Origin of the sequence: Paraburkholderia humisilvae (genome assembly GCF_902859855.1) — a bacterium.
GTDB classification, from domain to species: domain Bacteria; phylum Pseudomonadota; class Gammaproteobacteria; order Burkholderiales; family Burkholderiaceae; genus Paraburkholderia; species Paraburkholderia humisilvae.
This window is the reverse complement of record NZ_CADIKH010000028.1, coordinates 1-57,671: the sequence shown is the minus strand read 5'-3', so window position 1 is coordinate 57,671 and position 57,671 is coordinate 1. Positions and strand designations below refer to the sequence as shown.

General features: G+C 66.4%; 22 protein-coding genes, 1 tRNA gene and 1 pseudogene (1 of these 24 running past the window's edge). 15 read left to right on the top strand and 9 right to left on the bottom strand.

What is annotated here, in order from left to right; genetic code table 11:
* The 11 genes from HV796_RS25775 to HV796_RS25725 form a co-directional block, all read left to right on the top strand.
* Nucleotides 1-9,526, top strand: the 3' portion of a protein-coding gene (locus tag HV796_RS25775) for an SDR family NAD(P)-dependent oxidoreductase (RefSeq protein WP_175229327.1). It extends 6,743 nt beyond the left edge of the window; 9,526 of the gene's 16,269 nt are visible here — the last part of the coding sequence; its start codon lies off the left edge, out of view; it ends in the stop codon at nucleotides 9,524-9,526.
* Entirely contained in the window at nucleotides 9,523-24,765 is a 15,243-nt protein-coding gene (locus HV796_RS25770) for an SDR family NAD(P)-dependent oxidoreductase (RefSeq protein WP_175229326.1), read from the top strand. Before HV796_RS25775 ends, HV796_RS25770 begins: the two co-directional genes overlap by 4 nt.
* 57 nt (nucleotides 24,766-24,822) lie before the next feature.
* Entirely contained in the window at nucleotides 24,823-38,778 is a 13,956-nt protein-coding gene (locus HV796_RS25765) for an SDR family NAD(P)-dependent oxidoreductase (RefSeq protein ID WP_175229325.1), read from the top strand.
* A gap of 15 nt (nucleotides 38,779-38,793) precedes the next feature.
* Nucleotides 38,794-39,495 carry an MBL fold metallo-hydrolase gene (locus HV796_RS25760; RefSeq protein WP_175229324.1) on the top strand — a complete coding sequence of 234 codons (702 nt, stop codon included), beginning with the start codon at nucleotides 38,794-38,796 and terminating at the stop codon, nucleotides 39,493-39,495.
* A 70-nt stretch (nucleotides 39,496-39,565) separates the two neighbouring features.
* Nucleotides 39,566-40,825, top strand: coding sequence for a hydroxymethylglutaryl-CoA synthase family protein (locus tag HV796_RS25755; protein ID WP_175229323.1), 1,260 nt, complete (start codon nucleotides 39,566-39,568; stop codon nucleotides 40,823-40,825).
* Complete coding sequence (locus HV796_RS25750; protein WP_175229322.1) at nucleotides 40,813-41,595, top strand: enoyl-CoA hydratase/isomerase; 783 nt, start codon at nucleotides 40,813-40,815, stop codon at nucleotides 41,593-41,595. The genes HV796_RS25755 and HV796_RS25750 overlap by 13 nt, the downstream gene beginning before the upstream one ends.
* On the top strand, nucleotides 41,592-42,344 hold the full coding sequence (locus HV796_RS25745; RefSeq protein WP_175229321.1) for a polyketide synthase: 753 nt from the start codon (nucleotides 41,592-41,594) through the stop codon (nucleotides 42,342-42,344). The genes HV796_RS25750 and HV796_RS25745 overlap by 4 nt, the downstream gene beginning before the upstream one ends.
* 32 nt (nucleotides 42,345-42,376) lie before the next feature.
* Nucleotides 42,377-42,616 (top strand): acyl carrier protein, encoded by a 240-nt coding sequence (locus tag HV796_RS25740; protein ID WP_175229320.1) that lies wholly within the window; start codon nucleotides 42,377-42,379, stop codon nucleotides 42,614-42,616.
* On the top strand, nucleotides 42,603-43,847 hold the full coding sequence (locus HV796_RS25735) for a beta-ketoacyl synthase N-terminal-like domain-containing protein (protein WP_175229319.1): 1,245 nt from the start codon (nucleotides 42,603-42,605) through the stop codon (nucleotides 43,845-43,847). Before HV796_RS25740 ends, HV796_RS25735 begins: the two co-directional genes overlap by 14 nt.
* 47 nt (nucleotides 43,848-43,894) lie before the next feature.
* Complete coding sequence (gene fabD, locus HV796_RS25730) at nucleotides 43,895-45,007, top strand: ACP S-malonyltransferase (protein ID WP_175229342.1); 1,113 nt, start codon at nucleotides 43,895-43,897, stop codon at nucleotides 45,005-45,007.
* A gap of 91 nt (nucleotides 45,008-45,098) precedes the next feature.
* Nucleotides 45,099-45,947: a 4'-phosphopantetheinyl transferase family protein gene (locus tag HV796_RS25725; RefSeq protein WP_175229318.1), complete on the top strand. Its 849-nt coding sequence runs from the start codon at nucleotides 45,099-45,101 to the stop codon at nucleotides 45,945-45,947.
* A 48-nt stretch (nucleotides 45,948-45,995) separates the two neighbouring features.
* On the opposite strand, the gene HV796_RS25720 is transcribed toward HV796_RS25725, so the two are convergent.
* The 3 genes from HV796_RS25720 to HV796_RS25710 all read right to left on the bottom strand — a co-directional run bounded on the left by HV796_RS25720 (nucleotide 45,996) and on the right by HV796_RS25710 (nucleotide 47,581).
* The gene (locus tag HV796_RS25720) at nucleotides 45,996-46,919 is read right to left on the bottom strand and encodes an acyltransferase domain-containing protein (protein WP_175229317.1); all 924 of its coding nucleotides are present in this window, start codon (nucleotides 46,917-46,919) and stop codon (nucleotides 45,996-45,998) included.
* Nucleotides 46,920-47,043: 124 nt separating this feature from the next.
* Nucleotides 47,044-47,367, bottom strand: a complete 324-nt coding sequence (locus tag HV796_RS25715) for a hypothetical protein (RefSeq protein WP_175229316.1) — start codon at nucleotides 47,365-47,367, stop codon at nucleotides 47,044-47,046.
* Nucleotides 47,368-47,510: 143 nt separating this feature from the next.
* Nucleotides 47,511-47,581, bottom strand: a tRNA-Cys gene (locus tag HV796_RS25710).
* Nucleotides 47,582-48,382: 801 nt separating this feature from the next.
* Between HV796_RS25710 and HV796_RS25705 the strand changes: the two genes are divergently transcribed.
* Nucleotides 48,383-48,697, top strand: a complete 315-nt coding sequence (locus HV796_RS25705) for a hypothetical protein (protein ID WP_175229315.1) — start codon at nucleotides 48,383-48,385, stop codon at nucleotides 48,695-48,697.
* 95 nt (nucleotides 48,698-48,792) lie between these two features.
* Nucleotides 48,793-50,136 (top strand): helix-turn-helix transcriptional regulator, encoded by a 1,344-nt coding sequence (locus HV796_RS25700; RefSeq protein WP_175229314.1) that lies wholly within the window; start codon nucleotides 48,793-48,795, stop codon nucleotides 50,134-50,136.
* A 414-nt stretch (nucleotides 50,137-50,550) separates the two neighbouring features.
* Here HV796_RS25700 and HV796_RS44260 read toward each other — a convergent pair.
* Together HV796_RS44260 and HV796_RS25695 are read right to left on the bottom strand one after the other, a co-directional pair.
* Nucleotides 50,551-50,760 (bottom strand): annotated as a pseudogene (locus HV796_RS44260) (IS110 family RNA-guided transposase); the annotation flags it as partial.
* Nucleotides 50,761-50,928: 168 nt separating this feature from the next.
* Nucleotides 50,929-52,227: an SGNH/GDSL hydrolase family protein gene (locus tag HV796_RS25695; RefSeq protein ID WP_175229341.1), complete on the bottom strand. Its 1,299-nt coding sequence runs from the start codon at nucleotides 52,225-52,227 to the stop codon at nucleotides 50,929-50,931.
* Between the two features lie 111 nt (nucleotides 52,228-52,338).
* Here HV796_RS25695 and HV796_RS25690 point away from each other — a divergent pair, with 111 nt between their 5' ends.
* Nucleotides 52,339-53,250 (top strand): LysR family transcriptional regulator, encoded by a 912-nt coding sequence (locus tag HV796_RS25690; RefSeq protein ID WP_175229313.1) that lies wholly within the window; start codon nucleotides 52,339-52,341, stop codon nucleotides 53,248-53,250.
* A gap of 1,082 nt (nucleotides 53,251-54,332) precedes the next feature.
* Here HV796_RS25690 and HV796_RS25685 read toward each other — a convergent pair.
* The 3 genes from HV796_RS25685 to HV796_RS25675 all read right to left on the bottom strand — a co-directional run bounded on the left by HV796_RS25685 (nucleotide 54,333) and on the right by HV796_RS25675 (nucleotide 56,510).
* The gene (locus HV796_RS25685; protein ID WP_175229312.1) at nucleotides 54,333-55,367 is read right to left on the bottom strand and encodes a nucleotidyl transferase AbiEii/AbiGii toxin family protein; all 1,035 of its coding nucleotides are present in this window, start codon (nucleotides 55,365-55,367) and stop codon (nucleotides 54,333-54,335) included.
* Nucleotides 55,364-56,077 (bottom strand): DUF6088 family protein, encoded by a 714-nt coding sequence (locus tag HV796_RS25680; RefSeq protein WP_175229311.1) that lies wholly within the window; start codon nucleotides 56,075-56,077, stop codon nucleotides 55,364-55,366. The genes HV796_RS25685 and HV796_RS25680 overlap by 4 nt, the downstream gene beginning before the upstream one ends.
* Nucleotides 56,078-56,243: 166 nt before the next feature.
* A complete protein-coding gene (locus tag HV796_RS25675) occupies nucleotides 56,244-56,510 on the bottom strand; it encodes a hypothetical protein (RefSeq protein WP_175229310.1) in 267 nt (88 codons plus the stop codon).
* Nucleotides 56,511-56,523: 13 nt separating this feature from the next.
* Between HV796_RS25675 and HV796_RS25670 the strand changes: the two genes are divergently transcribed.
* Nucleotides 56,524-56,724, top strand: a complete 201-nt coding sequence (locus HV796_RS25670) for a hypothetical protein (protein ID WP_175229309.1) — start codon at nucleotides 56,524-56,526, stop codon at nucleotides 56,722-56,724.
* A gap of 383 nt (nucleotides 56,725-57,107) precedes the next feature.
* Here the strand turns inward: HV796_RS25670 and HV796_RS45470 are convergent, their stop codons facing one another.
* Nucleotides 57,108-57,242: a hypothetical protein gene (locus HV796_RS45470; protein WP_281369829.1), complete on the bottom strand. Its 135-nt coding sequence runs from the start codon at nucleotides 57,240-57,242 to the stop codon at nucleotides 57,108-57,110.
* Nucleotides 57,243-57,671 lie beyond the last annotated feature (429 nt).

Below are 57,671 nucleotides of genomic sequence, written 5' to 3'. Positions count from 1 at the left end.
CCGGGCGGACTATGTGCTGCATCCAGCGCTCGTCGCCGATGCCTTGCGGGTGGCGGCAGCGCTCGCCGATACGCAGGCGCAGCCGAGCGCGCTCGCCACTGCCCGGATCGTGCTGCCGGGCGTGCAGCCGGAATTCGCCTGGATACGGCCAACGGCCGACGTTCAGGGCGCATTCGACAGTGCGTTCGATATCGATCTGTGTGACCGCGACGGCAATCCTTGCCTGCAATTGCGCGGGTTGCGCTATCCGGTGGCCGCAAGCGTTGCGCAGTCGCGCTCGTCCGCTGTGGTGCTGCGCGTTCCGGCTGCACCCGCGCCGGCGGTTCGCAGGCGGGTGCCGATTGCCGCCGCAGCACCTGCCGGCATCGCGCAGACCACCATCACGCAGGCTTCCCTTTCCCGATCGCGCGGCGTGACGTTGAGTGCGCCGGCTGTGTTCGCGTCGACTTCGGTCGCCACCGAGGTATTGCGCAAGCCGGTCTTCGCGCCGGGCCATGCGGGCGCGGACGCGTATTTCGGTCCGAACGCAAACCACGCACAGGTCAAACTGTTCGATGACGGCGACGGCGTCTACACAATTGAGCTCGACACGTCGGAACTCGCGCCGCAGTGCATCGAATCATTGCTGGCCGCGCTGCGCGCGGCCGAGGCGGCATCGGACCTGAAGGTGCTGATGCTGAAGGGCGGCGATGTCTTCCTGAGCGGCGCCCGCGATGCGCACGCGGACGCAATCGCGCTGGGGCTTTACCGCGCACTGGCCGCGTTCCCGTATCCGACGATCGCGGCGATGCGCGGCGACGCGCGCGGCGCGGGTTTCCTCGTCGGCGCGCTGTGCGATTTCATGATCTGCGGCGAAGCAGCGCGTTACGGGTTCACGATGCCCGACGCGCAGCTGTTCCCGAACCAGATTCGCGCCCTGTTCGATAAGCGCTTCGGCCGCCGCTGTGCGGCGGGTCTGCTGTATCTGGACCCGCTCGTCAGCGGTTCGCGGTTGCGCCAGATGGGTTGGGGCGGGCAACTGGCGGCGGCCGGCGACGTCGAGGCGCTTGCGCAGGCGTTCGCGGTCGATCTCGCCGGCAAGTCACGGCTCGCGCTGCGGCTCCTGAAACAGGAACTCGCGCGGTCAATGCTCGGCGCGGTCGAGACGCTGCATGCGGCGGTGCAGACGCGGTCCATGACGCCGAGCGCGGATGCGGCATCGATCGCGCCGCCCGATACCGCCGCGTTCACGCAATTGCGCCTACAGCACGACGCGCCGGGTGCGCTGACCATCACGTTATGTGCCGCTCACCGCGAGTTCGACCCTCACGCGCTCGCGGTAGAGCTTGCACAGGTGCGAGCGGCGCTCGCCTCGGCGGCGACCGCGGCCGCGCCGCGCTGCATCGTGCTCGCGAGCGAGCATCCGGATTTCGCGCCGCTCGGCGCGTCCGATCGCGACCTCACAGCCGTGCTCGCGCTGCACGAAGCGCTGCGCGCATTCGCGCAACCGCTCATTGCGGTACTGGATCGCGGCGCGTCGGGCGCGGCATGGTTTACCGCGCTAGGCGCCGACCTGTGCCTCTACGCGGACGACGGCCGCTATTCGGTGGACGGTCTGCTCGCTGATCCGGTGCTTGCCAGCCGCGCGGTCGGTGCTTTCGCACGCCATTTCGATACCGCGTCGATGAAGTGGCTGATGGCGAGCGACGAACAGACGGGCGCGTCGCTACAGCAATCGTTCGGTGCGGCGTGGGTCACGGCTCGCGAACGCGCGCTTGCGGACGCGCTCGAGCTCGCGGACGCGCTGGCTGCGTGGCCGGGCGATGCGCTGGCCGCGTTGAAGGGGGGCGAACCGGACGAAGCCGCACCGGAACTCCCGGTGCGGCCGGCTGAGGCTGCGCTGCCCGAGCGCGCGCAAGCCGACGCCGCGCAAAGCGCACCGCTCGGTCCTGTCGCGCTCGGCTCCGACGTCGTCACGGCAATCGCGCACCCGGATGGCGTGCTCGAAATCACGATGGCCGATCGCGACGCGAGGAACATGTTCTCCGACGCGCTGTCGCGTGACCTGATGCGAGCGTTCGAATATATCGCCGCGAGTCGTGCGTACAAGATCGTCGTGCTGACCGGCTACGACCAGTATTTCTCTGCGGGCGGCACGCGCGACACGCTGATCGCCATCCACAGCGGGCGCGCGCGTTTCACCGACAACCCGCTGTTCCGGCTGCCGCTCGATTGTGCGATTCCCGTGATTGCCGCGATGCAGGGTCACGGGATCGGCGCCGGCTGGTCGCTCGGGATGTTCGCCGATCTCGCGCTGTTCTCCGAAGCGAGCCGCTATCGGAGCCCGTACATGAACTACGGCTTTACGCCGGGGGCTGGCGCGACGCTCGTGTTCCCGTACACGGTCGGCCATGATCTCGCGCGCGAGTCGCTGCTGAGCGCGCGCGAATACAGCGGCGCGGAACTCGCGGCGCGCGGCGTCGCACAGCCGGTGCTGGCACGCGATCGCGTGCGCGATACGGCGCTGGCGCTCGCCAGCCGGCTCGCGAGTGCGAGCCGCACGACGCTCGTCGCGTTGAAACAGCAGTGGGCGTCCTCGCTGCGACAACAAATCGACGCCGCGCTTGCGCACGAACTTGCGATGCACTCGGAAACCTTCGTCGGGCAGGCGGACACGCTCGCGCGGATCGAACAAGGCTTCGCGGAGGTGCCGGCCGTCCAACCGGCACAGAACGCACCGGCTACCCGCCATGCCGATCCGGCGCCATCAGCGGGCCCGGCGCCCGAGCCGGCGGCGGACCTGCGTGCAATCGCCGCGCGTCTGCGCGAGCTGCTCGCGCACGAGCTGCGGATGTCGGAGCACGAGATCGGCGAGGACGAGCCGTTTGTGTCGCTCGGCCTCGACTCGATCACTGGCGTGACCTGGATCCGGCGCATCAACGAGCTCTACGGAACGGACATCGAGGCCGTCAAGGTCTACAGCTATCCGACGCTCGCGCAACTGGCGCAGCATGTCGCGAGCGAAGTCCGCGCGCGGATCGGGCAAGCGCCGGCAGCCGATACGAACACGGGTGCAAACGCCGGCGCGGCTGCGGCGCTGGCGCGCAAGGGCAACGCGAACGCCGAACCGCGCGGCGACGAACGTGCCGCCTTCGGGCCGGCCCCCCTGAGGTCCTGGCGCAAGCGCGGCAGCGGCCGCGCGTCCGCGCGCGCGGCGCAGCGCGACACGCCCGCGATCGCGGTGATCGGCATGGCCGGCCGCTTCGCGCATGCGAACTCGCTCGATCAATTCTGGCGCAACATCGCCGCCGGCCACGACGCTATCGACGAGGTGGCGCGCGAACGCTGGGATGTCGCGCGTTATTACCAGCCCGGCGAGGTCGCGCCGGGCAAGACCATCAGCAGGTGGCTCGGCGCACTCGACGGCCATGACCGTTTCGACGCCGGGTTCTTCCGGATTTCACCGCGCGAGGCGCGCGCGATGGATCCACAGCAGCGCGTGTTTCTCGAGACGTGCTGGCACGGCATCGAGCACGCCGGCTACGATCCGAAGTCGCTCGGAGGCACCCGCTGCGGCGTGTTCGTCGGCTGCGCAGCGGGCGACTATCACCAGCTCTCGCCGCGCGAGCAACTGAGCGGCCCTGGCTTCACCGGCTCCGCGCCGTCGATTCTCGCGGCGCGCATCGCGTACCTGCTCGACCTGCAGGGGCCAAGTCTCGCGATCGACACCGCGTGCTCGTCGTCGCTCGTCGCGATCGCCAACGCGTGCGACAGCCTCGTCGCCGGCGCCAGCGATCTCGCCCTCGCGGGCGGCGTCACCGTCCTGTCCGGCCCGGCGATGCACATCATGACTTCGCAGATGGGCATGCTGTCGCCGCACGGCCGCTGCTACACGTTCGACGACCGCGCGGACGGCATCGCGCTCGGCGAGGGGGTCGGCGTCGTCGTGCTCAAGCGTCTCGCCGATGCGGAGCGCGACGGCGACTGCATCTACGGCGTCGTGCAGGGCTGGGGCGTCAACCAGGACGGCAGGACGAACGGCATCACCGCGCCGAACGCCGAGGCTCAGGCGCGGCTGCAGCAGGAGGTCTACGAGCGGTTCGGCATTGATCCGGCCAGCATCGGACTTGTCGAGGCGCACGGCACGGGCACCGCGCTCGGCGATCCGATCGAGGTGGCCGCGTTGAAGGCATCGTTCGCGAAGCATACGCGGCGCACGAACTACTGCGCGATTGGCTCAGTGAAGAGCAACATCGGGCACTGCCTGTCGGCGGCCGGCGTGTCGGGCTTCATCAAGGCACTGCTTGCGATCGGGCAACGGCAACTGCCGCCGGCCGCGCATTTTCGCCAGCTCAACCGCCATATCCGCCTGCAGGATTCCCCGTTCTACGTGAACGACACGTTGCGCCCGTGGCCGGCCGACGGCGATGCGCCGCGCCGCGCCGCGATCAATTCATTCGGCTTCAGCGGCACGAACGCGCACGCGGTCATCGCCGAGTATCGCGGCCGCGCAGACCACGCGGCGCCGCGCGAGGATGCACTCGTGCCCCTGTCCGCGAGCACGCCCGCCGCGCTCGTGCAAAAGGCTCGCGATCTGCTCGAGTGGCTCGACACTGAGCCGGCGAGGGACGGTGATTTCACGCGCGTCGCTCATACCTTGCAGACGGGACGCGAGCCGATGAGCGAACGCGTCGCGATCATCGCGTCGTCGCGCGACGATCTGCGCGCGAAGCTCGCCACGTTTGTCGCGCACAAGGACGGCGGCAACGGCTCGTCGGCCCGCATCCATCGCGGCGACGTAGCCGCGAACCGCGATACGCTGCGCGAGCTGAACGACGATGCCGACTTCCGCGCGATGATCGGCAAGTGGATCACGCAGCGCGCGCTGTCGAGGCTCGCAGACCTCTGGTCGAAGGGGCTCGATTTAGACTGGGTGCGCTTCTATCCGGACGGCGCACCGCGCCGGATCGGGCTGCCGCTCTATCCGTTCGCGCGTGAGCGCCACTGGCTGTCGGCCGACGACGCGCCGCGTGGCGCGCCCGGCGACTTGAGGCCGGCCGCGAACGGCGCGGGCGTCGATATCGATCAGAGCGGTCCGGACGCGTCGGAAGCCGCGTCGGCCTTTGTGTCTGCGCCCGCCGGCGCACCGGCTTCGATGACCGCCGATACGGTCCCGGTCATGTCGATCGCGTCGCTGCGCGAGCATTTGCGCACGAGCCTCGCCGAAGTGCTGCTGGTCAACGCACTCGACATCGCAATCGACAAGCCGTTTATCGAACTCGGCCTCGATTCGATTCTCGGCGTCGAGTGGGTGAAGGCGATCAACGCGCAGCTCGAGGTCCAGCTCGCGGCGACCCACGTCTACGACTATCCCACGCTTGACTCGCTGGCCGCGCATCTTCACGCGATGCTCGCGGAACGCGTGGGCCCGGCGGCTCGCGAGGGCCAGGGCGGGGTGAGCGCAACGCCGGCGCCACGCCCGCAAGCGTCGCGCGCGGCAACCGGCAGTACGCGGGACCCTGCGGCGCGGTCAATCGAAACGGTGAAACAGCACCTGCGCGTGAGTCTCGCGCAGGCATTGCTGATGCAGCCCGCCGACATCGACGTGAAAAGGTCGTTCACCGAACTCGGGCTCGATTCGATCATCGGCGTCGAATGGGTGAACGCGCTGAACAGTCAATACCCACTCGCGCTGACGGCGATGCGAATTTACGACTATCCGAACGTCGAGGCGCTCGCGGCGTTCATCGCGGGTCAACTGCCTGCTGCGCCTGCATCAGGCCGTCGCGCGGCATCGGGGGCCATCGCGTTCGCACCGAAGGATACGAGCCCGTACTGCGATCTGGCCTACTACGGCGCCGCTTACGACGGTGATTTCGATGCTGACGGCGAATGCGCCGTGCGTTTCCGCCTGAGCCCGGAATCGGACGTCAGTCTGCGCGAGCACGTCGTGTTCGGCGAGCATCTGTTGCCAACGGACGCCTATATCGAACTGGCTTACAGCGCGTTCCGCACGTATTTCGACGCCGGCTCGGTACGCATCGAACACATCAGTATCGTCAGCCCGCTGCTCGGCAGGAAGGGCGAGGACTGCCACGTCCAGGTCGTGTTCCGGCGCAACGGCGACGCGCTGCAATTCTTCGTCCGGTCCGGCCCGTCGACTGACCGCTGCGGCGAGCGGCTGCACATGCAGGGCTTCATCGTGGCCGCGCCTGGCGACGGGAACGAGCCGCCGCGCCATGTGGCGCCCGCGACGTTTGAGATCGAACAGAGGCTCGCCCGCGCCGAGATCCCGACCAACACCGGCAGCTTCTACGCGCCGCTCGAATCGCTGGCGTTCGGAGCTTCGCACGCGAGCGCCGACATCCGTCCGGCCACGTACGCGCGAGCGTTCCTGATCGGTCCGTTCCCGCTTTACGGCGGGCTCTGCACAGTGATCAACCATGCGGCCTGGCTGATCGGCACGCGCTACGGCGCAAGCGGAGACCAGTTCCTGCCGCATCGGATCGGCGCGATCGTCGCGCACCGTCCGCTTGACGGCCGCGCGTATCGCTGCGACGCGCGCGTGCGCGCGCTCGAACGTGACGTCGCCGAGTTCGATTTCGAACTCGTCGACGAAACCGGCATGCTCGCGCTGAGCGTCGAGGCGATCAGCCTGCGCCGCGTCGCCGAACACACGCTGCGCGCGCAATCGGCGCCGCGTCACGACGCACCGCAGACCGCGCTTCAAGCCGCGCCGGCTCGCCGCCGCGGCACCGAAGCCGGCAAGGTCGCGGTGATCGGCATGGCCTGCCGCTTCCCGCAGAGCCCCGACGCCGATGCGTTCTGGCGCAATCTCGCGGGGGGCATTGACTGCGTGAGCGAGATACCCGCTGAACGCTGGCCCCACGACGCCGACTGGTTCCATACCGATCCGCGCCATGCCGGCACTTCGTATTCGAGATGGGCGGGGCTGCTAGACCGGATCGACGCGTTCGATCCACTGTTCTTCGGCATCTCGCCCGCCGAGGCCGAACTGATCGATCCACAGCAGCGGATTTTTCTCGAGGAATGCTGGAAGGCGATCGAGAACGCCGGTTACGCGCCCGGAGCGCTGTCGGGCAGCGCATGCGGCGTCTACGTCGGCTGCGCGAACGGCGACTATGCACGCGTGCTGCGCCATGCAGGCCAGGACACGGCGGGGGCCGCGTTCATGGGCACCTCGAGCGCGATCCTCGCTGCGCGCATCGCGTACCTGCTGAACCTGAAGGGGCCGGCCGTCGCCGTCGATACCGCGTGTTCGTCGTCGATGGTTGCGCTGCATCTCGCCTGCGAGAGCATCCGCAACGGCGAAAACGAGATCGCGCTGACCGGTGGCGTGAACGTGCTCGCGACGCCGCTTGGCCACATCCTGACCTCGCAGGTCGGCATGCTCTCGCCAGACGGCCGCTGCGCGCCGTTCGACTCAAGTGCGAATGGCATCGTGTTTTCGGAGGGCTGCGGCGTGCTGCTGTTGAAGTCGCTGTCGAACGCGCTCGCCGACAACGACGAGATCCTCGGCGTGATCGAGGCGTCGGGCACGAATCAGGACGGCCGGACCAACGGGATCACCGCGCCGAGCTCGACCGCGCAGGAACGGTTGCTGCGCGAGGTGTACGGCCGTTTCGGCGTCGATGCGCGCCGCATCCAGTACGTCGAGGCGCACGGCACCGGCACGCCGCTTGGCGACCCGATCGAGGTCGCCGCGCTCGTCGCCGCCTTCGGCGCGCACGGCGCTGCCGAAGGCCAGTGCGCGCTCGGCTCCGTGAAAGGCAACATCGGCCATGCGGGCTTCGCAGCCGGCATCGCCGGGATCATCAAGGTGCTGCTCTCGATCCGGCACGGCAAGCTGGCGCCGTCGATCCACTACCGGACGCCGAATCCGCACATCGAGCTGGCGGCGTCGCCGTTCTTCGTCAACACCGAACTGCGTGACTGGGACAGCGACGGCGCACGGCGCGCGGCGGTCAGCTCGTTCGGTTTCAGCGGCACGAACGCACATGTTGTGATCGCCGGGCATGCAGGCACGGGCGACGTGCCGCGGCGGATGCCCGCCGCAACGGCGGCGCCTCACGCGCTGCCGCTGTCGGCACGCGGCGAGGCGCAGCTTCGCGAGAAGGTCGCCGCGTTGCTGGCGTACCTGAGCGATGCGAAGGAGGCCGTGGACCTCGAACGCGTCGCGTACACGCTGCAGGTCGGCCGCGATGCGATGACGTACCGGGCGGGCTTCGTCGCTGCGTCGGCCGGACAGCTCGCCGGCCAGTTGCGCATGTATCTCGACGGCGCGCGAGGCGAGGCGGGCATCCATCACGGGCCGGCGACGCGCGACGCGGACGCCCAGGATCTCTTCGCGGATGACGACCTGCGCCGCCTTGTCGGCGACTGGCTCGTGCACCGCAACTTCCCGAAGCTGATGAACCTGTGGGTGCGCGGCGTCGAGGTCGACTGGCAGGCGCTGTACGCGGACGATCGGCCGCGCCGGCTGGCGCTGCCGACCTATCCGTTCGCGCGCGAACGCTGCTGGGCGAGCGGCGAGGAACAGCCGCGGCGCGGCGCGGCCGCGCCCGCCGGCACGGTGCTGCATCCGCTGCTGCACCGGAACAGCTCCGATCTCGACGGGCAACGCTACACGAGCTGCTTTGGCGGCCGCGAACGTGTGCTCGCCGAGCATCGCGTGAACGGCGCGCCGGTGCTGGCGGCGGCTGCGTATCTGGAGATGGTGCGCGCGGCGCTCGCCGATGCGATGCCGGGCGGGCTCGACGGACTGTGCGTGCAACTGCGCCACGTCGTCTGGGAGCAGCCGCTCGCAGTCAGCAGCGAGCGCAGCGTGACGATCGATCTCTACGACGAGGACGACATCGGTGGCGACAGCCTCGGCTTCCAGGTCGAGAGTGTCGCCGACGACGGCAGCACCACTGTGCATTGTCATGGGCAATGCTTCGCGGCGCACGAGCCCGCGCCGCAGCCGCTCGATCTCGTGGGGCTGCGCGAGCGGATGCGCGGCGAGGGGCTCGAACCGGCCTCGCTGTACGCGCGTTTTGCGGAACTGGGCCTCGACTACGGTCCCGCGTACCGGAGCGTCGTCGCGCTGCATCAGGGCAACGGCGAGGCGCTCGTCGAGCTGCGGATGCCGACGGACGAAACGCTGCGCGACTGCGTGCTGCATCCCGGCGTCGTTGACGGCGCGCTGCAGGGCACGATCGCGCTCGCGATGGCGGGCGGCAGCCGCCCGGTCTTGCCGTTCGCGCTCGAGGCGCTCGACGTGATCTCGCGGTGCGGGTCCAGGATGGTCGCGTGGGTCCGTTACACGGCCGGCAATGCGCCGCTGCCGGACGCGCTCGTGAAGATCGATATCGACCTTTGCGACAGCGACGGCACGGTATGCGCGCGGATGCGGGGTTTTTCGTCGCGGCCGATGGCGAGCAGCACCAGGCAGCGCGACGCGGACCTGCTGCCGATCCTCGAACGCGTCCTTAACAACAATCTTTCGTTTGACCAAGCGGCGGAATTGACGAGGTTGCAGTCATGAAGAAGGAACTGGAAAGCATCTATCGGGAACTGGCTGCGGGTGCACTGTCGAAGGACGACGCGCTCCAGCGGATCGGCGCCGTGCGCGACGCGGCTCGGGCGAGCACGTGGTTCGCGGCGCCGGAATGGGCGCCGGCGGACGCGTGGCGCGACGATGCGCCGATCACGCCGGCCGAGGAGGTGCGGCACGTGCTGCTGACCGGATTCGCGGACGGGGGCGCTCGGGCTGTCGCGTCGCGTCTGGCCGTGCAATCGTCCACGGTGCTGGCGGCGGGGCCGGAGGGTGACGTCGGCGCCGCATACACGCGGCTCGCGCTTGCCGTGTTCGAGCACACGCTGCGGCTGCTCGCCGCGAAGCCGCGAGTGCGGCACCTCATGCAGCTCGTCGTCGCTGGCGATGATGACGCGCAATGGGCCACGGGTCTCGCTGGCCTGTTCGAAACCGCTCGCCTCGAAGCCCCGTTGGTGCGTGGACAGATCGTGTTCGTCCCCGCGCACGCGCAGCCGGAAGCGATCGCGCGGCAGATCGACGACGCATCGCGAACAGCGGGCGACACGGTGTTCCGTTACGCGGACGACGGGCGCCGCGCGCGCCGCTGGCAGATCGTCGACGATCTGGCGCGGGAGCGCGACGGCGGCGGCATGCCCGAATGGTTTCGCGAGCAGGGCGTTTATCTGATTACCGGCGGCGCCGGCGGGCTCGGGCGGCTGTTCGCACAGCAGATCCTTGCGCAGCGGGCGCACGCGCGCGTGATCCTTGCCGGCCGCCGCGCGCCCGGCGATACGGAACTCGACGCGCTGCGCGCGCTTGGCACGGTCGAATTTCGTACGCTCGACGTGACCGATGCCGCGCAAACGGATGCGCTCGTGAGCGCGATCGTGCGCGACCACGGCGGCCTGCACGGCGTCGTGCACAGCGCGGGGCAGCTACGCGACGAATTCATTATCCGGAAGACGGCGCAGGCGTTTGCGGACGTGCTCGCGCCGAAGGTCACCGGCACCGTCAATCTGGACGCCGCGACGCGCACGCTCGACCTCGACTTCATGGTGCTGTTCTCGTCGATCGCGTCGTGGGCCGGTAACGTCGGACAGGCCGACTATGCCGCCGCGAACGGTTTCGTCGAGCAATTCGCGCGCCATCGCGCACGGCTTGCCTCGACAGGCGAGCGGCGCGGCCAGACGCTCGCGATCGCGTGGCCGCACTGGCGCGACGGGGGCATGCATGTCGACGTCGCCAGCATGGAAGCGCTGCAGCGGCGGACCGGGCTGCGCTCGCTCATCACGGGCACCGGAATGCTCGCATGCCATCGCGCGATCGCGCTGAACCGGCCGCAACTGCTCGTGATGCACGGCGAGGCGACCTCCATGCGTGCCGCGCTGAATGCGCCGCAAACGCAGCCCGTGCCGCCTGTGCGGATCGAGCCGAAGACTTCGGCGGCCGGACATCCGGGCTTGCCGGACCTGACACGCGCGTTCCTCTGCGCATCGCTCGCGTCGGTGCTGAAGATGCCCGCCGAGCGCATCGACCCGCGCGCGCCGCTCGAGCAGTACGGTATCGACTCGATTGTCGCGATGACCCTGACGAGCCGGCTCGAGGAAACGTTCGGCACGCTCGCGAAAACGCTGTTCTTCGAATACCGGACGCTCGACGAGCTGGCCGGCTACTTCATCGAGTCGCATGGACAGACGCTCGCCGCGCGGCTGATCTCGCCGGCCGTCGAGACGCCGGCCGCGAATGCGTCCATCGAACCGGCCACTGCGGTGCCGGCCTCGGCAGAAGCGCCGTTGCGAGGCATCGGACGCCGCCGCGCGCGTCGTGCGCGCCGGCAACTGCCGTCGACGGCCATTCGCGCCGCGCGTGCGGTCGATGACGAGACGAACGAGCCGATCGCGATCATCGGCCTGAGCGGCCGGTATCCTCAGGCACCCGATCTCGACGCCTATTGGCGCAACCTGCGCGACGGCCGCGACTGCATCACCGAAGTCCCCGCCGAGCGCTGGGACTGGCGCGAATACTACAGCGAGGACCGCGCGCGCGAGGGCGCGCACTACAGCAAGTGGGGCGGCTTCATCGAGGGCGTCGACCGCTTCGATCCGCGCTTCTTCAGCATCGCGCCACGCGACGCAGCGGCTATCGACCCACAGGAGCGCCTGTTCCTGCAGCATGCGTGGATGGCGATCGAAGACGCGGGCTACACGCGTGCCAGCCTGCAGATTCCGCAGGACCGTCGGGAGCCGGGCCAGGTCGGCGTTTACGCCGGCGTGATGTACGGCGAGTACAACCGCTCCGGCACGCTCGCGAGCATCGCGAACCGCGTGTCGTACTTCCTGAATTTGCACGGCCCGAGCCTCACGCTCGACACGATGTGTTCGTCGTCGCTCACGGCGCTGCATCTCGCTTGCCAGGACCTGCGCGACGGCCGCACGAGTCTCGCGCTTGCGGGCGGCGTGAACGTCAGCATCCATCCGGACAAGTACACGATGCTGAGCGCGGGGCAGTTCATCTCTGGCGCTGGTCACTGCCAGAGCTTCGGCGAGGGCGGTGACGGCTACATCCCCGGCGAGGGCGTCGGCGTGGCCGTGCTGAAGCGCCTGTCGGACGCAGTGCGAGACGGCAACCACATCTACGGTGTGATCCGCGGCAGCGCGCTCAATCATGGCGGCCGGACCAACGGCTACACCGTGCCGAATCCGCACGCGCAGGCGGCGGTGATTCGCGCCGCGCTCACCGAGGCGGGCATCAATCCGCGCGACGTCAGCTATATCGAAGCGCATGGCACCGGCACGAAGCTCGGCGACCCGATCGAAATCGCGGCGCTCACCAAGACGTTCAACGATGGGCTCGATCCGGCCGCGCGGCGCAATGGCTTCTGCCGGATCGGTTCCGCAAAGTCGAACATCGGCCACTGCGAATCGGCGGCCGGAATCGCGGGCGTCACGAAGGTGCTGTTGCAGATGAAGCACCGCAAGATCGTGCCGTCGTTGCATTCGCAGCGGCTCAATCCCTATATCGATTTCGACAGGACGCCGTTCGTCGTGAACCAGGCGCTCGTCGACTGGGTGCAGCCGGAGCACGACGGACGGCGCGCGCCGCGCATCGCGGGCGTCTCGTCGTTCGGCGCGGGCGGTTCGAACGCGCATGTGATCATCGAGGAGTATCAGGCGCTCGACGCAGTACATGCATCGGATGACGAAGCATTTGTCGCGCCGCTGTCGGCGCGCACGGCCGGGCAGCTGCAGCGCCGCGCGGGTGATCTGCTCACGTTCCTGCGCCGTAACGACGCAGTCGATGCGCATTCACTCGCATGGACCTTGCAGGCCGGGCGCGAGGCGATGGAGGAGCGAATCGCGTTCGTCGCCGACTCGATCGCGAACCTGATCGCTCAGCTCGACGCGTTCGTGAGCGGCGTGCCGGCGCCGGCACCGTACTGGCGTGGGCAAGTGAAGGCGCATGACGCGTATCCCGTCGCAGACCCCGTGCGCCAAAACGACATCGAGCGAGATATCACTGCGCGCGCGCTGGCGGCGCTCGCGCAAGGCTGGGTCGAAGGCCTTGTCATCGATTGGCGCAGGCTGCATGCATCAAGCTCGATACCGTCGCTGATCAGCCTGCCGACTTACCCGTTTGCCGACGAGCGTTACTGGATCGAACCGACGTCCGGATCAGCTTCCCGCACGCAAGCGACGCTGCATCCGCTCGTGCATGCGAACACTTCGGATCTTTGCGAGCAGCGGTATACGTCGCGCTTCACGGGTAGTGAACCATTCGTCGAAACCGTGGACGGCGACGGATACCGGCTGTTGCCCGCACTGCTGATGCTGGAACAGGTCCGCTTTGCGCTCGTTTCGTCGGGCGTGGCGAACGACGGCGGCGATAGCTGGGAAATCGACGCGCTGCAATGGGGCGAGCCGGTGGTCGCGACGCCCGCGAATACGCTGCACACAGCTGTGTTCGCGCATGACGGCGGCCGGGTCGGCATTGAGATCTACGGCGTCGACGCGGCCGGCGACGAGACGGTCCATCTTCAGGCGCACGCGCAGTTAATGGCTTCACGACCGGACGACGCGATCGATCGTTCAGGCCTGCGCGCAGAACTGACGCCACACGCCGGAGCGTTGCCGGACGGGATCGCGCGCGTCTATCACGGCGGCGGCCAGTGGCTAGCCGAATTCGATAGTTCCCCGCAACCCCCTTCCGACGGGGCCGCCTGGGGGCTGCATCCAGAACTGTTCAGGCGGATTGGCGCGTTGCTCGACATGTCGAGCAACGCGCGGGTCGTGCCGGTGTCGGCGGCGATTGCACGGATCGCAAGCGTGTGCGAGGTCGGTACGGCGGTCTGGGTGCGGACCGGCGCGGACGGGAGCGTCGATGTCGACGCCCTCGGCGCGCAGGGCAAGGCCTTCATGCAATTGCGCGGGCTGCGCGTGCAGCTGCAGCCGTGCGTCGACGCGTCCCATATTGAAGTGCAGCCGGCGGACGAAGAAGCATGGCCTATCGCCGGCGCACGGGATCGGGGCGATGCCCGCCATACCGCCGTGCCAATTGCACAAACTTGGCCCGCCTTGCGCGGCAAACCGGCCGATATCGCGCTGGCGCCGGCGCCAGCGGCGAGCGTAGCAGCCAGCACGGCAACGGCCGTGACGCTTGCGAAGCCGGCCGTGACGCTGGTCGATCTCGCAGCGGCCGGCAGCGCCTCTGGCGCGCACGCCTCGCCGGTCGCGCTGTTCGATCTCGGCGGCGGCATATTCCGGATCGACATCGCCACCGCCGACCTCGCGCCTGCGATTGCGCCGCTGTCTCACGCACTGAACCTCGTGCAAGGCGAAGACGGACTGAAGGTGCTGCTGCTCGCCGATACGTCGGGGCAAGGCTGGTCCGGCGCGCGAGCAGTCTGCGATGCGCTCGCGACTCGACGCGTGCTCGCGACGCTCGCCGCGATTGCGTGCCCGGTCGTCGTGCTCGCGCCGTTCGGCGCGGCCGGCGCGGGTTGGCTGTTGAGCGTCGTCGGCGACTTCATCGTGCTTGGCGACGAGTCCGTGTACGGCTACACGGATGCTGCGTCGGGCCTGTTCCCGAGCGCGGGCGAGGACCGCCTGATGCGCGAGCGCTTCGGCGACGTACTGACCGACGATTTCCTGTACTGCGCCGCACCGTCGGCCGGGCGCCAGTTGCGCGAACGTGGCTGGACCTGCCGTATCGCGCCGGTCGCGGATGCCCAGGCGAGCGCGCTGCAACTCGCGAACGACCTCGCGCAAAAGCCCGCGGTCGCGTTGAAGCTGCTCGCGACGCATTTGCGGCGCGGCGTGTCGGCGGCCGTCGATGCCCTCCGTGCTGACGGCGCCGAACGCGGTGATGCCGGGACGATAGTCAACGATACAGGCGCCCCAAGTGCCGACGCCGCTGCACCTTCTCTCGAAGCGTCCGGCGCGATCACGGCCGAACTGGAAAACGGCGCGCTCGTGATCGGCCTCGGTGCCGGCCTCGACAGTTTCGATCTGTCCGCGCTGGTTGCCGGCCTGAACGCCACGTTCGAGCGCGCCTGCGTGCTGGATCACTGCCGTTCGATCGTGCTGACGATGAGTGCTGCAGACCGTCTCGCCGATGCCGTGCGCCTTGCCGGCGAAGGCGCGGCCACCGCGTTGCTCGAGACGCTGCTGGCTAGTCCGCTACCGCTCATCGCCGCATGCGAATCGGACGCCGAAGGGCTCGCATGGTTGGCGAGCCTCGCGTGCGACGCGGCGGTGTATCGGCGCGACGCGCACTACGGCGTCGCCGGACTCGATGCGTTGCCTGCGCTCGAACCGTTCGCCGCCGCGCTTGGCGACATTCGTGCAGGCGCTGCGCTGAACATGCTGATCGGCCTGGCCGGCGATCGCCTATCCGGTGACGACCTGCGCGTACACAGCTTCGCGCTGCGTGTTGTCGAGCATGCCGACGTGCTGCCGCGCGCGCTGGCGCTCGCGGCGAGCTGGCAACGCTGGCCGCTCGCGCGGGTGCGCGCGTGGAAGCGCGCGCAGGCTGCTCGCGTGCGTACGTCGATCGACGAGGCTTGCGCCGTCGCGTTCGACGACTCAACGGCATCGGCGGAAACATCGGACGCGTCCAACGCGACGGTTCGCGCCCCTACCATGCTTGCCGATGACGAGCCCGTCACCGTGCCGCTGCGCTCGGCCGTTGTCACGGCCGTCGCGCATCCGGACGGCGTCGTCGTCGTGACGATGCACGACCGCGACGGCAGGAACATGTTCACCCCCGCGCTCATCGACGGTATCAATGAGGCGTTCGCGCATGCCGGCTCCAATCCGGCATGCAAGGCCGTCGTGGTGACCGGCTTCGACAGCTATTTTGCGACTGGCGGCACGCGTGACACGCTGATCGCGATCCAGGAAGGCCGGGCGCGCTTCACCGACGAACGCGTGTTCCAGTTGCCGATGGACTGCCCGGTGCCGGTGATTGCGGCGCTGCAGGGGCATGCGATCGGCGGTGGCTGGTCGTTCGGGATGTTCGCGGACCTCGCGGTGCTGGCCGACGAAAGCCATTACGTGAGTCCGTACATGAACTACGGCTTCACGCCGGGCGCCGGTTCGACGCTGGTGTTTCCGCGCCGGATCGGCCTCGATCTCGCGCGCGAGACGCTGCTGACCGGCGCCGAGACGTCCGGCGCCGGGCTGCGCGCACGCGGCGTTGCGCTGCCCGTGCTGCCGCGCCGCGACGTTGCTGCGCATGCGCTCGCGCTCGCGCAGCGAATCGCCCGCCAGCCGCGCAGCCGGCTGGTGCGGCTCAAGCACCGCTTCACCGACGCGGCGCGCCGGGTGCGCGAGGACGTGTACGCGTGCGAACTGGGAATGCACGAGGCGACCTTCGTCCGTGACGCCCAAACGCTCGCGCGGATCGAGACGTACTTCGCGGACGGCGCGCTGGCGCCGGTGCGGGCGACATCGCCGGCGCCGGCGTTCGAGCCGCGGCCGGCCGTGGCGTCCGCGCTGGCGAGCAACGCCGATACGGCGCACGTACCCGCCGCGGCCGGCGACATGCTGGCCGGCGTCATCGATACGCTGCGTACGCTGCTCGCGCAGGAACTGCATTTGCAGGCGTCGGAAATCGACGAGCACGCGCAGTTCGTGAGCCTCGGCCTCGACTCGATCAGCGGCGTCACGTGGGTGCGCAGGATCAACGAGCGCTACCGGATCGATCTCGAGGCGACGCGCATCTACAGCCATCCGACGCTGGCGCGAATCGGCGGCATCGTGCTGGACGCGGCACGCGAGGCGGGTACCGCGGGCGCCGTGGACGCCGGCACGCGCGCGTCGGCCGCGCCGCCGCAGACGACCCCGCTGGCGCCATCCGCGCGAATCGCACCGGCCGCGCCCGCTGCCGTCACCCCGCTTGCCGCAGCGCACGCGGTCGTTGTAAGGAATGCCGCACTGCCGGCGCGTGCCGCGCTGACGTCGATGCGTCGCGCCGTCAGGACGCCGCGCATCGACGCCCATGGGCAACCGGCCAGCACCTCCGGTCAGCGTGCCTCTCAATCGAGCCAGACCGTGCAGGTTCAAACCGCCCCCCCCGCCCCCCAACCGATCGCCGTGATCGGCATGGCCGGCGAGTTTCCGAAGGCGCGCGATGTGGACGCGTTCTGGCGCAACCTCGCGGCGGGCCTCGACTGCATCGAGGAAGTCCCCGAAGCGCGCTGGCGTTTGCGCGACTACTTCCAGCCGGGCGCGCCGGCGGCCGGCAAGACGTATAGCCGCTGGCTCGGCGCGCTCGACGGCTACGACCAGTTCGATCCGCTGTTTTTCAACATCTCGCCGACCGAGGCCGAGTGCATGGACCCGCAGCAGCGACTCTTCCTGCGGTCGGCCTGGCACTGCATGGAGGACGCCGGCTACAGCGCGAAAGCGCTGGCCGGCAGCGCATGCGGTGTGTACGTCGGCTGCGGCCCGAGCGACTATCACCAGGGCGCCGACGACGCCCGCCTGAGCGCGCAGGGCTTCACGGGCGCGGCGACGTCGATCCTCGCGGCGCGCATCGCGTACTTCCTGGATCTGCACGGCCCGTGCGTGTCGATCGACACCGCATGCTCGTCGGCGCTCGTCGCGCTCGCGAACGCGTGCGACAGCCTGAACGCCGGACACTGCGACGCCGCGCTCGCGGGCGGCGTCTACGTGATGGGTGGTCCCTCGATGCACGTGATGACAGCCCAGGCCGGCATGCTGTCGCCGGACGGCCGCTGCTACACGTTCGATCAGCGCGCGAACGGCTTCGTGCCGGGGGAGGCGGTGGGCGTGCTGATGCTCAAGCGCCTTGACGACGCCGAGCGCGACGGCGACCGGATTCTTGCGGTGCTGCGCGGCTGGGGCGTCAATCAGGACGGAAAGACGAACGGCATCACCGCGCCGAACGAGGATGCGCAGAGCCAGCTGCTTCAGTCGGTCTACCGCCGCTTCGGCATCGATCCCGATGCGATTGACCTGATCGAGGCGCACGGCACCGGCACGAAGCTCGGCGACCCGATCGAGGTCGCGGGCCTGAAAGCCGCGTACGCGCCGTTCACGCGCCGCGCTGGCTACTGCGCTCTCGGCTCGGTCAAGAGCAACATCGGCCACTGTCTGACCGCGGCAGGTGCGGCCGGCGTCATCAAGCTCGTGCAGGCGCTGCGGCACCGCCAGTTGCCGCCGACGCTGCATTACCGCACCTGCAACGAGCACATCCGGCTCGACAACAGCCCGTTCTACGTGAACGACCGGCTGGCGCCGTGGACGGTCGAAGCTGGCCGCGCGCGCGTCGCGGCGATCAGCTCATTTGGCTTTAGCGGCACCAACGCGCATATCGTGCTCGGCGAATACACGGCGCACGCACACGCGGCCGCGGCCCCCGGCGTGCTCGATCCGGCGGGGCGTACCGCCGTGCCGCTGTCGGCGCGCACGAGCGAGCAGCTGCGGCAGAAGGCGCGGGACCTGCTGGCTTTCCTGCGCGAGGCAAACGAGCGCGGCGAAACGCCCGACCTCACCGAAATCGCGTATACGCTGCAGACGGGCCGCGACGCAATGGACGCGCGCGCAGGCTTTCTCATCGCGTCGACGGTCGAGCTGGCCGAACGGCTCGACCAGTATCTGACGGGCGGCACGCTGCCCGATGGTGTCTACGAAGGACAAGTTCGCGAGTACCGCGACAGCATTCGCATCTTCAGCGAGGACGCCGAGGTGCGCGCGGCGCTGACCGCGAAATGGCTCGTGCAGCGCCGGCTCAACAAGCTGCTCGAATTGTGGGTGAAGGGCCTCGATTTCGACTGGCGCGAGCTATACGGCGAGACGGCGCCGCGCCGCGTCGCGCTGCCCGGTTATCCATTCGCGGCCGAGCGCTACTGGATTGCGCACGCGCCGGTACGCAAGGGCGCCGCACGCACGGAGCTGCATCCGCTCGTCCACCGGAACGTGTCGGTGCTGAGCGGTCAGCGCTACCGCTCGCATTTCGGATCCGACGCGTTCTGGGTCGGTCTGCGCGCGGGAGGCGCGCATGAAATGACGCCGGCTGCGCTGCTCGAAATGGCACGCTACGCGCTCGCCGATGCGACCGCCGATGCGACCGCCGACCTCGGCAGCACCGCGATGCAGACATTGCGCGAGGTGCGCTGGATCCGCTCGGTGGCGTCGCCGTTCGCGACCGGCGCGGCTGTCGAATTGACGGTTGACCTCGTCGCGCGCGACGATGGCTGCATCGATATCGAAATCGTCGCGGCGGGCACAGGCGAGACCGAGTCGCAACCGCTCGCGCGGGCTGTCGCGTGGCTCGAGCAGACGCAGCCGCGGCGCCGTTTCGATACGGACGCGCTAAGCGCACGCTGCACGCGCGGCCGGCTCGACGCGGACGGTGCGTATGCGCGGCTCGCCGGTGCGGAACTGGAAATCGGGCCTTCGCTGCGCACGCTCGGCACGCTCGAGTTCGGCGACGGCGAATGTCTCGTGACGTTCGACGAACGCGCGGACCAGCACGAATCCGTGCGCGGCTGCGCGCTGCCGCCTGGTATGGTCGATGCTGCGTGGCAGGCAGGATGCCTCGCCGCGTTCGACGAGCACGCGTCGTACGCGCTGTGCCTGCCCGATAGGCTCGACTCGCTGACGCTCGCACCCGATCACGCGCCGGTCCGCCACGCCTGGGTGACCCGCTCGGCGGCGGCTGAGGGCATTGCATTCGACATCGATCTGCTCGACCCGCAGGGTTTCGTCGTCGCCGAACTGCGCGGTCTGACACTCGCACCGGTTTCGGCGGATATCGGGCTGACGATCGCCGCGCCCGTCTGGGATTGCGTGGAAGGCGTCGTGGAGCCGCATCCGGCCAGTTCCGACGCACGCGTCGTCGTCATCGGCGCGAACGCGCCGCGGCACGTGGCGGCGCTATCGTCGTGTTTCCAGCAGGCGATCTTCGTCGACGCGAACGAGCACACGCCGATCGACGATATCGCGAACACACTCAACCGCATGCAGTTTGCCCGGCTGATCTGGATCGTCGATGGCCCGGGCAATCCCGGCCTGACCGACGAATCGCTCGTCGCCGATCAGAAGCGCGGCCTGACGTTCGCGCTGCGGATCGCACGCGCGCTGGTCGACGCGGGTTACGAATCGCGTCCGCTCGCGTGGGACTGGATCACGTTCGGCGCGGTCGCGATGCCGCCCGCCGATTTGGCCGATCCGACGCATGCGGGGCTGCAGGGTCTGTGCGGCAGCTTCGCCGACACGTACGCCCATTGGGCACTGCGGCTCTGCGATCTGCCGGCTCCGGCGCCAACTGAAGCGATCGCGGCGCTCGCCGCGCCGCCGGCGGCCACGCGTGGCAATGTCTTTGCGTGGCGCGATGGCGAATGGTTCGGCCAGCGGCTGGTCGCGGTCCGGGCGGCGCTGCCGGCCGCGAACGCGCCGTCGCCGTATCGCACCGATGGCGTCTATGTCGTGATCGGCGGCGCGGGTGGCATCGGCGAGGTATGGACCCGCCACGCGCTGACACAAGGTGCGGCGGCCGTCGTCTGGATCGGCCGGCGGCCGCTCGACGCGGCGCTGTCCGCGCGGATCGAGCGGGCCGCGGTGAACGGCACGCGCCCCGAGTACGTGCAGGCAGACGCAGGCGACCGCGTCGCGCTCGAGGCTGCCTACCGGCAGATCAAGGCTCGCCACGGCGCGATCCACGGCGTCGTGCACTCGGCGGTCGGCGCGTTCGACCAGAGCCTGAAAACGGTGTCCGAGACCGATTTCCGCGAGATCCTGCGCGCCAAGATCGACGTCAGCGTCCGGATCGCGCAGGTGTTCGCGAACGAGGCGCTCGATTTCGCGCTGTTCTTCTCTTCGAACGCGTCTTTCGTACATGGCGCGGGCATGGGCGGCTACTCGGCCGGCTGCACATTTAAGGATGCCTACGCGCTGCAGTTGAACCGGCTGTGGCCGGGCGTCGCGAAGGTCGTCAACTGGGGCTACTGGAGCGTCGGCGCGGGCGTTGCGATGTCGGACGCGATGAAGACCTTCTTCGAGGTCAGCGGTTACCAGCCACTCGACCCGGTGCAGGCAATGCGCGCGCTCGACGCGCTCCTCGCCGGTCCGTTCCGCCAGTGGTCAATCACGAAGCTCGCGCCGGACGCCGCGTTGCGGCTCGCCAGCGGCGACGAGTTCCTGCGCGTGTACGACGGCCGTGACGCGAACGCCGTCCCGGCAGCGCTGCTGCCGGACCTCGAACGCGTACCGGCGCCTACGGCATTCAAGCGCTTGCAAGGCGGCGCCGGGCAGCCAATGGAGCCGCTGCTCGTGCGCCTGCTCGGCGCGATCACCGCCGCGACGCCGCGTCATGTGCCGTCGCAGTCGCGCTGGCTCGCCGAGAGTCGCAAAATCGCGGCCGCGTTGGGCCAGCACGGTGCGCCGAGTCTCGACGCGGCCTGGCGCGCCTGGGACGACGCGCTGCCGGGGTGGCTCGCCGATGCGGGACAGCGCGCGCTCGTGCACCTCGTTGACCGGTGCATGCGGGCGCTGCCCGAGATCCTGAGCGGCGCGCGCAAGGCGACCGACGTGATCTTCCCGGGCGCGTCGCTCGAACTGGTCGAGCAGGTCTACAAGACCGACTCGCATTCGCTCGCGTTCAACGAGAGCCTGCGCGAAACGCTGGTCGCCGCGCTGCGCGCGCGCATCGATGCGGAGCCTGGCGTGCGGCTGCGGCTCTTCGAGATCGGCGCGGGCACCGGTGCGACGTCGGCCGGCATCCTCGAACGCCTCGGCGAGTATCGCGACCATATCGCCGAGTACTGCTACACCGATCTGTCGAAGGCGTTCCTGTTCCACGCGGACACCACATACGCGCCGAACGCGCCGTTCCTGCGCACGCGGCTGTTCGACGTCGAACGGCCGCTCGAGGGGCAGGGCATCGACGCGGGCGCCTACGACTTTGTGATCGCCGCGAACGTGATCCATGCGACGCGACACATCCGCCGTACGCTGCGTAACACGAAGGCGCTGCTGCGCCGGGGCGGCATGCTGCTGATGAACGAGATCAGCGGCCATTCGATCTGCGGGCATGTGACCTTCGGACTGCTCGAAGGCTGGTGGCTGAATCAGGACGAGACGCTACGCATTCCGGGCTCGCCGGGGCTCGAACCGCAGGTGTGGAAGCGCGTGCTCGGCGCAGAGGGCTTCGCGCCAGTGTGGTTGCCGCATCCGCAGACGCATGCGCTCGGCCAGCAGATCATCGTCGCGCTCAGCGATGGCATCGTGCGGCAGCGGATCGCCGAACCGCCAGCACCCGTCGCGGTTCCGGCGGCCCCGCCCCGCGCGAGCGCGGCTACTGCCGCTCCGGCCCGCTCCAGCACATCCATCCATGCATCTGCCGTCGAACTGTGCAAGCGGTTGATCGGCAAGGCGCTCAAGCTCGAAAGCACGCAGATCGACGCGCACGAGCCGCTCGAACGCTACGGGATCGACTCGATCGTGATCGGCCTCGTGAACCAGCAACTCCAGCAGCATTTCGGCGACGTCAGCAGTACGCTGCTGTTCGAATTCCGCACTGTCGACGCGCTGGCCGCGCATCTCGTCGTAACGCGGCGGGAGCAGCTCGCCGCGCTGTTCGGTGAGGTAGAGCCGGCAGGCGCACCCGTTGCGGTTTGTGCGCCGGCGTCGGCCCGCCCAGCCGGCGGATCCGTACGCGCGCCGTTACGGGCGGGGCCGGCAGGCGCACGGCAGGCCTCGCGCGCCACGTCGTCGTCAACGGCTGTAGCGATCGGGCCGCGTCGTAGCGAGCGCGGCCCGATCGCGATCGTCGGCATCAGCGGCGTTTATCCCGGTGCGGCTGATCTCGACACGTTCTGGCGCAACCTGCGCGACGGGCACGATGCGATCGTCGAGATTCCGGCGCGACGCTGGGCGCTCGATGGCTTCTACGAACCCGACGAGCAGACCGCCGTCGACGCGGGGCGCAGCTATTCGAAGTGGGGCGGTTTCGTCGATTCGTTCGCCGAGTTCGACTGCCTCTTTTTCGGTATTCCGCCGCGCGAGGCGCTGAACATGGACCCGCAGGAGCGCATGTTCATGCAGGGCGCCTGGCACGCGCTCGAGAATGCCGGCTATACCCGCGCGACGCTTCGCGACGCGTACCACCGCCGTGTCGGCATCTTTGCCGGCATCACGCGCGTCGGCTACAACCTGCATCGTCCGCTGCCGGGCGACGCGGCGAAGTTCTGGCCGCGCACCTCGTTCGCGTCGGTCGCGAACCGGCTGTCGTACTTCCTCGACGTGAACGGCCCGAGCCTGCCGGTCGATACGATGTGCTCGTCGTCGCTGACGGCGATCCACGAGGCGTGCGAGCACATCCACAACGGCGACTGCGATCTCGCGCTCGCGGGCGGCGTGAACCTGTACCTGCATCCGACCAGCTACATCGACATGTCGTCGCAGCACATGCTCGCGCCGGACGGCCGCTGCAAGAGCTTCGGTGCGGGCGGCAACGGCTTCGTGCCGGGCGAGGGCGTCGGCGTCGTGCTGCTCAGGCCGCTCGCGCGCGCGATCGACGACGGCGACACGATCCACGGCGTGATTCGCGCGACGCAGGTGAACCACGGCGGCAAGACCAACGGCTACACGATCCCGAATCCGGTCGCGCAGGCCGAGTTGGTCCGCATGGCGATCGACAAGGCCGGCATCAGCGCGCGCGAGATCAGCTATGTCGAGGCGCACGGCACCGGCACTGAACTGGGCGACCCGATCGAGATCAGCGGGCTGCAGCAGGCGTTCGCGCCGGACACCGCGGACACGGGCTTCTGCGCGATAGGTTCGGTGAAATCGAACATCGGCCACCTCGAGGCGGCGGCCGGCATTGCGGCGTTGACCAAAGTACTGCTGCAGTTCCGTCACGGCCAGATCGCGCCGTCGCTGCACGCGCAGGACGTCAACTCGCACATCCCCTTCGAGCGCACGCCGTTCAGTGTCAGCCAGCGCCTCGCCGACTGGACGCCGCCGGTGATTGACGGCGTCGCGCGGCCGCGGATCGCCGGCATTTCGTCGTTCGGTGCGGGCGGCGCGAACGCGCATGTGATCGTCGAGGAGTATCGGGCCGCGCCCGCGGCACCGATGCGGGCGCGGCCCGAACCGGTGATCGTGCCGTTGTCGGCGCGCACCGCCGAGCAGTTGCGCGCGAAGGCCGCCGGTCTGCTTGCGTTCCTGCGCGCGCAACGCGAGCGCGCCGATCTTGCCGCGCTTGCCTACACGTTGCAGGTCGGGCGCGAGGCGATGGAGGAGCGGCTTTCTATCGTCGCGTCGAGTGCAGAACAGTTGATCGATCGGCTCGCCGCGTATGCGGATGGCGAGCGCGTCGGCGACGGCGCATGGCGTGGGCACTTGCCGCGCGCAAGCTCGCGTGCCGCGGCGCCTGTCGAGCCCATCGGGTCCGTCTCCCGCGGCGACGCGGGCGCGGCGATCGAACGCGGCCTCGCGGAAGGCGAATACGCGATGCTCGCAGAGCTTTGGGCGAACGGCCACGCGTTCGACTGGCAACGCCTGTACGACGGCGCGCGTCCGCGGCGCATCGAGCTGCCCGTGTATCCATTCTCGCGGGAGGAGTACTGGGTCGAGCCCGCCAGCGCGGCGCGGCCAGCGGTCGCGGCCGCATCGTACGCCGCGACCGACGGGTTCGCGCAAGTCGAGGCGGTGCTCGCGCGGATCGACCGCGCCGAGCTCGACGTGGCCGATGCCGCGCGCCTCATCAGAAGTCTGGTTTGAAGGAACCGTGCCGCCCGATACGCGCGGCAGGGAATTGGAAAGGCAAGGAACACAGCCATGAAGGATTTCATCGAATACGTCGTCGCGGAATTGAAGCAGGGTCGCCTGTCGAAGGCGGACGTCCTCGACCTGCTCCGGCAGTTCTCGCGCAACCCGCAAGGGGCGTCGCCGGAGCACGCGCTGCATCCGCTGCTGCAGCGGAACGTGTCGGATTTATACCGGCAATGTTATGGATCGACATTCGACGGAACCGAGTTCTTTTTCGACGATCACCAGGTTGCGGTCGACGGCGATACGTCGATCAAGGTGCTGCCGGCGGTCGCGTATCTGGAGATGGTGCGGGCCGCGATCGTCGACGCGTTACCCGGCCTCGACGCAGGCGCGTTCGTGCGGCTCGAGGACGTCGTCTGGTTGAGGCCGATCGTGGTGGCGCCGCGCGCGCAGGTGCTGGTCGTGCTGAGCAGCGGCGCGGACGACGGCGAGCAGACGCAGGCAATCGGATTCGAAGTGATCGGCGCCCCGGCCGACGGCACGGAGGAGGACGCCGATCTCGTGCACTGCCGCGGCGTCACGCGCATCGCGCGGATGCCGGCGCCCGAGCCGCTCGACCTCGGCGCGCTGAAGGCGCGCATGCGCGCTGATACGTTCGATTCAGACCGGATCTACCCGGCGTACAGGAAGATGGGCATGCGTTTCGGACCCGCGCATCAGGCGCTCGAATGCGTCTATCGCGGCCAGCGCGAGGCGCTTGCGCAACTGGTGCTGCCGGACGGCCTGCGCGCGACGCTCGACGCGTTTCATCTGCATCCGAGCCTGTTCGACGGCGCGCTGCAGGCGTCGATCGGTCTGCTCGATTCGCTCGATGCGCTGCCGGGAGAGCCGTCGCTGCCATTCGCGCTTGACACGCTACAGGTGTTCGGCACGTGTACGCCACGCATGTTCGCGTGGATCCGCGAGGCAAACGATGCGTCGGCGGGACAGCTCGATCTCGATCTGTGTGACGAGGAAGGCCGCATCTGCGCGACGTTGCGCGGCTTCGTCGCGCGCGCCCGCACGCCGCGCGAGGCGCGCGCGGACGGCGCGGTGCGCGGAGTCGTGCTCGCGCGGCCGGTATGGCGCGCGGCGCCGCAGGCCGGAAACGCAATCACGCAAATCGCGTCATCCATGCACCTTGTGCTGCTGGCCGGCGTACCCGGCATATCGCCGCAAACGCTCGAAGCGGCGCTACCGGGAGCACAATGCCGCGCGCTGCCGGCCGGCGGCGGCGACGAAGCGGATCGCTACGCGGCGGCCGCGCTCGCGTGTTTCGACACCCTGCGCGAACTGCTCGCCAACTTGCCGGAAGCGGGTGCGTTCGTGCATCTCGTGATCGCCGACACCGACGATGGGCGTCTTTTCGCCGGACTGTCCGGGCTGCTGATGTCGGCAGTACGCGAGCATCCCGCGCTGGGCGCGCAATTGATGCTCGTCGACACCCAGACCGTCGCGCAACAACTGGCGATCCGACTGCGGGCCGAGGCGCGGCCCGGCGCGCACGCGCTCGTGCGCTATCGCGACGGAATCCGCGAGCTGGCTAGCTGGGAAGAGCTGCCGGCCGAGGCCAGCGTCTCGCCCTCGCCGTTTAACGAGCGCGGCGTCTACCTGATCACGGGTGGGCTCGGCGGGCTCGGAATGCTGTTCGCGCGCGAAATCCTCGCGCGCGCCGGCGCCGCGCGTGTCGTGCTGACGGGGCGAGCAGCACCGTCCCCGGAGATCGACGCGAGGCTCGACGCGTTCGCACCCAACGCGGCGACGCGTGTGCGCGTTGCTTACAGGCGCATGGATCCCGTCGACGCGGCTAGCGTGCAAGGCGTCGTCGCGCAGATCGTCGCCGAACACGGGCGGCTACACGGCGTGCTTCACGCGGCCGGCATGATTAGCGACAGCCTCATCGCGCACAAGGTGGCCGACACGTTCGCGAGCGTGCTCGCGCCGAAGGTCCGCGGCACCGTGAACCTCGACCGCGCGACCGCGCATCTCGATCTCGACCTGTTCGTGCTGTTCTCGTCGGGCGCGGCCGCGACCGGTAATCCGGGGCAGGCCGACTACGCGGCCGCAAACGGCTTCATGGGCGAGTTTGCGCGGCGGCGCGACGCGCTTGTCGCCGCCGGCTGCCGCCGCGGCCGGACGCTGTCGGTTGACTGGCCGCTGTGGGCCGACGGCGGGATGCGGATGCCGGCCGCGAGCCTCGACGCGCTGCGCGAAACAGCGGGGATGGTGCCGCTGCAGACCGCAAACGGAATCGCCGCGTTCGAGCGCAGCCTCGCGTCGCCGTATCCACGCGTGCTGGTGATCGAGGGCGAGCTTGCACGGGTTCGCCACGTGCTGTTCGGCGAGCCGCTCGTGCTCGAATCCGTGACAGCGACGGACGATGGCGCATATCGCGCCGGCATCGTGACTTCCGGCGATGCGCCACAAGACGCCGAGTCAGGCGGCGCGATCGCCGCCGGCGATCTTGCGGACCGCACGCGCGACTATCTGCGCAAGCAGTTCGCCGATCTGTTCCGGATGCCGCATCAGAAGATCGATGCGCACGCGCCGCTCGAGAAGTACGGAATCGATTCGATCCTCGCGATGGACCTGACGCGGCGGCTCGAAAGGACGTTCGGGCCGTTGGCAAAGACGCTGTTCTTCGAATACCTGAGCATTGACGAACTGACCGCGTATTTCCTGCGCGCGCATCGGGTGAAGCTCGCGGCGCTGCTCCCGGCTCGCGAAGAGGCGCAGTCACAGACACAAGCGCACGCACCGGCCGCCACGCCGGTAGCCACGCGCGCAACGCGTCTGCGTCCACCCCGGCGCGCCGCGAATGCCGCGTACGACGAACCCATCGCGATCGTCGGCCTGAGCGGCCGCTACCCGCAGGCGCCCGACCTCGACGCGTACTGGCGGAACCTGCGCGACGGTCGCGACTGTATCACCGAGATTCCGGCCGGGCGCTGGGACTGGCGCGACTACTACAGCGAGGACGGCACGCGCGAGGGTGCGCACTACAGCAAGTGGGGCGGCTTTATCGATGGTGTCGACGAGTTCGATCCGCTGTTCTTCAACATTGCGCCCGTCGATGCCGAACTGATCGACCCGCAGGAGCGCCTGTTCCTGCAGCACGCATGGATGGCGATCGAAGACGCAGGCTATACGCGCGCGAGCCTGCAGATTCCGCAGGATGACGATCTACCGGGTCAGGTCGGTGTCTACGTCGGCGTGATGTATGGCGAATACCAGTTGTTCGGCGCCGAGTCGAGCGTAGCCGGCCGGCGGATCGGCGTGCCGGTCAGCTATGCGAGCATCGCGAACCGCGTGTCTTACCTGTTGAATCTGCATGGCCCAAGCTTGACGCTCGACTCGATGTGCTCGTCGTCGCTGAGCGCGATCCACCTCGCGTGCCAGGACCTGAAGTCGGGGCGCACATCACTTGCGATCGCCGGCGGCGTCAACGTGACGATCCATCCGAACAAGTACCTGATCCTCAGCGCCGGCCGTTACATCTCGAGAGACGGCCATTGTCAGAGCTTCGGCATCGGCGGCGACGGCTACATACCGGGCGAGGGCGTCGGCGCGGTCGTGCTGAAGCGGCTTTCCGATGCCGAGCGCGACGGCAATCCGATCCACGGGCTCTTGCGCGGCAGCGCGCTGAACCACGGCGGCAAGACCAACGGCTACTCGGTGCCCAATCCGAGGGCGCAGGCGAGCGTGATCCGCCAGGCGCTGAAGCGCTCGGGCGTCGATCCGCGCCAGGTCAGCTACATCGAGGCGCATGGCACCGGCACGAAGCTCGGCGATCCGATCGAGATCGCTGCGCTGACCGAGGTGTTCCGCGAGTTCACCGACGCGCGCCAGACCTGCGCGATCGGCTCCGCGAAGTCGAACATCGGGCATTGCGAATCGGCGGCAGGCATCGCCGGGCTGACCAAGGTGCTGCTGCAGATGAGGCATCGCCAGCTCGTGCCGTCGCTGCACTCGTCGACGCTGAATCGGCATATCGACTTCGCGGCGACGCCGTTCGTCGTGAACCAGAGGCTGCGGGACTGGGACACGCCCGTCGATGGCGCGCGCGTGCTGCCGCGCATCGCCGGCATCTCGTCGTTCGGCGCGGGCGGTTCGAACGCGCATCTGATCGTCGAGGAATATGTTACTGCGATGCCTGCGCCGATCGCTGCGCCCGGCGGCGCAGCGATCGTGCCGCTGTCGGCGCGCACCGACGCACAGTTGCGGCAGAAGGCGCGCGATCTCATCGCGTGGCTCGAACGCGCGGCCGGGCCGCAAGGCACGGCCGTCGATCTGTCCGCGCTCGCTTACACGCTGCAGGTCGGCCGCGAGGCGATGGACGCGCGCGTCGCATTCGTCGCCGCTTCGTCGGACACATTGCGCGCCTCTCTGCGCGCGTACTGCGACGGCAAATCCGGCGTTGACGGCTGCTTCGAGGGCGCCGACGCGCAAGCGCGCGACGAGTTCGCCGCGCTCAGCCGCGACGAGGATATGGACGGCACGGTCGATAAGTGGATCGCTCGCGGCAAGCTTACGCGGCTCGCGGAACTGTGGGCCAAGGGCTTTGCGTTCGACTGGCGCAAGCTGCACGGCGCGCGCACGCCTCACCTGCTGTCGCTACCGGTCTATCCTTTCGCGAAAGAGCGCTACTGGATCGCCCCCGCCGCCGGTGCGGCCGCGCCGCTCGCCGCGCGAGGCGCCGGCCTGCATCCGTTACTGCACGAGAACGAATCGGATCTGTTCCAGCAGCGCTACACGACGCGTCTTGACGGCAAGGAGCCGTTCCTCGCCGATCACCGGATCGACGCGGGCGCTGGCGACGCGCGCAAGGTGCTGCCGGCCGCCGCCTATCTCGAGATGGTGCGCGCGGCTGTCGACCGCGCGATGCCGGCAAGGGCGAAGCCGGCTGCGTGGGACCTTCGCGATATCGCATGGGTGCAGCCGCTCGTCGTCGACGGGCCGGTAGAACTGAGCGTCGAACTGACGCCCGCGCACGGCGGCCGGATCGATTTCACGGTCCATGGCGTCAGCCTTGACGACACCGGCGACACGGCGCGCACCGTGCATTGTCACGGCCACGCGTTGCCGCTCGCCGCCGCCGCGGTGCCGGTACTCGATCTCGCATCGCTCGGCGGGCGGATGACGGCGGTTCGCCGCGATGCGAACGAGGTCTATGCGGCATTCGCATCGATGGGGATCCACTATGGGCCGTCGTTGCGCACCATCGGCTCGCTCGTGTGCGGTGACGGCGAGGTGCTCGCGGAACTGGCGATGCCGGCCGCGCCCGATGCCGCGCTGCAACTGCCGCCGAGCCTGTTCGACGGCGCGCTGCAGGCGTCGCTAGGCCTGATCGACGACTGGCGCGGTCTGCCGGACAAGCCGCCGGTGCCGTTCGCGCTCGATTCGCTGGTCGTGCTCACACCGTGCGCGCCGCGCATGTTCGCGTGGGTGCGCCGTGCGGCCGGGACGAAAAGCGGCGACGCGATCGCGAAGCTCGACGTCGATCTGTGCGATGCCGACGGCCACGTGCGAGTGCGCGCGAGCGGTGTCACGTCGCGCGCATGGCGCGACGGCGAAGAGCGTGCATTGATTGCGCTGGAGGCGTGGGAGGACGCAGTCACCGCTGCGGCGAACGCGCCTGCTCCGGACACATCCGGCGATGCCGCGCATCGTCGTGTCGTGTTCTGCGATCTGCCGCAGGTCGATCCGGTCAGGCTCGCGCAACGGCTGCCGGGCAGCGCGATCGAGTCCCTCGTGCTGTCCGATTCGGCCGCTGACGGTGCCGGGCGCTATCGCGCTGCGACGCTCGCGTGCCTCGCGCAGTTGCGTGCGCAGATGACCGACAGTGCGAGCGGACCGCTGTTGTTCCAACTTGCGATCGGCACGATCGGCACGGACGACGAGCCGCTGCTCGCGGGACTGTCCGGCCTGCTCGACACGGCGCGCGCGGAACAACCGCGCGTGCGCGCGCAACTCGTGCTGACCGATTCGTCGACTGGCACCGACGCGCTTGCCGAGCGCCTCGACCTCGCGGCGCGCCATGCCGGCGAATCGGTGCTGCGTTTCGAACACGAGGCGCCGCGCGTGCGCCGCTGGCGCACGGAGCCGATCGGCGAAGTACTTCCCACCTCGTTCCGCGAGCGCGGCGTTTATCTGATCACGGGCGGTTTGGGCGGCCTCGGCCGGCTGTTTGCCCGCGAGATCCTGAGCGAAGTCCGGGACGCGGTCGTCGTGCTGACCGGCCGCGCGGCGTTCGACGACACGCGCCGCGCGCAGCTCGATGCGCTGGCCGGCTCGCTGCCGGCCGGCGCCGGGCGGCTCGTCTACCGGCAGGCCGACCTTATGCGTGAAGCCGATGTCGAGGCGCTCGTTGCCGGACTCATCGCTGAATTCGGCGCGCTCGACGGCGTACTGCACAGCGCCGGCCTGACCGACGACAGCCTGATCATCAACAAGACCGACGAGGGCGTCGCCAAGGTGCTCGAACCGAAGGTGGCCGGCACGCTCCATCTCGACCGCGCGACGCGCGCGGTCAAACTCGCGTTCTTCGTGCTCTTCTCGTCGGTCGCCGCGTCGTTCGGCAATCCGGGGCAGGCCGACTACGCGGCCGCGAACGGCTTCATGGACCGTTTCGCCACGCGGCGCAACCGACTCGTCGCGGCCAGCGAGCGGCACGGCCGCACGGTGTCGATTGGCTGGCCGTTGTGGGAGGAAGGCGGAATGCGCATCGACGACGAGGCGGCTGCGCGGCTCGCCGACCAGTCCGGCATGCGGCCGATGCGGACCGCGACCGGCATGCGCGCGTTCGCGCACGCACTCGCAAGCGGCGCCGCTCATGCGCTCGTCGTCGCGGGCGACGTCGAACGGCTGCAGCGCGTGCTGGAGTTGCGCAGCGCGCCGGCACCGCTCACTGGGGTGCAGCCGCGTCGACCGGCGCGGCCGGCGCAAGCGCCCGAAGCCACCGAAGCCACCGACACCACGCGCAGCAGCGAACACGGCACGCTGCGCGAGCAAGCGAAACGCTTTGTCGTCGGCGAATTCGCCGCGCTGCTGAAGCTCGCCGAAAATGACGTCGACAGCCGCGCGTCGCTCGACAGGTACGGCATCGATTCGGTGCTGACGGTGAAATTCACGCAGCAGCTCGAACACCGCTTCGGCCCGCTGTCGAAGACGCTGCTCTTCGAGTACCAGACGCTGACCGCGGTCGCGAACCATCTGGCCGACACGTATCCGCAGACCGTCCGCGAGCTCGCCGACGTCGCGGCGCAACGCACGCCGGATTGCGCGCCGCCAGCCGGCGCACCGGCGCAAGGCGCGCCGATCGCCGCGCCTCACGCGCCGGCCTGGCCACCGCACCGGTTCGCCGCGCCGACGGCCTCGCGTGACGATGCGGTCGCGATCATCGGCGTCGCGGGCCGCTACCCGCAAGCCGACGACCTGCGCGCGTTCTGGCGCAACCTGCGCGACGGCATCGACTGCATCACCGAGGTGCCGGCCGGGCGTTGGGATCACGAAAGCCTGTTCGATCCGCGCCGCAACCAGCCGGGCAAGACCTACAGCCGCTGGGGCGGTTTCCTGAACGACGTCGACCGGTTCGATCCGCTGTTCTTTGGCATCTCGCCGCGCGAGGCCGAACTGATCGATCCGCAGGAGCGCCTGTTTATCGAAACCGCGTGGGAAACGTTCGAGGACGCCGGTTACAGCCGGCAGTCGCTCGCCGGCCGGCGCGTCGGCGTCTATGTCGGCGCGATGTGGGGGCAGTACGAGCTGTACGGCGTGAACGCGGGGAGTACGGGTGTGCCGAGTTCGTCGTTCGCGTCGATCGCGAACCGGGTGTCCTACTTCTTCGACTTCCACGGGCCGAGCCTCGCGCTCGATTCGATGTGCTCGTCGTCGCTGAGCGCGCTGCACTTCGCGGCTGAGGCTGTGCGCAGTGGCGACGTCGAGCTCGCACTTGCAGGGGGCGTCAACGTGACGGTCCACCCCGGCAAGTACCTGAGCCTGAGCCAGGGAGGCTTCGCGTCGAGCGACGGACACTGCCGCAGCTTCGGTGCGGGCGGCGACGGCTACGTGCCCGGCGAAGGCGTCGGTGCGGTGCTGCTCAAGCCGCTCGCGCGCGCGCTCACCGATGGCGACCGGATTCTCGCGATCGTGAAGGCCAGCGCGCTGAACCACGGCGGCAAGACCAACGGTTATACGGTTCCGAATCCGGTCGCGCAGGCCGAGCTGATCCGCAACACGCTCGCGAAGGCCGGCGTCGCGCCCAACGAGATCGACTACGTCGAGGCGCACGGCACCGGCACGTCGCTCGGCGATCCGATCGAAATCAACGGGCTTGTGCGCGCGTTCTCGCCGGTACCCGGCGCGGCGCCGCTGCCACGCGCGAGTTGCCCGATCGGCTCCGTGAAGTCGAACATCGGTCATCTCGAGTCGGCGGCCGGCATTGCCGCCGTGACCAAGGTGCTGCTGCAGTTCCGGCACCGGCAGCTCGTGCCGTCGCTGCATGCCGAGCCGCTGAATCCGCATATCGATTTCGACGCCACGCCGTTCCGCGTGCAGACCACGCTCGCCGCGCTGCCGCATTATCCCGGCCGGCCGTTGCGCGCGTGTGTCAGCTCGTTCGGCGCGGGCGGCGCGAACGCGCATCTGATCCTGGAAGCATTCGACGCTGCGCGCGGCCCGTCGGTCGGCGCGCGCCTCGAGTCGTTCGTGCTGTCGGCGCGCGATCGCACGTCGCTATGCGTGTATGCGCGGCGGGTGCTTGCGTTCTTCGCGGACGGCGACGCCGGACAGGGCGAGCCGGATCCGGCATGGGCCGACATCGCGTACACGTCGCAGGTCGGGCGCACGCCGATGGCCGCGCGTGTCGTCGTGATCGCGGCGGACACGGCCGGGTTCCGGAGCAGGCTCGCGCAGTGGCTCGACCACGCGAACGGTGGCGCGGCGCTACCGCATGACGTGATCGAGGGCAATGTGCGCGACGCGCAGGCCGGCGCGGCGCTGATCGATGGCGACGCGGGCGCCGCGTTCCTCGATGTCGCGCTGCGGCAACGTGATCTGACGAAGCTCGCCAAGCTGTGGGTCGCGGGCGTCGAGATCGACTGGGCGCGGCTGCACGAGGCCGGTCACGTGCGGCGCGTGTCTCTGCCGACCTATCCGTTCGCGAGGGAGCGTTACTGGATCGCGAGCGCTGCCGCGAGCAAGCCGACGTTGGCGGCGATGCCGATGACGGCCGCCGCGCCGGTCGTTCGCACGGCGGCGGCGCGGACGCCTTCCGGGGGTGCCCTCGATCTGATGCATTTCCGTCCGCGCTGGCGGGAAGCCGCGCTGCCGACGGCGCCGGAGGCCACGCAAACCCTCGGTCCGGTGCTGCTGATCGACGCTGACGACGCGTTCGCTGACGCGTTCGCGCGCGAAGGGCACACGGTACTGCGTGCGACGAGCGGCGGCGACGCGCATCGCGAACCCGGTCCGACCCAATACGCGATCGATCCCGCGACCGGCGTTGGTATCGATCGCCTGCTGGACGAGCTGCGGCAGGACGCGTCGCAGCCGTGCGGAGTCGTGCTGTGTCACCGGACGGACGGTGGCATCGCGCGGCAGCTCGAGTGCGGCGTGTTCGCGCTGCACGCGCTCTGCCAGGCGCTGCTGCGCGACAGCACGCAAGCCGTAGTGCGCATCGTCGCGCTCCATGCCGGCGACGCCGCGCCGTTGCACGCGGCGACGAGCGGCTACCTGCGCAGTCTCGCCTTCGAAACGCCGCGCATCGCGGGCAAGACGCTCGCGCTGCCCGCGTCCGTCACGGCCGGCGAAGGGGCGTCCCGTGTGTGGGCCGAACTGCGCGAAACGGCGTGGCGCGATGCTGAAATCCGTTACACGCCGACGGGCGATCGCGCGGATACTCCGTTGCGGCGCGAAGTGCGCGCGATCGAGCGCTGCGTCGATGCGCAAACGCTCGCCATAGCGGATACGGGCGTGGCCATCCGGCATCGCGGTGTCTACCTCATCACCGGCGGGATGGGCGGGATCGGTTACGCGCTCGCCGGGCATCTGGCGAAGACCTGCCGCGCACGTCTCGTGTTGAGCGGCCGTCGCGCGTCGGACACGGCGCTCGAACGCAAGCTCGCCGAGCTGCGCGAACACGGCGGCGACGCCATCTATGTGCAGGCCGACATCGCCGATGCCGGGCAGGCGCGTTCGCTCGTCGCCGCCGCGCAAGAGCGCTTCGGCCGGCTGGACGGCGTGATCCACAGCGCGGGCGTGCATCGCGACTCATTCGCGTTGATGAAGACGCGGGTGGAGATGGACACGGTCTTCGCGACGAAGATCCACGGCGCCGTGAATCTCGACCTCGCGACGGCCGGCGTACCGCTCGATCTGTTCGTGCTGTTCTCGTCGATCGCCGGCACGACCGGCAATCCGGGGCAGACCGACTATGCCTACGCGAACCGCTTCCTCGATGCGTACGCGTGCGAACGCGCAGAGCAGGTCCGCACAGGCACGCGTTCCGGCCGGACGCTGTCGATTGGCTGGCCGTTCTGGGAAGCCGGCGGCATGCGGATCGCGCCTGCTGACATCGAACTACTGCGCGTGCGGACGGGGCTGCATCCGTTGCCGACCGCCCTCGGCCTGCAAGGCTGGGACCGCTGCCTGCGCGGCGACGACGTCAACGTGATCCCGGTGTACGGCGAGCCGGCGCGCGTCGGCTCGCTGCTCGCGCGTGCGGCCGCGCCGGGCCCGGTCGCCGAGCCGGCTGCAGAACGCGCGGCGCAACGCAGCACCGCGCTGCGAACCGATGCCGATATCGAACGTTCGACGATCGAATACCTGAAGCGGCTGCTCGGCGAGCAGATCCGGCTGCCGGTCGAGCGGATCGACGCGGATGAGCGCTTCGACGCGTACGGCGTCGATTCAATCACCGTGAACCAGTTGAACGCGCAACTGGAAGAGGATCTCGGCGCGCTGCCGAAGACGTTGTTCTACGAGTATCCGTCGGTCGGCGAGCTGGTCGCGTATCTGCTGAGACACTCACGTGCTGCGCTGATGCGCCGGTTCGAATCGCCCGCCACCACGCGACACGACGTGCCGGCCGACGCGGCGGGCGAAGCCGACGCGCCGCATGCGGCGGCTTCGTCGCCGTCCCGTGCACCAGCAGTACCAACTGGCGAGCCCGCCGGCACGCCGCTTGCCGCCGGCGAAAAGATCGCAATCGTCGGCATTCACGGCCAGTTCCCCGGGTCGCCCGACCTAGACGCATTCTGGGACCACCTGCGCGCGGGCCGCGACCTGATTCGCGAGGTGCCGGCCGAGCGCTGGGACGCGGTAGCCGCGTTCGACGCGGACCCGGACGCGGCCGGACACGGCAAGATCTACAACCGCTGGGGCGCGTTCCTCGAGGATGTCGACGCGTTCGACGCGGCCTTCTTCGGCATCGCAACGGACGACGCGAAGCTGATCGACCCGCAGGAACGCCTGTTCCTGCAATCGGTCTGGCATGCATTCGAGGATGCCGGCTACACGCGCGACACGCTGAAACGGCGCCATCCGAAGGCGCGCAGCGCCGACGTCGGCGTGTTCTGCGGCGTGACCACGCACTCGTACCAGATGCTCGCGCCGGACGAATGGCGGCGCGGTAACCTGAGTGCGCCGGCGTCGATGCCGTGGTCGATCACGAACCGTGTGTCCTACCTGTTCGATCTCCAGGGGCCGAGCATGCCGGTCGACACCGCGTGCTCGTCGTCGCTCGTCGCGATGCATCTCGCGGCCGAGAGCCTGCGGCGCGGTGACTGCCAGGTCGCGGTCGCGGGCGGCGTGAATCTCTATCTACACCCATCGAAGTACTACTCGCTATGCCACCGGAGGATGCTTGCGCGCGGCGCGCAATGCCGCAGTTACGGCGCGGGCGACGACGGTTTCGTGCCGGGCGAGGGCGTCGGCGCCGTGGTGCTGAAGCCGCTGTCGCGTGCGCTCGCGGAGGGCGACCGCATCCATGGTGTGATCGCCGCGAGCGCGCACGAACACGCTGGCCGCGCGAACGGTTACGCGGTGCCCAACCCGAACGCACAGGCGCAATTGATTGCCCGCACGCTGCGCGCGGCGAACCTGACGCCGGACGCGATCGGTTACGTCGAAGGGCACGGCACCGGCACGCAGCTTGGCGACAGCCTCGAGGTCGCGGCGCTGACCAGCGCGTTCGGCGCCAATTCGCACGGCGCGCGTGGTTGCCCGCTCGGCTCGGTGAAATCGAACGTCGGCCACGCCGAATCCGCAGCCGGCATCACGGGTGTCGCGAAAATCCTGCTGCAGTTCCGGCACCGGCAGCTCGCGCCGACGCTACACGCACGCGACGTGAATCCGAGCATCGATTTCGCGGCGTCGCCGCTGCGCCTGCAGCATGAGCTTGCCGATTGGCCGGCGCCCGAAGGTGCGCCGCGCCGCGCGCTGATCAATTCGTTCGGCGCAGGCGGCGTGAACGCTTGCCTGATTCTCGAGGAATACGTTACGGCAGCGCAGGCGCCGGCGGACGCCGGCCAGCCGCAACTGATCGTGTTGTCCGCGCGCAGCGCCGCGCGTCTGCGCGAGCAGGCGGGACGTCTTCGCGACTGGCTCGCCGCGCATCGCGATGCACCGCTCGACGCGGTCGCCCGCACGCTGCAAAGCGGGCGCGAGACGATGGAGGAACGGTTCGCGATCGTCGTCGCCGACCGCACGACGCTGCTCGACGAGCTGACGCTCGCGGCCGCGGGCACGCCGTCGGCCGCCGCGCTGCGCAGCCGCGTCGAGCCGCATCGCCGCAGGAAGGCGCAGCCGGACCACGAGCGCGCCCGGCTGCGCGCGCTGCACGCGGCCGGCGAGTTGCGCGCGCTCGCGCAATGCTGGATCGACGGTCAGGATCTCGACTGGGACGATCTCGCGTCCGGTTCGCGTCCTATGCTGGTGTCGCTGCCCGGCTATCCGTTCGAGAAGACGCGTCATCGCCTGTCGGACACGCCGCCTGCGACACCGGATTCGGTATACGCGGCGCGCGCGGCGAACGTCCCGCCCAGGACAGCGTCGCTGCATCCGCTCGTCACGGCCAACACGTCGACGCTGAAGGAAGTGACGTTCGCCTCGCGCCTGTGCGCCGAGGCATGGTATGCGCGCGACCACCACGTCAGCGGCACGCCGATTTTGCCCGGCGCGGGTTTTGTCGAGATCGCCTGGGCGACCGCGACGCTCGCTGGACAGCAGACGGTCGCTGCGTTCGAGGATGTCGTCTGGCACCGGCCGCTGCCTCTGGCGGCAGGACTGCAGCGTGTCGACACGATCCTGAAGCCGGCCGGCGACGGCGCCGAGTTCGTGATCGCGTCGCTGGATGCGGACAACGAGCAGATCGTCCACGCGGAAGGACGCGTGCTGTACGCCGAACGCGGCGCGCATCGCGACGGCCCGGCGCACGCCAGCGTCGCGCTCGACACGCTGCGCGCGCAGGCGGCGACGGTGTGGTCGGGCGAGCAGTGCTACGCCACGCTCGCGCGCTTCGGCCTGCACTACGGGCCGAGCTTCCGGACGATCGAGACACTGCACGCGAGCGACGGTTTCGCGCTCGCGCAACTGCGCCTCGCCGCAGGCTGCGCCGCCGAGTTCGGACACTACCTGCTGCACCCGGCACTGATCGACGGCGCCCTGCAGGCGGTGCTCGGCGTTGTGGGCGGCAACGGCCACGGCCGCAACCCGGCGGTGCCGCACGTGCCGTTCATGCTCGGCAGGATCGAGTGCTGGCGGCCGCTGCCGCCCGTCTGCTACGCGCTCGCGCGGCCGAGCGCCACCACGGATCGCGCGCCGGGCGAGGTCCGGCAGTTCGACATCGCGCTGCTGAATCCGCGCGGCGAAACGCTGGTGATGCTGACGCGTCTGTGTGTGCGTCCGCTTGTGCCGAACCCGGCAGAAACGGTGCAATCCGCGCTGCCGATGACCGCTGCGCCGCGCGAGCCTTTGACATCATGAATGGAGCGTTAACCGATGAACCATAACCCCCTCGACAAGCATGCGCCGCAGCCGGTCGTCACCGTGTTGAAGGTGGCGCATCTGGCGATAAAGAACAACAACTACCTCGTCGTCGATCCGGTTACGCGCGACGCGCTGCTGATCGATCCCGCCTGGCAACCCGACACGATCGGGGCAGCGCTCGCCGACGCGGGCGGGCGGCTGCGCGGGATCCTGCTCACGCACGCGCATCCCGATCACGTGCATCTTGCGCGGCCGCTGTCTGAACAGCACCGGTGCCCGGTCTGGATGTCGGCGCGGGAAGTCGCCGCATCAGGCTTCCAGGCTGAGCGGCTGATCGCGTTCGACGCGGCGCCGTGGCAGGCGGGCAGTCTGCGCGTCGAGCCGCTGCCAACGCCTGGCCATACGCCCGGCTGCGTCTGCTACCGGATCGGCTCGCATCTCTTTACCGGCGACGTGCTGTTCAACGAGGGCTGCGGCATCTGCCCGGACCTCGACGCCGCGTACGCGATGTACGACAGCCTTGAACTGCTGAAGGCGAGCGTCGCGCCGCACACGCGCATTTATCCCGGCCATACGTATCTGGCACCACCGGGGCTGACGTTCGCGAGCGTGCTCGAGCGCAACCTGTATCTGCAGTTTCGCGACCGCGAGAGTTTCGCCGCGTACCGCCTGCGACCGGGACAGGATCCGCGCAAGCTGTTCGATTTTCGTTAGCGATGTTCATTAGCCGTTTTACGCGCGACCACGATCTGCGTCGCGCATCAATCCCTGGGAGAAAGAGAACGTGACCACTGTTGGTATCGAAGCGATGAATGTCTTTGCAGGCACCGCGTGCATCGACGTCACCCGGCTCGCTGCGCACCGAGGTCTCGACATGAGCCGGTTCGAAAACCTGCTGATGAAGGAGAAATCGGTCGCGCTGCCGTACGAGGATCCGATCACCTTCGCCGTCAACGCGGCGAAGCCGATCGTCGACGCGCTGAGCCCCGAGGAAAAGGATCGGATCGAGTTGGTGATCACCTGCACGGAGTCCGCGTTCGACTTCGGCAAGTCGATGAGCACCTATTGCCACGATCTGCTCGGCCTGAACCGCAACTGCCGTCTGTTCGAGGTCAAGAACGCCTGCTACTCCGGCGTCGCGGGCCTGCAGATGGCGATCAACTTCGTCCTGTCGCAGACTTCGCCGGGCGGCAAGGCGCTGGTGATCGCGACCGACGTGTCGCGCTTCATGGTCGAGGAGGGCGGGGACGCGCTGTCCGCCGACTGGTCGTTCGCGGAACCGAGCGGCGGCTCCGGCGCGGTTGCGATGCTCGTCAGCGACCGGCCGCACATCTTCCAGATCGACGCCGGCGCGAACGGTTACTACGGCTACGAGGTGATGGACACCTGCCGCCCGTCGCCGGACACCGACGCCGGCGACACGGACCTGTCGCTGCTGTCCTATCTGAACTGCTACGAAAATGCGTACCTCGAATATCAGAAGCGCGTGATGGGCGCCGATTTCGCGCGCACCTTCGCCTACATCGCGTACCACACGCCGTTCGGCGGAATGGTGAAGGGCGCCCACCGCAACATGATGCGCAAGCTGGCGAAGGCGACACCGGACGACATCGAGGACGATTTCAGAAAGCGCGTGATGCCGGGTCTCGTGCATTGCCAGCGCGTCGGTAACATCATGGGTGCGACCGCCGCGTTGTCGCTCGCGAGCACGATCGACAACGGCAGGTTCGACACGCCGCAGCGGATCGGCGTGTTCTCGTACGGCTCGGGCTGCTGCTCCGAGTTTTTCAGCGGTGTCGCAAGCCTTGAATCGCAAGAACGAATGCGCGCGATGCGGATCGGCGAGCGGCTCGACCGGCGTTTCATGCTGTCGCTAAGTCAGTACGACGAGCTGCTCGAACGCAGCCGGAAGCTGAAGTTCGGTATCCGCAACCTCGTCACCGATGCGGATTTCGTGCCTGAGGCGCGCACGACGCTCAGCGCACCGACCCTGCTCCTGAAGCAGATCAAGGAATTTCACCGGGAATACGAATGGATTGGCTGACACGCTCCTATACGACTCTGCGTGTGCGTCTCGACGACGCGGTCTGTTTCGTCCAGATGTACCGCGCGGCCGCAGGCAATGCGATCAACGAGCAGTTGATCGCCGACCTGACCGCCGTGCTGCGCGACTGCGAGGCGCACGCGAAGATCGTCGTGCTTGAAGGGCTGCCCGACGTGTTCTGCAACGGCGCCGACTTCCGCGAGATCCAGTCGCGCTTCGACGGCGGCGGTGCCGCGCACGACGACCCAGGGCCGCTCTACGACCTCTGGTTGCGGCTCGCGCAAGGGCCGTTTATGACAATTGCGCACGTGCGCGGCCGCGCGAATGCGGGCGGCGTCGGCTTCGTTGCCGCGTGCGACCTCGTGGTCAGCGATGAGAAGGCGGTGTTCAGCCTGTCTGAGCTCCTGTTCGGCGTGATGCCCGCGTGCGTGTTGCCGTTCCTGGTCCGGCGGATCGGCGCCGCAAGGGCGAACGCGATGACGCTGACGACGCAGCCCGTCAGCGCGGCTCAGGCGAAGGCGTGGGGGCTCGTCGATGTATGCGACGCGAACACCGAAAGCACGCTGCGCATCCTGCTGCTGCGGCTGCGGCGTCTCGAACGCACCGCGATCGCACGTTACAAGCGCTACGCGACTACGCTCGACGGCTCGCTCGCCGCCGCGAAGCCGGCCGCACTCGCGGCGAACGTCGAGGTGTTCTCCGATCCGCACAACCTGCGCAACATAGCGCGCTACGTGAGCACCGGCCGTTTTCCATGGGAGGCTTCATGACGAGCTCGCCCATCGTCGCGATTACCGAACCCGCCGCGGGCGTCGCACTCGTGACGATGCAGGACCGGATCCACAAGAACGCCTTCACTGACGCACTGATCGCCGAACTGACGCGCGCGTTCGCGGCGCTCGGCACGCGAGCGGACCTGAAGACGGTGGTGTTGACGGGCTACGACAATTACTTCTCCAGCGGCGGCACGCAGGAGGGGCTACGCGACCTGTTCGACGGCAAGTTCGTGTTCACCGACCGCGATCTGTACAGCGTCGCGCTGAATTGTCCGATTCCCGTGATCGCCGCGATGCAGGGGCACGGGATCGGCGGCGGCTTCGTGATGGGGCTGTTTGCCGATATCGTGATCCTCGCGCGCGAGAGCGTCTACACCGCGAATTTCATGAGATACGGCTTCACGCCGGGAATGGGCTCGACATTCATCGTGCCGGAAAAGCTCGGCATCGCGCTAGCCGGCGAAATGATGCTGAGCGCAGCGAACTATCGCGGTGAGGAGTTGCAGCGGCGTGGTGTACCGTTCGCGGTGTTGCCGCGCGACCAGGTGCTGATGCATGCGCTGGAGCTCGCGCGCAGCCTCGCACAGAAGCCGCGCATGTCGCTCGTCGCGCTGAAGGATCATCTCGCGGCGCCGCTGCGGCAAAAGCTCCCCGCGTTCATTGAGCAGGAAGTCGCGCTGCATGCGCTGACATTTCAACAACCCGAAGTCCGGGAACGGATCGAGACCCTGTTCGGACAATGACGATCCGTCGCATGGCAGAGGAAAGGCAAACTATGAAACATGACCAAGTGCTCGACATCATCGTCCGCCACACCCGCGAAACGCTGCCGCATCTGCGGTCGCACACGTTCAAACCGACCGATTCGCTGCGCACGCTCGGCGCGAATTCGATCGATCGCGCAGACATCATCATGATGACGCTCGAATCGCTGTCGCTGAGCATTCCGCTGATCGAAATGGCGAGGGCGGAGAACATCGGCGAGCTGGCCAGGATCATCCATGGGAAGTACTGAGCGGCCCGGACCGCTGCTTATCAGCGGCATCGGCGTCGTCTCGGCGATCGGCCAGGGGCAGGCGGCGTTCACCGATGCGCTACTGCACGGGCGGCATCGTTTCGGCGTGATGCGGCGGCCAGGCCGCCAAATGCCGGAAGGCGCGTGCGCTACGCCGTTCCTCGGCGCGGAGATCGACGAACCGGCGCTGTCCTGCACGATCGAGCCGCGCCTGTTGCGCACTGCGTCGCTGTCGGGGCGCGCCGCGCTCGCCGCACTCGACGAGGCGTGGCGTGACGCATGCCTGTTCGACATCGATCCTGACCGCATCGCGCTCGTGATCGGCGGCTCGAACTTTCAGCAGCGCGAGCTCACGCTGCTACATGATGCCTATCGCGATCGTGTGCCGTTCCTGCGGCCGAGCTATGCGGTGTCGTTCATGGACAGCGATGTCTGCGGGCTGTGTTCCGCCGCGTTCGGCATCCACGGCGTCACGCGCACGGTCGGCGGCGCGTCGGCGAGCGGGCAGCTCGCGGTGATCGAGGCGATCGAGACCGTCCGCGCGGGTCGCGCCGACGTCTGCATCGCGATCGGCGCGCTGATGGATCTCGGCTACTGGGAATGCCAGGGGTTCCGCGCGACCGGCGCGATGGGCTCGTACCACTACGCGCACGAACCCGAACGGGCCTGCCGCCCGTTTGACGAAGACCGAGACGGGTTCATCTTCGGTGAGGCTTGCGGGGCGATCGTGGTCGAGCGCGACGGCGCCGCACCCCGCGCGGGCGTCACGCCGTATGCGCGGCTCGCTGGCTGGGCGGTCCGGATCGACGGCAACCGCGATCCGAACCCGTCGCTCGACGGCGAGGTCTCGGCGATACGCGGCGCGCTCGCTTGCGCCGGCCTGCATCCGGGCGAGATCGACTACGTGAATCCGCATGGTACGGGTTCCGCGCTCGGCGATATGGTGGAACTTCAGGCGCTGCGCGTATGTGGGCTCGGCGGCGCGCACCTGAACACGACCAAGTCCGTGACCGGGCACGGACTGACGGCCGCGGGCGCCATCGAACTAATCGCGGTGCTGGTGCAGATGCGCGCGGCGCAGCTGCATCCGAGCCTCAATCTCGAGCGTCCGATGGACGCGGATTTCAACTGGGTACGAGACAGCAGCAGGCCGCATGAGATCCGGCATGCGCTGAATCTGAGTATGGGTTTCGGCGGTATCAACACCGCCGTATGCGTGAGCAATTACTGAGTCGTCACCGACGACACGGTCCATGGAGGTAAAAAGTGAAGGTATTCATGTTTCCGGGCCAGGGTTCGCAGATCAGGGGCATGGGCGAACCGCTGTTCGACCGCTTCAGTGAGCTGGTCGAACAGGCCGATCAGGTACTCGGTTATTCGATCAGGGAACTGTGCGTCGAGGATCCGCGCGGCGAGTTGAATCGTACCGAATTCACCCAGCCGGCTCTGTTCGTCGTCAACGCACTGACGAACTACGCCAAGCTCGAGGACGGTGAGGAAACGCCCGATTTCGTCGCTGGCCACAGTCTCGGTGAATTGAATGCGCTGCTGGCGGCCGGCTGCTTCGACTTCAAAACCGGTGTCAAGCTGGTGAAGAAGCGCGGGGAATTGATGAGTCGAGCAGAGAAGGGGGCTATGGCCGCTATTGTCAATGTGAGCAAGGAGCAGATCGAAAGCACGCTCGTCGAACACAAGCTGACCCAGATCGGTATCGCAAACTACAACACACCCACACAGATCGTGATTTCCGGTCTCGCAGACGAGATTGCGAAGGCCGAACCGTTGTTCAAGCAAGGTAACACCCGCTTTTATCCGCTTAACACGAGTGGTGCTTTCCATTCGCGATTCATGCAGCCGGCCATGGACGCGTTCGCGAAGTTTCTCAAATCGTTCAAGTTCGCCGATCCCACCATTCCGGTCATTGCGAACTACACGGCGCAACCGTATGAGCGCCGGAAAATTGCCGACAACCTTGCGAAGCAGATCGCGAATACCGTCCGATGGAGCGAGAGTGTCCAGTATCTGCTGGCTCTTGCGAAAGAGCGCGGCGAGGACGTGACGTTTGCCGAACTTGGCCCCGGCGACGTTCTGACCCGGCTCGTCGAGACGATCCGGATATTGACGCCGGGCTCCTCATCACCCCGGTCCGTGTCCGCGTCCGCACGCGGGCCGGCCGGCGATGGCGGCATGCCTGATTCAGCAGACGCAGCCAGCAAGGTCGCGACGTGGAACAGCTGCTTTCCAGTCGGCACCAAAGTGAAATCGCTGGTATTCGACTATCACGATCTCGAAACCCGCACCGCGGCGATGGTGCTGTTCGGTCATCGGGCCGCGGTCTACATGAACGGATACAACGGCTACTTCGAGCTCGATGAGCTAGTCGCGATCTGATCCCGCAGTTGCACTGCGACGCGCCTTCGTACGGCGCGTCGGCAGGGATCCGATCGCACGAACCGACCTTATGCCGAGCGGGATGCTCTGGATGAAAACGACGCATCAATTCGACACGGATGCCGGCCATGCCGACATCGATTTATGGCTAACGTTCTATGACGAGATCATCGACGCCACGCAGCTTGCCGGCCTGCGCAGGTTCCTGACGCGTGCCGAGCGCCGTCAGGAGACACGATATCACCTTGCCAACGACCGCAAGCGCTATCTGGTCACGCGCGCGCTCGTGCGTACTGTGTTGTCGCGCTATGCGGCGGTCGAGCCGCAGGCCTGGCAGTTCGCGACCAATCGCTACGGTCGGCCCGAGATCGCCGCAACTCATTGTTGCGCGACGGGTCTGCGGTTCAACCTCTCGCATACGCGTGGCCTCATCGTGCTCGGCGTCACACGGCGCCGTGCACTCGGGGTCGATGTCGAACATCTGGGCGCGCGTACGGTCTCGGCAAGCCTCGCGGATCGTTTCTTTGCGCCGTGGGAAGTGGCGGCGCTCGCGAATATGCCGCGAGCCACACGCATGGAAGGCTTCTTCGAGTACTGGACTTTCAAGGAAGCGTATGTAAAGGCGCGCGGCATGGGCTTGTCGATCCCGTTCGAGCGGTTCGGTTTCGATTTTCCCGACCGCCGGACCGTGCGTTTTTCGGTGTTGCCCACTCTCCGCGACGACGCCGACCGCTGGTCGTTCTGGCAGTTCCGGCCTACCGCGGAGTTTGTGCTCGCGGTCTGCGCGGAGCGCATCGGTCACGCGGAGCCGCGTATACGGGTGCGGCGGGTCGGGCCGGCCGGCACGGACGAATGGCCACTGCCGGTGCTGAGGTCGACCGTGTCATGCGAGGTCGCGATCGACGTCGCGCATGACGGGGCAGCGCAGCGGATTGCCTGACCGGACTGCGCATGCGCGGCGATCGGCGGCCCTCGCGGGCAGGCACGCTCAGGTCGTGAGAGAGCGCAGTGCCGCGAGATTGTCGAGGTCGCGCCGGTATGGCGTCAACACTGCGTGGAACGTCGACGCGCTCGACGCCGGCAAAGCATACTTGACGAAGGTCGCCATCGATCCCGACGGACCCACGTCAATGAACCGGCTGGCGCCCGATCGTTCAAGACCCGTGATCGTGTCGCGCAGTCGGATGGGTTCGCGCACGACCTGCCAGAAGAATCCGTCAGGCAGCACATCCAGTTGCTTTGCCTGCGCGCAGCAGATAACCGGCAGAGTGGGTGTTCGCGTCGGTATGCTCCGCATAACCGCATTGAAATGCGGCTGCGCGGATTCGATCCAGCGCGAATGGTAGGCGAACGATACGGCGAGCCGCTGATACGAGATTTCGCGCACGCGCAGTGCCGCCTCGATGTCGGGCAATCGCGCTTGCGGGGCGGCGAGCGCGAAGTGGCCCGAGAAATTGTCGGCCGCCAGTTCACCGAGGCCCGTCAGCGGGCCGTCGTCGTGCAGCGCGCGATCCTCGAGCACGGCGATCATTCCGCCGCGTTCACACGACGCCTCGAAGCTCCTCGCCTGTTCGATCACCGCGGCAAGTGCATCCTCGACGGCGAGACTGCCTGCGCAAACGGCTGCGGCGAACGAGCCGAGACTCGCCCCAAGCGTCAGGTCGGGCTCGATACCTTCGCTGATGAGGCATTGCGCGAGTGCATATTCGACGATGAAGATCGCCGGATGCGTATGCAGCGTGCGATCGAATGGATCAGCCGGTTTCCCGGCGAACATCGCGTTCACAACGGATACGCCCGCGAGGCGCTGCGCGAGCACGTCAAGCCTTGTCATCCAGTGGCGAAACACGGGGTGCGCATCGTGTAGTTGCCGGCCCATCTGGAAGTACTGCGATCCTTGGCCGGAAAACATGAAGACGGTCCGGTGGGACGGCATCGGGCATCCTTCCGTATAGGTGCATGAAGTGAAGATCGAAAAGCGACCACGGCGTGAGCGGGCAGGGCCGCCGCGCGATGCGCATCTGGCCCGTGCGTCGTCAGACGGGCGAGTCCGGGAGATGGCTGGCCTCGATGACGATCTCGCCTAGCGCGCGGAAATACGCACGCCAAAATTCGACCGCGAGCTGCGCCGCCTGTTGGCTGCCAACGGATTCGATGCCGAACACGTCGGCTACACCAAGCCGTTCACGCTCGCGCCAGTCTGCAATGCCGCCATCGGCCGAACGCCGGATGCGTTCGAGCACAGCGAACCCGTTCCGGTCAGGATCATCGGCACTATAGTCAATCAGCAGCGTATGGCCGTCGGGAGCATTGACGCCAAAAATGTAAAAGCGCTTTGTTGGCAACGTGGACGACAGCATCGCACATCCTCAAGTCGCGTCGGGAATCGGTCGGAACCGCGGGGCGAACCAGGTTACCCATCGCCACGCCTGTACCCATCTGTTCCGGAAGGTCCGCCCGTGTCGCATGAATGACGCGATACCGACGGTCCAGTACGTGTTGAAGGCGCGAGCTGGAATCGAACCAGCGTGGACGGCTTTGCAGGCCGCTGCATATCCGCTTTGCTATCGCGCCGTGGAACCGAGGAGGACGGCACGCGTTGAAACGCGGCGTGTCTGGACGAAGTCTCCATCCGGCAAGCCTTTTGCGTACGTCGCATCGATTTGCACGCACTCTATCAAACGCTTCTCAGGAATCGCCAGATGAAACGAAGCATGGAGAATACAAGCGAACAGCGGCATGTCAGAGCTTGCTGGGTTTGTCGTGTATCGACCGCTCTGCTCGAAACCCATCGTACTGCGTCGGAGACACGCCTCTGAACGGGATCAAGGGCGAGTAGATGCATTGGCCCTGTCGCCGTATCGTTTGAACACGCAACATGGGCTGCTTTTCGTTGTTGCCTCGCGACTCGACTACGCCTCCCGGCCCCGGTCGTTGCCCTCGATGCTTTGCACCTCGCGGTGACCGGCGACGCACGGTCGAGCAAGGCCACTGCCGGCAGAACAGCAGGTCCCTTCTTCGTTCCACATCGATCGACAAGATAGTTGTGATTGCAACTAACAGGGCGTGCGTGTCAAATTGTTGACAAATATTCGTTTTTCATTTGTTTACGTATTTTTACCGTAATTATAAGTGAAAATTTATATCATTTTATCCAATTGAAAGCGAATATTTAAGGAATTCGATTTTATGAAAATTTGTTAAATAAGAATTTCGGATGAGACATGAACTGTCCTTACAGTGCGATCGGCTAGAGCCGCTAACGCAATTCATACACATCGAAAACAGGTAATCGCAGTGGCGAGAGACGGCCATCCGGCATGAATGTCGGGACGCCGCTCGAAGCGGATGCACGCCGAGCGGGGCAAACGGCGCATGGGTGCGCTCGACCGTGCGAGAGGCCGTTTTGGCCGCGCCGGGCAATGTGTGCCGTTTTCCCGTGCTGCCGCGGTTCAATGCTGTGCGGTCGTCCACCGTATGGCGGCGACGCCACGTTTGGCCGGACGCAAGGAAAACTGGAATCAACCGCTTTTGCCCACCCGACAGTTCGCCACCGGGTTTGCGTCTTGCCGTCACGCCAAGTTACGGCGCTCATGGCCTGATGTCCAGCTTGTTTTGTCGGCGCTGCACACATTTTCATTGTCTTATTTCTGGGATTTTAAATGTTTAATGACTTTTATTTTCCTCTGATTTCCTGCCTTGCTTCTCCATCGAAGCCTCCTGGTATTTGGAAAAAGATTTGTAATGCCAAAATCCTCTCCGCATCGGCGGACCTCGGACGTTTGGTGGAGAACCCCAGCACCGAACAAGGTGCGTCCTGCTGGACACTGCTGTATGCGGATATCCAGTTGGCCATGGGGCTCGATTCCGACGCGGAAGAGTCGTATCGGCACGCGCGCAAGATCAGTCGGGCGTCGAAGGACGAGATTCGCGTGCTGTCGTCACGAACCACTGGCTGGGAGGCGTTCTACCGTCGCCGGTTCAGCACCGCCATGGCGTGCTTCGAACTCGTTGCGAACGATCCCGGCGTTGATCGCCGGCGCCGCATCGAGGCGCTCTTTGGATCGATGAGCGTGCTATTCGAGCTTGGTCATCTGAACCAGGCCGGCGGCATGCTTGACGAGATCGAACTTGAGGTTGATCAGATAGGCGAACTTGATGACGATAAGGGCGCATGGGGCGAGATCGTTCATACGATGCGCGCAGACCTTTCGCTTCAGCGCACGCTACGCCATGCGCCACAGTTGTCTGATCACGTGTTCTGGCATTCCGGCCAACTGAGCGATCCGAGCCGGCTTGACGCGAAGCCTGAACTCGCTGCCGAGCGGTTATTGATCGAAACCGACATCCGTGTACCGGTGCTGCGCGGTCGCCTGGAATACAAGGAATCTCTCGACCGGCTCACGCGCGGACAGCGCGATGCGCTCACACCGTTGCTCGAACATCTGGACTGGGCCGATACGAACAACTTGACGCGTTACCAGCGCAACGTACGCCTCGAAATCGCGCTCGCGGGTCTGATTGCTGATTTGCCGCAAGTGGCGGAGAGGGCACTCGGGCCGATTATCAACGAGATGCCGATCGGTTTCGATCATCGGCAACTGGAGCTGCAGTATTGCGTCGCCAGGATCTATCAGGCGCAAGGCCGTGCACATCTTTCGCGGCAGATGTACAGCAAGTATGCGATGACAGCGATCCATTGCGCGCGTGAGGGCGCATGCGATCTGGCGAGGATCAATCACAGGCGGCACGATGCGGTGGTCGTCGACGATGTGGCCGCACGTCTGCCGGTCAAATACCGGCGTGCTTACAAGTATCTGCTCAACAATCTTGATCGTAGCGATCTGTCGATTCACGAAATCGCCGCGGAGATCGGCGTGACCGTACGGGCACTGCAAAGCACATTCAAGTCACATCTGGGCGCGACGCCGTGCGAGGTGATCCGGCAGCAGCGGATGAAGCGGATCCAGCAGGATCTTGAGGACAATCGCGAAGCAGGTGGACTGCTGGTGCACGACGCGGGCAACCGCTGGGGCGTGCCGAATCGCTCGACGCTGCTCAACGCGTATAAGCGACAGTTCAACGAAGCGCCGTCCGATACGTTACATCGTAGACAACCGGCAAATTGAGCGAGGTGTCGTGACGGCCGCCGGTCGGCGGGTGCTTCCGGCCGATGTGGGACGCCAATATGCGTACGGTATTGTCAAGTGGTTCGGCCAGTAGACGAATAGCAGCGCCCTTCTATGAGCGAGATTCCTGTAAAGATCGCTGTCCCGAAATTGCCGTAGCGTGTCCGTGTCCGGCTGTGTTTGGTCCGAAGCTGCCTTGCGCTCGTGGAAAGAACCAGCTTCTCACCACCTCCTATCCGCTGGCGCGTCGCCAGCCTTATCCTGCATGCGCGTTACACCGGAATGTTTTCCGGGAACATGCCCCATCTGAAAATATTCGGTTGCCTCAGCAACCCGGCATGATCACTTGAACCATCTTTGCTACGAAACTGCCTGGGAGCCGGGCGTTACCTCCTTCCTGCCAAACCTTAAGGCTTATGTGGACTTCAGCTGTGCGCCGTCGGGGATGATGCCGTCTTTCAGATAGCGCCACAGCGCAATGGCGAGACGTCGCGCGTGACGGTTCGGTCCCGTACCTTGTGTGCGCTGGTCAAACCATTTCGCTAATGTGCTGGCAGGCTGGTAGCGCAGCCAGTTCCATGCGATCTCGATGAGCAGCGCGCGTACCCGCCGATTTCCCTGTTCCTCTCCAGCGTCGCAAGTTGCTGTGCGACAAGTGCTAGCCGCTCACACTCGCGCAGTAACCGCTCACGCAACTCACACGGCAACGGCGCTGATTGCCAACTGGCGAGAGCCCATCCCCCAATCATGCCTCACGCGCGCGTCGCATTGCGAACGGCCGTTGTGAGTCGCTTATTCGTGCAAGGCATCTAGCCCGGGTACAAGTGCTTCGAGATCGACGGCTTTGGCCATTACGCGATTGCCTTCGTCGCCGGGGTGTAAGTGGTCGCCGGAGTCGTAGTGCGCAGCTATCCGAAGTGGATGGGTGGGCTCACGCAGGGCCGCATCGAAGTCAATGACTGCATCGAATTCGCCGCTATGGCGAATCCAATCATTCACCTGCTGGCGCAGGGCTTCCTTATCCGGGTGGTAGTAGTTGTCCAGCGGTGTGCCGGGCAAAGCACCCTCGAACGGTGTCAGTGTGGCACCCATCACACGCACACCCCGCGCGTGGGCCTGTTCGATCAGTTGACGATAGCCCGCTGTCAGGGTGTCCAGCGTGGGGCGCTGTGCATCCCGCGCGAATGCAGTACCCGGCCAGGAAATATCGTTGATGCCAAGCATCACGATTACGCTGCGCACGCCCGGTTGCGCCAGCACGTCTCGATCCAGCCGCGCCAGCGCGTTGACGCCCATGCCGTCGGACAGCAGGCGTGCACCGGAGATGCCGGCATTGAGGACTGCAACGCCGTGTGGGGCCAGTCGGGCAGCTAAAAAGTCCGGCCAGCGGCTGTCTTCGTCAAGGCTTGCCGCCGCGCCATCGGTGATGGAGTCACCGACGACCACGATCGCTCGTGCGGGTTGTTCGGTTTCGACCTGAATGCCCGTCAACAGCGGTCGGGCCGTGGTGCTCTGTATGGCGCCATCTGCCTTCGTCAGAGCCGGGGCTGAAGTCTGATCGCCGGGCACGATCCAGCCCGTCTGTCGGCCGTCCCAATGGAACGTGCTCATCGGGGTTGTCTTCGGCAAATAAATACTTACCGCCACCTGTGCCCGTGCAGATACCGATAAGACCACAGGATCGCTGATCAATGAGGCGCCGGGAAGGATGTTCGCTACTTCTCGACCACCGAATGTCACTGTACGCAGGCTGCCGGCGGCTACCTCACCGTTCTGCTTGGGCTGTGCGACAGTAGCCTTGCCTACGGTAAGCGGCTTGTTGCCGTAGGCATTGGATAACACGATGCGCAGGCGTTGGCCGCCCAGACTGACGCGCGCCACTTGGCGCACGGTCTGGTCGTGTAATACCGGCGGGACATTAGTGGGAAACAGGAAGTCCGATCCCCAGACCGGCTGTGGGCTGGCTTGCCACGTTGCTACCCAGGTTGGCGAGGCCGCCATCGCCGGTGCGATGTTCATCGCGCTCGCTGCCGCTAGTGTCAAAGTCAGCGCAGCCGAGGCATGGGAAAGTGCTTTCGTGGATTTCTTCATGTATGTGAATTCATCAACCGTAGATGTATGAATAATGACTTCAAAGACCAAATTGGAATAGACTCGCCACAAGAACAGCATTTGTGAATCGGATTCACTAAGGAGGCGGTCGTGGCCCGCATAGAAGTCAACCGATCCGGTGAACTTGAAGTGTTTGTGCGAGTGATCGAGCTAGGTGGTTTCTCAGCCGCCGCCCGCGCCTGTGACATGACACCCTCGGCCGTCAGCAAGCTGGTTGCGCGTTTGGAGCAACGCTTGGGTACGCGCTTGGTGAATCGCTCTACCCGACAATTCCAGCTCACCCCTGAAGGCTGCGCGCTCTACGAACGCGGCGTGCGCATCCTGGCCGACCTGGAAGAAGCCGAACGCTGCGCAAGCGAGCACACCGTGCCTCGCGGTCGCCTGCGTGTAAACGCCAACGTACCCTTTGGGCACCACTTCTTGCTGCCGCTGGCCCCCGAATTCCTGGAACGTCATCCCGATGTGACGCTGGACATCGTACTGACTGATGAGGTCATCGACATTCTGGAGCAACGTGCCGATGTGGCCGTGCGTGCCGGTCCGCTGAAAAGCTCGAACTTATTGGCGCGCAAGCTGGGCGTCACGCGCATGATCATCGTAGGCGCACCAGGCTACCTGACTCGGCGCGGTACGCCTGCTACACCGGGAGAACTGCTCGCGCACAATCGCCTGGGGGCTAACTATGTACGAACGCAGGCCGGATGGCCGCTGCGATATCAGAATAAAGATGTCATGCTTCCGGTAACTGGCAACGCGCAGGCCAGCGATGGCGAAGCGTTACGCCATTTGGCTTTGGCCGGCCTGGGGCTGGCACGTTTGGCTGCCTTTCAGGCGCGCGACGACATCGCTACCGGACGGCTATTGCCAGTGCTCGAAGACTGCAATCCGGGCGATGTCGAGGAAGTCCACGCCGTCTATGTAGGCCAAGGCGGCTACCTGCCGCTACGCGTGCGCGCATTACTAGACTTCTTGGCAGAAAGGGTGGATATCGGCCAGATCTAGATCGCTCCAAAATCGCCCGCCATGTTGCTTCTATCGGCCAAGCGCCTGTCAAATCAACTCTGCATCACCTTCGACGAGTGGCTGTTTTGCGATCGGTAGGTGTTTTCAACGTCGAGCACCGCGACAGGCTGCAAGGGGCGTAAGGCGCCTCATCTCCTCATCTGTCATGTTATGCACGGATGCACATTGCAATAGAGCGATCGTTCGTTTGATAAATATAATGCTAAATTCCTTTTTTGGCGCTGGCACACTATCTTCCCCTGCCAGCAAGCGGACTCTTAATCCGACCGCAGCAGCGAATTGTCCGCAACGAAGACTCCCGCGGCGTGCAGATTTATAGAATTGGGTCAGGAAACGGTCGATATGGTGCGGTACTACCGCGACCATGTTGCTCGTGAGAATGAATTCGGCTTGGTTTTTCCCACCAGCAACGGTCACTGGCAGTCACTGGACAATTGGCGGAAGCGTTATTGACGTTGCCTGCGAGAAGGCCGAGGTTATGGATATAGAGCGTATCGGCGGCGAGGACGTAGCCAAACCACACTATACGCCGTACGCCCTCCGCCATCATTTCGCGTCGGTTCTGATCGCCGCAGGACAGACATTGCCAAGATCAAGACTCTGATGGTCCGTACGGACATCAGCACCACGTTCGATGTCTATGCCCATCTCATCCGGCAGGCGGAAGTTGGCAAGAGCCAGCGTACTCGCATGATCTCCAGACTCAAGAACTGAAGTTGCCGTGGCGAATATGAGGCGAAGGTTGGCTAAGGTGCTGAAATTACCTTGGTTTTTTCAGCGTCCCAAGCTGTAGGTCGCGGGTTCGAGACCCGTCGCCCGCTCCATAATTAGATTAATAGGTTAGATGCGGTTCGGTCACCGGACACAGCCTATCGGGGCCAGTTTTGGCCACAAAGCCGGTTCGCCGCAACCCGCAGAAATCCGCCATTCTCCGCTTCGGCCTTTTTGGGTATGTGGCGAGTTTGTGGCGAAAATTTTTGCTATACGGCTTCGATTTCAGTCCGGTCGCCGCACGTCAAAACGACGAGCGGGCCAAGGGTGGTGTGAGGCCATCCTCGGGATCAGGCATTAATCGTTGCTTCCGCGCGTTCCACACTCGCCAAGACGTCGGCCAAAGTGGGTATCTCGTGGAAGATCATTCCCGTCATAGCCACATAGTCGCGCCTCAGCGCATCAAGCATCCCGGCGGAAGGCATCAGGGTGAAAGTGCCGTAACCGGCGATGTCCAGTCGCAGATCTGAGCTACCGAAGAACAGCCGGGCGTGGCGAGCGCAGTCTTCAGCTAGCTCACGATTTGCCATCCATTCCGGCGAATGTGGGCTGCGGAGGAGCTGGTGAACATCGTAGTAGTGCCGAGAAACTCGCTGACCGCCGTGGCGCAGCTCCCCGCGCCGCTCGAACCATTGTCGCAGGCCATACAAAATTATGACTTTGTCCCAGAAAGTTCGTTCGGGCTGAACTGTCGTTACACTCGTCACGCGCAAATCAAGATGTGGCAGATCGTCAGCAACGTAGGGATTGATTATCGCCATCGCATGCGGGTCCAGCGCCGACTTTGCGCCCGACTCGATCTTGACGGCAGAGCGGATATAGTCGTCTTGCCCGGCTGTTGCCATGGGATACCAGAAAAGCAGGCTCTGCCCGTCCGCATCGTCCGGGTCGGCTGCCAGCGTAAAGCCTTGGGGGATAAACTCCGTTGCGCATGCGCGCAAACCGGCGTTGAAATCGCCTTGGATAAACGCTTGACAAGCCTCACGTATCGCATCGAGTCGGACACGGCGCTGCTTTCCGCTCAGGGCTTCTAGATCTGCCGGCTCGACATGCTGCCCGAGATCGTCCCGAAACACCGTGATGTCAATATCTTCTGAAAAGCGGGAGATCAGCCCGAACCCCTTGGGCAATGACGTGCCGCCCTTGAACAGAAGACGCGGGCCGTCCGCAGGAAGTCCGTTAAACAGTGCGTCCAGAACCCAGCACACCCAGAAGTCTTTCTCGACGTTCTGCACCGCCGTGCCAAGACGCGTTGCTGTGCCGACGAACAAGTCGCGGCGATCCGCGTCGCTGGCTGCGATGATTTCCCGAAATGCGTCGTTCATTGCGAGCCTCCATCAGCATCCGGCGGCATTAGTTTTTGACGCGGTTTTTCGGAGGCCGGCGGCAAAGGGGAATCGGCCAACCTCGGATCAAAGGCAGGGATCGAGCGCAGGAACTCCTGCATCCATGTCGGCACATGCGCAAAGCCTTGCGCGAGGTCATGGGCAATGAGTCGCCCATGCTTCGGGTCCGTTAGGACGGACTGTAGTCTGGTGCGGATACGATCCCCGTCGTCCTGCAGGGTGTCCTTGAGCCAGTGGAGCGCCTGCACGACGCGCATGGCGGGTCGCCCAGCCCAGTAAAGGCGGCTGGGGGCTGTTTGCTTGAAATCGATTAGCAGATTGTCCAACTGAACAGCGCGGCGGCGTGCGTCGGTATGAATGGTTACGCGCGCAGGAACCGCGTCCGTCAGCCCGAGATCGTTGGCGGCCGTCATGCTATCGACCAGCAGACGCAGTTGATCGCGGCGGGCGATTGCATCCAGCACCGCGCGATAATCAGGCGCCGTCGGCCGTCTGGTTAACTGGTTGACGCCTGGAAGGTCGTAGAGGCCACGGTCGATGCGGCGGAGCGTCCCGCTGGCGACAAGACGCTGCAATGTCTTGTCGATCACGTCGCGCGGTCCAAGATGCGCGAAATCAGTAGGTACCCAGACTGAACTGGGGCCTGCTGCGTTAACGAGTGAGATGATGCGGGCGCTGATGTTCGACATGAGGGACTCCTGTCCGAAATTTGTATACTTTTTTCGGACGAAAGTCAATTGAAAATGTCCGAAAAAACACGACAAATTTCGGACAACGATCCCGCAACCCTAGCGTTTTTCATAACGGAGTGATTGGAGGTGTTTTTTGTCAGGATATGAACGGTGCATATCCGCCTCACCGCCGGTTTAATTTGGCCGGCGACCGTACACGCGTACGTCGCGCAGCGACATCAACGAACAGATCCCCGAGGGTCATCTGGTCATGGATGGTGGCAAGCAGCGCATGTTCTGTGAATGCAGGCATCGACTTTCGCTGAACTTGCCCAGGATCATGGACGAACTGATCCGCAGCGAAAACCATGTCTGGAGCGTTCCGGGAAACAACTTTGCCCAGGTCGAACTGGTCGAGGAGGAGGGCCGATGGCACCGTCACCAAGGTCACGTACTACGTCCTGATGCAGACTCGGAAAATTTCCGAACCCAACAAGCCTAAGCGCATCAACGTGCGCGTCGAGACAGCCTACCCTGAGGATGCGATCTACGACAAACTGGTGCAGAAGAAGCCATTCAATTTCCGGAAGCTGCTGGCGTGCATCTGGGAGGAGCGAGACTACAACGCACCCGAACTCAAACCGAAGAAGAAAGGCAAGCGGTAAAGAAAACGCCCCCTGCTGGGAGGGGGCGTTCGGAATAGGTCGCGGGGGCTTCTCTTGGGTATCCCACTCCAGGTGGGACCTCAACCACGGCAGAACCGAGGTCAAGGCGGCGCTTAGCTTTTGACACAGACACCCCGCTAGCTGCTAAGCCTTGCCAGTCCAAGTCTGGACCGGACCTTCCGCAGGCTGTTGGCTCGCGCCGAAGCGGCGGAAGGATTTCAAAGACATTTCTGGGAACGGCTTCATCATGGCACATCGATGATCAAAAATGAGACGGGGTGATACCGGATGAAACAGGGTGACTGTGCAAATTAATGATGCAACCCTACATTTAGGTGGTGGCGCAGGGTGTCTCACAGGGCCTCAGTGCGTCAGGCGCGCGATCACGATGGTAACAGCAGCAGGCAGCACAGGAACAGGATGCCACCGGCAAGATGGGTGTCGAGCTGGGCGACGAAGTCGCTGCAGGCATGAATGCTGGAGGCCAGCTGGTCGAGGTTCAGGGTGTTGTTGTTCATCGATTTCTCTGTGGGTTGCGGAGCCGACGGGTTAAACAACGTCTTTAACACGAGGTGCTCCGAATGCACCCATCATCGCGTCATGGCCGCGCTCCGGTTTCGGTCGTTTTCCGGGTTCACGGGCGCAGCGTGTGGTACGACTCCGGGCAAGGCTTCAGGGAAAAATCATGCCGTGTGCCGTTCCGGATTCAGGCTCTCAAGAACGAGTGTATATCTGTGATAATCCAGAGGATTTTTAGCGCAGCGGAAACGGGCGCAGAGAGCTATTCGTGGGTATGGCGAACGAACCGTTTCCGCTGCGCTAAAAATTCTTTGAGCTAAGCCGCTCCGCTGCCGGTGGCTATGGGAATTGAATCGGTGCAGGGCTGGTTGTGAATGTCGAACGTCGGATGCGATGCGAGGATGGGATAACAACTGGATGCACGATTT

Excerpts from the sequence above, each read along its gene's own strand:
- HV796_RS25740 (WP_175229320.1), top strand. The coding sequence starts at position 42,377 with ATGAAACATGACCAAGTGCTCGACATCATCGTCCGCCACACCCGCGAA.
- HV796_RS25760 (WP_175229324.1), top strand. The coding sequence starts at position 38,794 with ATGAACCATAACCCCCTCGACAAGCATGCGCCGCAGCCGGTCGTCACC.
- HV796_RS25670 (WP_175229309.1), top strand. The coding sequence starts at position 56,524 with ATGCAGACTCGGAAAATTTCCGAACCCAACAAGCCTAAGCGCATCAAC.
- HV796_RS25685 (WP_175229312.1), bottom strand. The coding sequence starts at position 55,367 with ATGAACGACGCATTTCGGGAAATCATCGCAGCCAGCGACGCGGATCGC.
- HV796_RS25695 (WP_175229341.1), bottom strand. The coding sequence starts at position 52,227 with ATGAAGAAATCCACGAAAGCACTTTCCCATGCCTCGGCTGCGCTGACT.
- HV796_RS25765 (WP_175229325.1), top strand. The coding sequence starts at position 24,823 with ATGAAGGATTTCATCGAATACGTCGTCGCGGAATTGAAGCAGGGTCGC.
- HV796_RS45470 (WP_281369829.1), bottom strand. The coding sequence starts at position 57,242 with ATGAACAACAACACCCTGAACCTCGACCAGCTGGCCTCCAGCATTCAT.
- HV796_RS25750 (WP_175229322.1), top strand. The coding sequence starts at position 40,813 with ATGGATTGGCTGACACGCTCCTATACGACTCTGCGTGTGCGTCTCGAC.
- HV796_RS25705 (WP_175229315.1), top strand. The coding sequence starts at position 48,383 with ATGGGTGCGCTCGACCGTGCGAGAGGCCGTTTTGGCCGCGCCGGGCAA.
- HV796_RS25735 (WP_175229319.1), top strand. The coding sequence starts at position 42,603 with ATGGGAAGTACTGAGCGGCCCGGACCGCTGCTTATCAGCGGCATCGGC.
- HV796_RS25725 (WP_175229318.1), top strand. The coding sequence starts at position 45,099 with ATGAAAACGACGCATCAATTCGACACGGATGCCGGCCATGCCGACATC.
- HV796_RS25745 (WP_175229321.1), top strand. The coding sequence starts at position 41,592 with ATGACGAGCTCGCCCATCGTCGCGATTACCGAACCCGCCGCGGGCGTC.
- fabD (WP_175229342.1), top strand. The coding sequence starts at position 43,895 with ATGTTTCCGGGCCAGGGTTCGCAGATCAGGGGCATGGGCGAACCGCTG.
- HV796_RS25770 (WP_175229326.1), top strand. The coding sequence starts at position 9,523 with ATGAAGAAGGAACTGGAAAGCATCTATCGGGAACTGGCTGCGGGTGCA.
- HV796_RS25680 (WP_175229311.1), bottom strand. The coding sequence starts at position 56,077 with ATGTCGAACATCAGCGCCCGCATCATCTCACTCGTTAACGCAGCAGGC.
- HV796_RS25715 (WP_175229316.1), bottom strand. The coding sequence starts at position 47,367 with ATGCTGTCGTCCACGTTGCCAACAAAGCGCTTTTACATTTTTGGCGTC.
- HV796_RS25720 (WP_175229317.1), bottom strand. The coding sequence starts at position 46,919 with ATGTTTTCCGGCCAAGGATCGCAGTACTTCCAGATGGGCCGGCAACTA.